Source organism: Pseudomonas sp. B392_1p, from assembly GCF_052245235.1.
Taxonomy (GTDB): domain Bacteria; phylum Pseudomonadota; class Gammaproteobacteria; order Pseudomonadales; family Pseudomonadaceae; genus Serpens; species Serpens gallinarum.
In genome coordinates this window covers 394,640-452,125 of the sequence record NZ_JBQPXM010000001.1, presented here as the reverse complement: position 1 = coordinate 452,125, position 57,486 = coordinate 394,640, and the positions used below count along the sequence as shown (strand labels likewise).

Sequence of the window (57,486 nt, the reverse complement as noted above, 5' to 3'; positions counted from 1 at the left end):
AGCAGCACCCGATTCACCACCGCGATGTAAATCTGCCCTTCCATGTGTTCCGAGGTGTGCTGAATCAGCATCCGCGGTACATAGCCCAGCTGGATTGCCTGGCGGGTCAATGAGAAGGCACCGGAGATGACCGCCTGCGAGGCGATGATAGTTGCCAGCGTGGCCAGGCCAATCAACGGCAGCAAGGCCCAGGCCGGGGCCAGCAGGTAGAAGGGATTGCGTGCGGCTTCAGGCGTATCCAGCAGCAAAGCGCCTTGACCAAAGTAGTTGAGCAGCAACGCCGGCAATACCAGGAAAAACCATGCTCTGGCGATCGGCCGACGCCCAAAGTGCCCAAGGTCGGCATATAACGCCTCGGCACCGGTCAGCGCCAGCACCACGGCGCCCAGTACCGTCAGCCCGACACCTGGATGAATCGCAAAAAAATGTACGGCCCAATAAGGATTCAGCGCCTGCAACACCACCGGCTGCCGAGCAATGCCGTGCAACCCCAGAATCCCCAGCACCGCAAACCAGCCCACCATCACCGGGCCGAACAGCATACCGAGATGGGCAGTTCCGTGTTTCTGCAGCAGAAACAGCCCCACCAGCACCACTAGCGCCAGCGGAATCACCCAGTGCCCCACCCCCTCGAAGGCGACCTCCACACCCTCGATGGCCGACATCAAGGATATCGCCGGGGTGATCATGCTGTCGCCATAGAACAGCGCCGCACCGCACAAACCCACCGCCCCCAGCGCCGTACTCAGCCATGCATAGGGGCGCGCCGCACGCTGAGCCAGGGCCAACAACGCCATCGCCCCACCCTCGCCCTGATTGTCGGCACGCAGCACGAAGAGCACGTATTTCACCGACACCACCCAGAGCAGCGACCAGCAGATCAGCGACAGAATCCCCAACACGCCGGCGTGATCGACACTCACACCGTAGTGCCCCGAAAACACTTCCTTGAGGGTGTACAACGGGCTGGTGCCGATATCGCCGTAGACCACACCCGTGGCCGCCACCAGCAGGCCGAAGCCGGATGCATGTTGTGTTGGCGCTGCTGCCTCGTTGCCCGCTTCGTCCACGCTGGATACCTCGCAACCACTCAGGTTGAGCATGGACCCGTAGATAAAGGGGCGCTCGGAGCGGGTCGCACCTACATGCGCGGTCAGGGCAATCGCATAGACGTGGCGAAGCGGCGAACGACGTCAGTAACAGCCCTCGGCCCGGACTAGTTGTAGCGTCTGGTCAATCACCTGGGGATCGCGCAACTTCCGTCACTACATACCCTGCCCCGGACATCGGCCACTCGCTGCAGCCGGCAGGCCGAAAACGGAAACAGGGAGAACTCCGCCTGAGGGACGAGGGCACGCCTTCGTACCGCTCTACCGAGGCGTCAGATCCTGCAAATGACTATCGCTGAGACGCAGATGCAGCGTCACCGGCATTTCTCGCCCACAGTCAGCGCATCCAAGTGAAATTCGTACCCTTCGCGCGAGCGGCTTATCCGGGCATTCAATTCCCATATTCCGGTCCAGCCCTTGCTAGCAATGGGCAGTACATCCCAGAACTAATCATGGACCGCTCCGTCCCGCCTCAGAACTGAACGAGAGGCACTGTGTGTGGTTGTTAAGGCGCTCCACCTGTCGCCACAAGGCGTCATGGTCAGGCGGCGTATTGCCATGGTAAGAGAACCGAAACACGACAGCATCACCACAGCGGCCAGTCGAAACACAAAACGCCTGAACATATGATGTTGGCTCCTGCATGCATACCAAGCGGTGGCGTTTTCAGTTACCGCATTACCAATTAGTGATGTAGTGATTGTAAAAACCCGGCCTTTTAATACCGGTGCAGAGCCCTATGGAACTTCCGCCGTAACCGCCGGTACTGGACATGCCCACTCCCCAGGCATGAACGAATCCATAAAAGGGATCGCAAACGAAAAGATAGGTAGAGAAAGTACGATGCCTCACCTTCTCCAGAACATCGTCCTTGAAGTAAAGGTGGTAATAATTGCGCCCAATGGGAATCGCCAGCGGAATGGTTGCCATCAGTTGAATGGCTAGCCCCGCCCAAACATGCTCGCCTCCGCGATAAACCCAGACAGCCTGGCCATCCACATCGAGAATCCGATCCGGTTCACCCCAGTGCCGAATGACATCACTTTTGTTGTGAACGCGCGCTGCTGAGTAGTAATCAAGCGAAAAAACCCGGCTTTGATCTTGCTCATCTCGATTCAGGACCACTGATGTCCTCGGCATCATCGCTCGCCAATATTCGTCATGTTCCGAGGGTGCGTAGATGCCAGCCCCCACACAGCCCTGCAGGAAAAAAAACAATGCGATCACGGTCGTCTTTAAATGACTTGGCAAAACTCAATCCTTGTTTAGATCGATACTCCAGGAAATGGCTTGGGCTGCAGGCCCCTTGCTCTGAAGCCGAATAGTCAACCTACTCCCTACAACCCTATGCAATATAAAGTCGTAGCCGTCCATTATGTACCCGCCAAACCCACGTCCACCCAGCCGTTCGCTAAATCAGTTTGATTTAAAAACCCCGCCCAGCCTGCGCCGAAACGGGGTTCTCTTTATTACTGATCAACAGCGCGTAAGGCGTGCCTTACAGCCCCGCAGCCGCGCGCAGATCGGCAGCCTTGTCAGGCTGCTCCCAGCTGAAGGTGGCGAAGGAATCGTCACCCACGGTCTTCTGCTCGGGGATACGGCCAAAGTGGCCGTAAGCAGCGGTGGCCTGGTACATCGGGTGTAGCAGGTCGAGCATGCGGGTAATGGCGTACGGACGCAGGTCGAACACTTCGCGCACCAGGTTGACGATGGTGGCTTCCGGGACCTTGTTGGTGCCGAAGGTATTCAGCGAGATGGAGGTCGGCTGGGCCACACCGATGGCGTAGGACACCTGAATTTCGCAGCGCTCGGCAAGACCCGCGGCGACGATGTTCTTGGCCACGTAGCGGCCAGCGTAGGCGGCCGAACGGTCAACCTTGGACGGGTCCTTGCCGGAAAAGGCGCCGCCGCCGTGGCGGGCCATGCCGCCGTAGGAGTCGACGATGATCTTGCGGCCGGTCAGGCCGCAGTCGCCCACCGGGCCGCCGATGACGAACTTGCCGGTCGGGTTTATGTGGTACTGGGTGTCCTTGTGCAGCAGCTCGGCCGGCAGGGTGTGCTTGACGATCAGCTCCATCACCGCTTCTTTCAGGTCGGCCTGGCTGATGTCCGGGCTGTGCTGGGTGGACAGAACCACCGCATCAATACCCACGACCTTGCCGTCTTCGTAGCGGCAGGTGACCTGGCTCTTGGCGTCCGGACGCAACCACGGCAGCAGGCCGGACTTGCGCGCTTCGGCCTGGCGCTCGACCAGACGGTGGGAGAAGACGATCGGTGCAGGCATCAGCACGTCGGTTTCGTTACTGGCGTAGCCGAACATCAGGCCCTGGTCGCCAGCGCCTTGGTCTTCCGGCTTGGCGCGGTCGACGCCCTGGTTGATGTCCGGGGACTGCTTGCCAATGATGTTGACGATGCCGCAGGTAGCGCCGTCGAAGCCGACGTCCGAACTGGTGTAGCCAATGTCGCAGATCACCTTGCGGGCGATCTCTTCCAGGTCGACCCAGGCGCTGGTGGTCACTTCACCGGCAACGATGGCGACGCCAGTCTTGACCAGCGTTTCCACCGCCACGCGGGCGAGTTTGTCCTGTTCGATGATGGCGTCGAGCACGGCATCGGAAATCTGGTCGGCAATCTTGTCCGGATGGCCTTCAGAGACGGATTCGGAGGTAAAAATCGAGTATTCGCTCATCTATCGGTGTCCTGTTCTGACCGGTCAGTGAGGGTGCTTCGTGAATCCGGCCTGGCGAAATGCCGCAGCTGAATCTGAAAGCCGTTTTTAAAACCAATGTAAAGACTCTCGCCGGGCACAAGCCCTGCGGCGATGGCCCAACGGGCCAAATCATCCTGATCAAAGCCCAGCCAGAGATCGCCACAGGCTTCTCGGGTCCAGCTCTGATCGTGACTGCACAACTCGCTGATCAGCAGACTGCCGCCGGCCTTGACCATCCCGGCCAGCCGCTGCATCGCCTCGGCCGGCGCGGCGAAGTGGTGCAGCACCATGTTCAGCACGACGCAATCGGCTTGGGTGGCCGGGTCATCCAGCGCATCGGCCAGTTGCAGTTTGACATTAGTCAAACCGGCGCTTTCGCAGTGACGCCGTGCCAGCTCGAGCATTTCCGGGCTGTTGTCCAGCGCCGTTACTTGCGCAAATCGACGCGCCAGCTCGGGCAGGAAGGCGCCTTCGCCCGGGCCGACTTCCAGCGCTGTGGCCGTGGGGGCAAACCCCAGCGTATCCAGCAGGCTGAGCAGGCTGTCGCGGTACTGCGGCAGGCTGGCGATCAGGTCCTGGCGCGCTGCAAAACTGCCGGCCATGCGGGCAAAAAAATCCTGACTTGCGGCACTGCGCTGGGCATGCACGGCGGCAATTCGCGCCAGAACCTCGGCGGGCAGCGTGAGGCGGTCGACTTCGGCCAGCAAGGCGCTGTGCAAAGCGCCACCCAGCACCTCGGCCTGCGCCAGGCTGCGGCGGTAAAACACCGCGTTACCCTCGCGGCGCGTGGTCACCAGTCGCGCCTGCGCTAGCACCTTCAAATGATGGCTCATACCCGACTGGCCGATGGCAAAGATCTGTGCCAGTTCCAGCACGCCAAACGAATCGTTGGCCAGCGCGCGCAACACATTCAGACGCAACGGATCACCGCCAGCCTTGCAGAGAGCGGCGAGCTGGTCGTGGTCGGCAGTGAGGGGCTGGAGTTCTGGCAGGTTCATAGGCTGCGCAGTCTAGACGCTCACATTTTGCGCAGCAATGACCAATATCAAAATTTTTTGATATTGGTTACCCTAGCCCACAGCGCAACGAGGCTACCTCCTTACCTTTGGTTTATAAGCAAGCGCCATTTGCTATTTACCCAAGGGTCGAGCTTTGCCGTAACCTGCGCCTCCATTGACCAGCCACTGCCTCTGCGGCCTCGCCTGTACGGCGTGATCTGCAGCGGCTTTCGATCTGCGGACTCCATCATGTCGAACCATCGTTTCCTATCGCTGGCCTTCGTCAGCGTTTGCTTGCTTCCGGCGCTGCCGGTCCATGCCGAAGAGTCGCTCACGCCCGCGACCGCCACCGTGAGCGCGCCACTGAGCGCACCCGCACCGCTGCTTTCTGCAGGCGAACTGCAACCGCTGATTGGCCAAGCCCATGTGCGCATCCTCGATATCCGCGCACCGCAGGCTTATGCCGGCGGGCATATCCCCGGCGCCATCAACACACCGTACGGTCAGTACCGTGGTCCGGCTGACAATCCCGGTCAGTTACCCCAGGCATCAGCCCTGACCGCCGTGTTGCAAAAAGCCGGCATCCACCAGGACAGCCACGTGATCGTCGTGCATGGCGGCACGGACCACACTGATTTCGGCGCCGCGGCACGGGTCTACTGGACACTGAAGGTCGGCGGCCTGACTCGCCTGTCGATTGTCGATGGCGGCACGCGTGCCTGGCATGCCGCCGGCGGTGAGCTGACCACCGAAACGCCGCTGGTGCTGCCCAGCCAGTTCGTCTACCAGTACGACAAGGACCAGATCGTGACCCGCGACGAGTTGGCCGCCGCCATCCAGACCGGCAGCGCGCCACGCCTGATCGACTCGCGGCCGCCGGCGTTCTTCAACGGTGACGTAAAACCGGCCACCGCCGCCCGCTATGGCACCCTGCCCGGCGCGCACTCGTTCAACAACGCGCAGTTCTTTCCGGAAGGCGGCACCACACTGAAGCCGGTCGACGAACTCAAAGCGCTGGTCGCGCAAGCCGGCGCCGCCGAAGGCCCGGCAGTCTCCTTCTGCAACACCGGCCACTGGGCCGCCACCAACTGGTTCGTGATGTCGGAAATCGCCGGCAACACGGCAGTGAAGATGTATCCGGACTCGATGGTGGACTGGAGCCGCAGCGAACTGCCGATGGAGAACCAGCCATCGCGGGTCGAGGCATTGCTGCAAGACCTCAAGCACGCGCTCAACAAGTAAGACAGAGAACTCCTGATGCTTAACCTTAACCGTCTGTTGTTAATTGTCGGTGGCCTGGCCGGCGCCTTTGCCGTGGCTTACGCCACTGGCGTGCGCCAGGGCCTGCTGACCCTGCTCGGCATTGGCTTTGGCGCCGTGCTGCAGTTCGCCCGCTTCGGCTTCACCACCGGCTGGCGCGACTTTATCGAAACGCGCAATCCCCAGGGCATCTGGGGCCAGATGCTGCTGTTGTCGCTGGCAGCCATCCTGACCCTGCCGCTGATCGCCACCAGTGGCGGCGAACTGGTCGGCGCCGTCGCGCCACTGACCATCAGCCTGATCCTGGGCGCCTTCCTGTTCGGCGCGGCCATGCAACTGGCCGACGGCTGCGGCTCCGGCACCCTGTACAAGGCCGGCGCCGGCGCGCCGCTGTCATTTGCCGTGTTGCCGACGTTCATGATTGGCAGCTTCGTCGGCGCCTCCCATCAGCCGGCGTGGATCGCCCTGGGCGGACTGCCGGCCATCGATCTGCTGCAATTCGGCTGGCCGACAGCCGTCGCCATTACCGTGGCGGGCTGTGGACTGGTCGCACTGTGGGTTGGGCGCGCAGCAAAAAACGCACAGCCGGCGTTTGCCGCTCAGTCCGTCGGCGCTGCCGCGGTCAACACCGGCTCCGGCTGGGCCCGCCGCTGGTGGCTGGGCGCGCTGCTGTTGGCCGGGTTGTACCTGCTGCATATGCTGATCGCCGGTCAACCCTGGGGCATCGTCTACGGGGTGGGCGTGTGGGGCGCAAAAATCGCGTCGGCACTGGGCTGGAGCCCAGTGGGCGATCCGTTCTGGGGCGTCGCGCCGCATGCCACGCGCCTGGCCGAACCGCTGCTGGCCGACATCACCTCGGTGACTAATATCGGCCTGATTTACGGCGCCATCGCCGCCTCGCGCTGGAACGGCACGCCGAACATTCGCATGCCCTCCAACCGTCGCCTGATTGCCGCCTGCATCGCCGGCCTGGTGATGGGCTACGCCTCGCGCATGGCGTTCGGCTGTAACGTGGGTGCTTACCTCGGCGGCATTGCCTCGGCCAGCGTGCATGGCTGGGTGTGGTTCGCCCTGGCCTTTGCCGGCTCGATCCTCGGCGTGCGCCTGCGCACTCGCCTCGCCAATTAAGGAGTGGATATGGACAGTAAAAAAGCCTTCCTGACCGGCACCACGTTGTTCTGGCTGGTGATGCTTGGCCTGGTCGTTGCCGACACCCGCTCGACTGCCGGCAATCGCGTGGAACCTGCACCCTTCGCTTATGGCAGTGGCCAGGCGGCCTCGGGCGGACACTGCTCGGGACGCTAAGCTATAACGAGATGGGCCCGTTCTGGGCCCATCTCACATCCGCTCTGCTTACAGCCGGAAACGGCTCACCAGTGTCTGCAACTGGTTACCCAGACGGGCCAGCTCAAGGCTCGAGGCAGCGGTCTGCTCACTGCCTGCAGCGGCTTGATCCGCAATATCGCGCACGCTCACCAGGCTGCGGCTGATTTCTTCGGCAACCGCGCTTTGCTGTTCGGAGGCCGCGGCGATCTGCTGATTCATCGCCTCGATATTCGACACGCTGCCAGTGATATTGTGCAGCGCGACGCCTGCATTACGCGCCAGCGCCACGGTGCTTTCGGTGAGGTTGCAACTGCTCTGCAGGCTGCTCGCCACACGGTGCGTTCCGCTCTGCAACCCGGCCACCAGCTCTTCAATTTCTTCCGTGGACTTCTGGGTGCGTTGCGCCAGGCCACGAACCTCGTCGGCTACCACCGCGAAACCACGGCCGGCTTCCCCGGCGCGGGCCGCTTCGATTGCGGCGTTGAGTGCCAGCAGGTTGGTCTGCTCAGCCACCGCCTTGATGACGTCCATGACGCTGCCAATCTTGTGGCTTTCTTGCTGCAGACTGACCATCGCCTCGCTGGAACGATTGACTTCGCTTGCCAGACGTTCGATCTGAGCAATCGCTTCAGTGACCACCTTGTCACCCTGGGCGGCCTGATCGTCGGCCGTCGAGGCGGCTTGCGAGGCATGCTCGGCGTTGCGCGCGACTTCCTGCACAGTGGCCGACATTTCCTGCATCGCGGTGGCGACTTGATCCGTTTCGACCTTCTGCGTACGCACACCCACACTGGTCTGTTCGGTTACGGCCGACAGTTCTTCCGCAGCGCTGGAAATTTGCGTCACGCCATCGCGAATGCCACCAATCAGCTCGCGCAGGGTGCTGCCCATCTGCTGGATACCCTGCTGCAACTTGCCCATCTCATCGGTGCGCGTGACGACTTTCTGCTCGGAGAGGTCACCGGCGGCAATGCGCTGAACGTCATTCAGAGCGTGCTGAATCGGCCCCGTGATCTGGCGGGTGATCACCACCGAGGCAATGACGCCCAGCAACAGCGCGAGTAATGCGCTGCCAACTTGCAGGGTGCGCGCCCGCGCGCCGTCGTCGTCACGCAAGGTCTGCTGCAGGGCGTTCAACTGTGCACTCTGACGCAGCATGTCATCGACATACCGGGTCATGTCGACGCCAACTCCGCCCACTTCGGAGTTATTGGTTTTGTAGACGTCCAGCGAGCCGAAGTAACGCCCCATGGCCGACTTCAGTTGCACCAGTTCGTACGCAAAATAACGGGACAACGTGGCCTCGATCTTGGAAAGCTCCACTTCGGTGGCTTTCATCTGCTCGGTCAGCTCACGCTCACGCGCTTCCGAAGCCAGCATCATGTAGCCACGCACGGCATAGCGGGTGGTCAGCATGGCGTCATTGAACGAGGTGAAGGCCCGGAACAGAGCGTCTTGCTCGGCCGACTGCATGCTCAGAATCTTGCTGCGCACACTGTTGATTCTGCTAACTACATCGTTGCCGTCGCTAATCATGTCGCGCCGCGCCTTCTGGGTCAGATCATAGGCAGCGCGCATGCGCTCCAGAGCCTCGCGGTAGCTCGCGACAGAGGGGCCAATCGCTTTCAGCAGTTCCAGGCTTTCACCCTGCAGACCCTGCAGCCCGCGCTGGTAGACCTGCTCCAACCGCTCGAGCTCGGCCTGGGCACGCCTGCCCTCGGCTTCTTCACCACTGGTGCGCATATATTCGAGGCGGCTGATCTGTAGCCGGCCGGCTGCCACGTTCAACTCGCTGATACCCGCGGCATGCAGACTGCTCGCGTCCATCTTGTTCAGGCTGCTCCAACCGACCAGTGCCAGGATAAGCGTGAATGCGAGCACCAGGCCGAAGCCGAGTCCAAGTTTAAGATTGACGCTGATATTGCCGAACCATGTGTTCATCGAAAAAAATCCCCGCAGCTTAAAGGAGCGGACGCGCGGGGCGTTTTTTCTTGTCCTGCCACTGTCGCAATTCCTTTTGTTGTATCGACCATCCTGCGCCTTGCTTGAGTTCGATCGTGGGCTGGAGCTCGGTCCTGGCGTGCAGACCACCGGGCTCGCCTTTCGCCTCGAAAACACGATGCGCCTGCCTCATCTACCGGGTTTTTCAACGTCTACACGCGTTTATGCCCAAACTTCCAGCCCCATACGTCTTCTCCGATTGCCCTCCCCCCCGTCGTGGGCGAAAATGCCCGACTTTTCCGCCCCCTTCGATTCAGAACAGCCCCCGCAGGAGATTAGCGATGCCCAGCCGTCGTGAGCGAGCCAATGCCATTCGTGCCCTCAGCATGGATGCCGTGCAAAAAGCCAACAGCGGCCACCCGGGTGCCCCCATGGGCATGGCGGATATCGCCGAAGTGTTGTGGCGCGATTACTTGAAGCACAACCCGGTGAATCCGCAATGGGCCGACCGCGACCGCTTTGTGCTGTCCAATGGTCACGGCTCGATGCTGATCTATTCCTTGCTGCACCTGACCGGCTATGACCTGGGCATCGAGGATCTGAAAAATTTCCGCCAGCTGCACAGCCGCACCCCCGGCCACCCGGAATACGGCTACACCGCCGGCGTCGAGACCACCACCGGCCCGCTCGGCCAGGGCATCGCCAATGCCGTGGGTTTCGCCCTCGCCGAACAAGTGCTGGCTGCGCAGTTCAACCGCCCCGGCCACACCATTGTCGATCACCACACCTATGCGTTCCTCGGCGACGGCTGCCTGATGGAAGGCATCAGCCATGAAGTCTGCTCGCTGGCCGGCACTCTGGGCCTGGGCAAGCTGACCGCGTTCTGGGACGACAACGGTATTTCCATCGATGGCGAGGTCGAAGGCTGGTTCACCGACGACACCCCGCGCCGCTTTGAGTCCTACGGCTGGCAGGTGATCCGCAACGTCGACGGCCACGATGCCGACGAAATCACGCTGGCCATTGAAACCGCGCGCAAGAGCGATCGCCCGACGCTGATCTGCTGCAAGACCACCATTGGCTTCGGTTCGCCCAACAAGGCCGGCAAGGAAGTGAGCCACGGCGCACCGCTGGGCCACGACGAAATCGCCGCCACCCGCGCTGCGCTGAACTGGAACCACGCGCCCTTCGAAATCCCCACCGAGATCTACGCCGAGTGGGACGCCAAGCAAGCCGGCGTCGCCCGTGAAAACGAGTGGAACCAACGCTTCGCCGCCTACGCCGCCGAGTTCCCGGAACTCGCTGCCGAGTTCACCCGCCGCATGGCCGGCGAACTGCCGGCCACCTTCGCCGAACAGGCTGCTGCTTACATCAAGGACGTGGCCGCCAAGGGCGAAACCATCGCCAGCCGCAAGGCCAGCCAGAACACCCTGAACGCCTTCGGCCCACTGCTACCCGAATTCCTCGGTGGCTCGGCTGACCTGGCCGGCTCTAACCTGACGATCTGGAAGGGCTGCAAGTCCCTGGTGGACGGTGACGCCTCCGGCAACTACGTGCACTACGGCGTACGCGAATTCGGCATGAGCGCAATCATGAACGGCGTGGCGCTGCATGGCGGGTTCATTCCCTACGGCGCGACCTTCCTGATCTTCATGGAATACGCGCGCAACGCGGTGCGCATGTCGGCACTGATGAAGCAGCGCGTGCTCTACGTGTTCACCCACGACTCCATCGGTCTGGGCGAAGACGGCCCGACCCACCAGCCCATTGAGCAACTGGCCAGCCTGCGCGGCACGCCGAACCTGGATTGCTGGCGTCCGGCCGACGCGGTGGAATCCGCGGTCGCCTGGAAATACGCCATCGAGCGTAACGATGGTCCGAGCGCTTTGGTCTTCAGCCGTCAGAACCTCAACCATCAGGCGCGCAACGACCAGCAGCTGGCCGACATCGCCCGCGGTGGTTATGTGCTGAAGGACTGCACCGGCGAGCCGGAGCTGATCCTCATCGCCACCGGCTCGGAAGTCGGCTTGGCCGTGCAGGCCTGGGAAAAGCTCAGCGCCCAGGGTCGCCAGGTGCGCGTGGTGTCCATGCCGTCGACCACTGTGTTCGACGCCCAGGACGCCACCTACAAGCAGGCCGTACTGCCGGTGGAAGTTTCCGCGCGCATTGCCATCGAAGCCGCGCACACCGACTTCTGGTACAAGTACGTCGGCCTGGAAGGCCGCATCATCGGCATGAGCACCTTCGGTGAATCGGCTCCGGCCGATCAGCTGTTCGAGATGTTCGGCTTCACCGTAGACAACGTACTCAGCACCGCTGAAGAACTTCTCGAAGACTGAAAGACGCTGAAGGCGATAGGCTGGAGAATGGACGGCAGGCGGCACTGAGCTGCTTTTTCGTCCAGTCTCCAGCCTTCGGCCTTCAAGCGGCGTGTAACCAGGCAGGTCCCAATGCCCCAGAATCGTCCCTACAAAGTTGCTCTCAACGGTTATGGCCGCATAGGCCGTTGCGTGCTGCGCGCTTTGTATGAGCGTGGCCCGGGCAATCTGGACATCATCGCGCTCAACGACCTGGCCGATCAGGCCAGCATCGAATACCTGACCCGCTTCGACTCCACCCATGGGCGTTTTCCAGGTGAAGTGCGGGTCGACGGCGATTGCCTGCACTTGAACGGCACCTGCGTGCAGGTGTTGCGCCAGGCCACCCCGGAAGCCATCGACTGGCAAGGTTTGGGCATCGACCTGGTGCTCGAATGCTCCGGCGTCTACCACACCCGTGCCGACGGCCAGCGCTTTCTCGATGCCGGCGCGCCACGGGTGCTGTTTTCCCAGCCCATGGCCAGCGAGGCGGATGTCGACGCCACCCTGGTGTATGGTATCAACCACACCAGCCTGACCGGGCAAGAACGCCTGGTCTCCAACGCCTCCTGCACCACTAACTGTGGCGTGCCGCTGCTCAAGGTGCTGCACGAGGCGATTGGCCTGGAGTATGTGTCGATCACCACGATCCACTCGGCGATGAACGACCAGCCGGTGATCGACGCCTACCACCACAACGATTTGCGCCGCACGCGCTCGGCCTTCCAGTCGGTCATCCCGGTGTCCACGGGGCTGGCGCGCGGCATCGAACGCCTGCTGCCGGAACTGGCCGGGCGCGTTCAGGCCAAGGCCATCCGGGTGCCGACGGTCAACGTGTCCTGCCTGGACATCACCTTGCAGACCGCCCGCGACACCAGCGCCGATGAGATCAACCGCGTGCTGCGCAGCGCCGCCGAAACAGGCCCGCTCAAGGGTCTGATCGATTACACCGAACTGCCCCACGCCAGCTGCGACTTCAACCATGACCCGCACTCGGCGATTGTCGATGGCAGCCAGACCCGCGTCTCCGGGCCACGCCTGGTCAACCTGCTGGCCTGGTTCGACAACGAATGGGGCTTTGCCAACCGCATGCTCGACGTCGCGGAACACTTCCTGCGCGTCACTGACACCACCCCGTTAAAGGACTGATCCATGACCGTCTTGAAAATGACCGACCTCGACCTTCAGGGTAAGCGCGTACTGATTCGCGAAGACCTCAACGTGCCGGTGAAGGACGGCGTGGTCACCAGCGATGCCCGCATCCTCGCCGCCCTGCCGACTATCAAGCTGGCCCTGGAAAAAGGCGCCGCCGTGCTGGTCTGCTCGCACCTGGGCCGTCCCGAGGAAGGCGTGTTCAGCGAAGAGAACAGTCTCAAGCCGGTGGCCGACTACCTGAGCAAGGCGCTCGGCCGTGACGTACCGCTGATCAAGGATTACCTGAACGGCGTTGAGGTAGCAGCCGGTCAATTGGTACTGTTGGAAAACGTGCGCTTCAACAACGGTGAAAAGAAGAACACCGATGAACTCGCCCAGCAATACGCCGCCCTGTGCGACGTGTTCGTGATGGACGCCTTCGGCACCGCGCACCGCGCCCAAGGCTCGACCCACGGCGTGGCCAAGTTCGCCAAGGTCGCCTGCGCCGGCCCGCTGCTGGCCGCCGAACTAGACGCGCTGGGCAAGGCGCTGGACAAGCCGGCCCGCCCGATGGTGGCCATCGTCGCCGGCTCCAAGGTGTCCACCAAGCTCGATGTGCTGACCTCGCTGGCCGACATCTGCGACTCGCTGATTGTTGGCGGCGGCATCGCCAACACCTTCTTGGCCGCCGCCGGTTACCCGGTTGGCAAGTCGCTGTATGAGGTCGACCTGGTCGACACTGCCAAGGCCATCGCCGCCAAGGTCAGCGTGCCGCTGCCAGTCGATGTGGTAGTCGCCAAGGCCTTTGCCGAAAATGCCGAAGCCACGGTGAAAGCCATCGGCGACGTGGCCGACGACGACATGATCCTCGACATCGGCCCGCAGACCGCCCAGCAGTTCGCCGAAATGCTCAAGGCCTCGCAGACCATTCTGTGGAACGGCCCGGTTGGCGTGTTCGAGTTCGACCAGTTCGCCAACGGCACCCAAGTGCTGGCCCAGGCCATCGCCGCCAGCCCGGCATTCTCCATCGCCGGCGGGGGCGATACCCTGGCGGCGATCGACAAGTACGGCGTGGCTGACCAGATCACCTACATTTCCACTGGGGGCGGCGCCTTCCTTGAATTCGTCGAAGGCAAGGTACTGCCGGCCGTAGAAGTGCTGGAGCAGCGCGCCTAAAAGCAGCCACAAGCGGCAAGCCTCAAGCTGCAAGTAAGAGCAAGAGCAACACCGCGCTGCTTAGGGCTTGCAGCTTGCCGCTGCTTACAAGTCTTGAACCCAGCCTGTCACTGCGGCAGGCTGTGCACCGATCAACGACCCCTACTGGGAGCTACACAGATGGCACTTATCAGCATGCGCCAGATGCTGGACCACGCCGCCGAATTCGGCTACGGCGTTCCGGCATTCAACGTCAACAACCTCGAACAGATGCGCGCCATCATGGAAGCGGCCGACAAGACCGATTCGCCGGTCATCGTCCAGGCTTCTGCCGGTGCGCGCAAATACGCGGGCGCGCCCTTCCTGCGCCACCTGATCCTCGCCGCGATCGAAGAATTCCCGCACATCCCGGTGTGCATGCACCAGGATCACGGCACCAGCCCGGACGTCTGCCAGCGCTCGATCCAGCTGGGCTTCAGCTCGGTAATGATGGACGGCTCGCTCATGGAAGACGGCAAGACCCCGTCCGACTACGAGTACAACGTGCGCGTGACCCAGCAGACCGTGGCCATGGCGCACGCCTGTGGCGTGTCGGTGGAAGGCGAACTGGGTTGCCTGGGCAGCCTGGAAACCGGCACTGCCGGTGAAGAAGACGGCATCGGCGCCGAAGGCATTCTTGACCACAGCCAGATGCTGACCGACCCGGAAGAAGCCGCCGACTTCGTCAAGCGCACCCAGGTCGATGCCCTGGCCATCGCCATCGGCACCAGCCACGGCGCCTACAAGTTCACCAAGCCGCCGACCGGTGACATCCTGGCCATCGACCGCATCAAGGAAATCCACAAGCGCATCCCCAACACCCACCTAGTGATGCACGGTTCGTCCAGCGTGCCGCAGGAATGGCTGAGGGTCATCAACGAGTTTGGCGGTGACATCAAGGAAACCTACGGCGTGCCGGTCGAGGAAATCGTCGAAGGCATCAAGCACGGCGTGCGCAAGGTCAACATCGACACCGACCTGCGTCTGGCGTCCACCGGTGCTATGCGCCGCATGATGGCCCAGCAACCGAGCGAGTTCGACCCGCGCAAGTTCTTCGCAGCGACTGTCACCGCCATGCGTGACATCTGCATCGCCCGCTACGAAGCCTTCGGCACCGCCGGCAACGCCTCGAAGATCAAGCCGATCTCCCTGGAGGCCATGTTCCAGCGCTACGCCCGCGGCGAGCTGGATGCCAAGGTGAACTGAGCCTTGCTGCTTTAACAAAACAGCCCCGCCATGCGGGGCTGTTTTGTTTCTGCCTACAAAAAAACTATTCCGCGCCCGCAATCGCCCCTTAAAATCTGCACCCTCTCCGCATCCTGCGGGCCTTGCTGCATATCCCTCCATGAAACCCATCCTGATCGCTGCCGCCGAACTCGACCGCCTGGATACCTGGGCCAAATACCACAACGGCCTGTGCAACGGCTGTCACGCCAGCTGCTGCACCCTGCCAGTGGAAGTGCGCATCCAGGATCTGATCCGTCTCGGTGTGGTGGACGCCTTCGAAGCACAAGAGCCGCCTAAACAGATTGCCAAGCGGCTGATGAAAGACGGCATCGTGCAGCACTTCAACCAGAAGCACGGCGTCTTCACCCTGGCGCAGATGTCCAACGACGACTGCCTGTACCTGGACGGCAAAACCCGTCGCTGTACCGTCTATGCACTGCGCCCGGACACCTGCCGCAACCACCCGAAAATCGGTCCGCGTCCCGGTTACTGCGCCTACCGTCCGAAGTAGACGGCGATTACACCGCCGGCCCGGCTCCCTCGGTGGGCGTCTGATAGGGCAGTTCAACACAGAACAAGGCCCCCTCACCCGGCTCACCCTGAACCCAGATCCGTCCGCCGTGAGCACTGACGATTTGCTCTGTGATAAACAGCCCCAGGCCGAGTCCGCCAACGGTTTCGCCATCACTGCCCCGCTCGAACTGTCGGAAGATCCGCTCTCGGTCCTCAGCGGCCACGCCCGGCCCCTGATCGCGCACCTGCAGCAGTACCGTCTCGGCACCGGGCTCGACACGCACCTCGATAGTCTTGCCCTGCCCGTAACGAATGGCATTGGTCAGCAGGTTGGCAAGCACCTGCTCGAGGCGAAACGCATCCCAGCAACCGCGTGCCGGCCCCTGGATAGCACACTGCAGTTCATTGCCTGCCTGGCGCAATTGCGGGCGGAATGCGTCGAGCACCTTGCGGGTCAACTCCGCCAGGTCGCAGGGCTGCGCGCGGATCGACAGTTTGCCGGTGCGGATGCAACTGACATCCAGCATGTCGTCGATCAGGCGAATCAGGTTGCGAATCTGATGCTCGTCCTTCTCCACCATGGACAGGAGCTGCGAAGGACTAAAGGCAATCTGGTTTTCACGCTGCAGGTGCATGCGGCGCAACTGTGTTTCCAGGATTAGCGTATTGAGCGGTGTCTTCAACTCATGGGACACCAGCGACAGAAAGTCATCACGCATGCGCACCGCTTGCTGCAGCTCGCGTTGTGTCTGGCGAAGCTCGTCAAGCAGCAACTCCTGCTCGTGACGGCTCTTCTGCAGCTCGGCCAATTGGATGTGCAATGCCTTGCGTTGGCGAAACACCTCCACGAAGACCTTTACCTTACTGCGCACTGCCAGAACATCGAGAGGTTTATGCAGAAAATCCACCGCACCACTTTCATAGCCTTGGAAGGCGTAGTTGGCCTCCAGCCCGGCGGCGCTGACAAAGACAATGGGGATATATCGGGTGCGTTCGATGCCACGCATGATCTCGGCCAATTGAAAGCCGTCCATGCCAGGCATCTGTACATCAAGAATGGCCAGGGCGAACTCATGTATCAGCAAACACTCCAGCGCTTGCTCGGCGGAGCGCGCGCTGATCACCTCACACACCTCGCTGCTTAGCAAGGCTTCCAGAGCCAAGAGGTTCTCTGGCATATCGTCAACGATCAGCACCTTGGCAGGCCCAATATGTCGCAGCATAGTCAGCCTCTCAAATAATGGCGCGCATCCCCAGATAGGGGCGACCGGGTTACGTTAACCGTAGCGCAGCACAGCACTTTCACTCGTTCCTTATCGCTTACGGAACACGCGCTCGGGCCGCGCCACCGTTTCGAAGCAATGGCCGTGGGGACTGAAGTCCAGGCTTTCCCGACTGCCCAGGCCCAAAAAGCCGCGGTGCCCTAGAGACTCATGAAACAGCGCAATCGCCCGATCCTGTAGCGGACGATTGAAGTAAATCAGCACATTGCGGCAGGAAATCAGCTGGGTCTCTGCGAATACGCTATCCGTGGCCAGGCTGTGATCCGCGTAGATCACCCGTTCGCGCAGCCCTTTGTCGATCAGCGCCGCACCGTAGGCCGCCGTGTAGTAGTCCGCAAAACTCCCGAGCCCACCAGATTGCTGATAGTTCTCGGTCCACTGGCGCATGCTGTCCAGAGGGTAAACGCCTCGCCGAGCCTTGCTCAGGGCGCGCGGATTGATGTCGGTGGCATAGACCAGACTGCGCGTCAGCAGCCCTTCTTCGTCCAGGAGGATGGCCAATGAATAAACTTCCTCGCCGGTACTGCACCCCGCGACCCAGATTCTCAACGAGGAATAAGTGCACAACAGGGGCACCACATGTTCGCGCAAAGCACGAAAATAGGCCGGATCACGAAACATCCCGCTGACGGGTACGGTGAGGTATTGCAGCAACGCCATGAACGCCTGCGCGCTGTGCAGGATGCGCCCCTGCAGTTCGGAGATTCCCCCACAGCCGAGAGGTACCAACGCCTGCTGCACGCGGCGCATCAGCGTGGCGCGCGCATAGTCGCGAAAGTCGTAGCTGTAGCGGTGATAGATGGCTTCGATCAGCAGTTCGAGTTCGATGTCCAGGCCTTGCGCACTCACCTCAACCTGCCTCGACCCGAGGCAGCCAGACACGGATCAGCGAAAACAGCCGGTCGAGATCAATGGGTTTGGCCAGGTAATCGTTGGCGCCAGCCTGCAGGCAGCGCTCCTGGTCATTTTTCATCGCCTTGGCCGTCACCACGATGATCGGCAGGCGGGCAAAGCGCGGATCGCGTCGAATCTGTGCCGTGGCTTCGTAGCCATCCATTTCCGGCATCATGATGTCCATCAGCACCAGGTCGATGCCCGTGTCCGCGGTAACTTTGTCCACCGCCTCGCGCCCGTTGCGGGCGATCTGCACTGTGGCACCTTTGTGTTCCAGTGCGCTGGTCAGCGCGAAGATGTTGCGCACATCGTCGTCCGCCACCAGGATGGTGCGGCCCTCGAACGCCTTGTCGCGGTTGCGCACCTGCCTGAGGATCTTCTGCCGCTCGGCCGGCATATCCGCCTCGACCTTGTGCAAGAACAGCGTGACCTCGTCGAGCAGGCGTTCCGGCGAGCGTGCCCCCTTAATGATGATCGAACGCGAGTAGCGCAGCAGCTGGGCTTCTTCGTCGTGACTCAGCTCGCGACCGGTGTAGACAATCACCGGCGGGAACGAGTACAGCTCCTCGCCAGCCATGCGCGCCAGCAATTCTCCGCCGTCGATATCCGGCATGTCGAGATCGACGATCATGCAATCGAAGGACTGCTCGCGCAGCCGTTGCAAGGCTTCTTCGCCGCGGGCGACGGCGTGGATTTCAATGTCGTCATCCGCGATCAGGCGAATCACGCTGTCACGCTGTACTGTGTCGTGCTCGACCAGCAGCACACGCTTGACCTGCTGCGCCATGCGCGCTTCCAGGCGGGCAAAGACGGCTTTCAGTTCCTCGCGACTCACCGGCTTTTGCGCATAGCCGACCGCCCCCATCTGCTCGGCCACTTCCTTGCGGTCCTCGACCGAGACGACATGCACCGGGATATGCCGGGTCAGCGGATCGTGCTTGAGCCGCTCCAGAACGCTCAACCCAGGTCGGTCAGGCAAGCGCATGTCCAAGAGGATCGCATCGGGGCGGTAGGTGCGCGCCATCGCCTGGCCCTCAGCGGCGCCCTGGGCCACCAGGCAGCGATAGTTAAGCTCATGGGCCAACTCATACAGAATCTGCGCGAACAGCGGCTCGTCCTCGATCACCAGAACGCACCGCTCCCGACCCCGCGGCTGCTGGCGGTCATCCGGGAAAACGCTGGCCGGCAGCCACGGCAACTGGGGCGCGACGGTGCGTAGGGAGTCGCCTCCAGCCTGCGGCTCAGGTAGCGTCACACTTTGGCGTACCAAGGGCAGGCGCAACGTGAAACAGCTTCCGTGCCCCGGCTCGCTGACCAGGCTCAACTCCCCTTGCAGCAGGCGCGCCAGCTCTCGTGAGATCGACAAACCCAGCCCCGTGCCGCCCTGGGGCCGTGGCCCCTCACCCTGACGAAAGGCCTCGAAAATCAGCAGCTGCTGTGATTCCTCGATACCCGGGCCGGTATCGGTCACGGCAAAGCGCAGGTGCTGATCGCCGTCTCGCTCGATGGACAAGAGCACTTTGCCCTGCTCGGTGAACTTGCAGGCATTCGACAGCAGGTTCTTGAGCACCTGCTCCAGACGCTGACCGTCAGTGGTCACGCTGATGGGCAAATCACTCGCGCAGCGCACCTCGAACTGCAAACCCTTTTGCTCGGCCAGCGGTGCGAACAACCCGCACAGCGTCTCCGCCAAACGCGCCAGATTGACGGGTTCCAGGCGCAGGTCCAGTTTTCCGGCCTCGACCTTGGACAGGTCGAGAATATCGTTGATCAGCAACAGCAGATCCTTGCCGGCCGCGTGAATCGAATCCGCGTATTTCACCTGCTCGGCCGTAAGGTTGCCCTGTGGGTTATCGGACAATAGCTTGGCAAGGATCAGCGAACTGTTCAGCGGCGTGCGCAGTTCGTGGGACATGTTGGCAAGAAACTCCGACTTATACCGGCTGGCACGCTGCAGCTCTTCAGCGCGTGCCTCGAGCAGGCATTGGGCCTGCTGCAGATCATGATTGCGCACATTCAACTGATCACGATTGCGTTCGAGCATCTGCGCCTGTTCCGCCAGCTGCTCGTTGCTCTGTTCCAGCTCAGCCTGTTGCGCTTCCAGGCTGGCTTGGGATTCCTTGAGCGCGCGGGCGTGCTCTTCAAGCTCCTGATTACTGGCGCGCAGTTCTTCCTGGCGATGGTGCAACTCTTCATTAAGGCGCTGGCTACCGGCCAACGCCTCTTGCAGTCGTTGCCGATAATCCACGGCAGCCAAGGCCGAGCCCAACACGCCGCTCAATACCCCCAGCAATTCCTGGTCTCGCTCACGCAGCGAACGCAGGAAGCCCAGTTCCAGCACACCATGAAGCTCGCGATTGTCCTCCAGCGGTACGATGAGCGCGGTGCGCAAGCGCCCCTGGCCAATGGCCGAGCTAACCTGCAGGTAGTCATCGGGCAAATTCTCCAGCAGGCGCATGCGGCGTTCACGCGCCACTTCGCCGACCAATCCCTCGCCAAGGCGCAGGCTAGCCCGCTCATCGGCCTGAGCGGCATCGAAAGCGTAGGTCGCGACGCGCTGCAAGCGCCCACCGCGGTGCACATAAAGCGCACCGACCGCCATGTCCAGATAACGGGCAAAAAACGCCAGCGCCTGGGTACCCAGTTCAGTGAAGCTGTTTTGGCCGATCAACGCCTCGCCCAATTGCACCCGCCCGCCGCGCAGCCAGGCTTGCTGGCGCAGCTGTTCGGAATGGTCGGCCTGCACCTGCAACGCCTCCCGATAGGTCGTAGCAAGACGCAGCAATTCCCTGCGTCCCAGCCAGGCGATCAGCGCGCTGAGCAACAGGATCACCAGAATGAAACCGCTCACGCCCAACACACTGACCCGCTCGGCCTGGGTGCTGCGCGTCATGCGCAGCTGGCGCTCATGGGCCAGCAGCTCGGCGAACTGCTGGCGAATTTCATCGGTCAGTGCCTTGCCTTCCAGGCGCTGCAGTTCGCTCATGTAGCCCGGATCGTTGTTCTGGTAGAGCGCGAACATCCGTTCCGCGAACGCCAGCCAACGCTGATGGTTCTGTTCGATGCGCTCCAGGCGACGCATTTGCAGCGGGGTGTCCTTGAACAGCACCCGCAGGCTGGTCATGTTGTCACGGTAGCGCTTGCCGGCTTCGCGGAACGGCTCGAGAAAACGCTCGTCATTGGTCAACAGAAACCCACGCATACCGGTTTCCATGTCGATCACCAGGCGCAGTGCCTCATGCCCTTGGGCAATACCCCGCTCGACCCGATCGCCCCATTGATAAACGCTGAGCAGGTAGTAGATCACCGCCACGAAAAAGGCCGAACTGACGAATCCCAGCCCCAGCGGTAAAGCCAGGTTGCGCGCCAGGAGACGGCGAAAATGAAGCTCATCGCGAGGCGAGGATTTCTTGGACATGAGGCTTCCCTGACCGTTTATGAGGTGCGCATTACGCAGGGCTACCGGCTCAGCGGCGCGCGATGATCCACACGGCGTGGATGATGCCAGGCAGATAGCCAAGCAGAGTCAGCAGAATATTCAGCCAGAATGCGCCGGCAAAGCCGACCTGTAGGAACACGCCCAAAGGCGGCAGCAAAATGGCGATCAAAATGCGAAGCAGGTCCATAGATAACTCTCCAGGCAATTTTTTGCCAGAACGCGGGTCACAATACCGACTCGGTTGGCTAGGCCGGGTTCCGTGCCATCACGGCAGTAGCGAGATTCAGCCTGGTTATCCCAAATCGACTAATGTTCACAGGCACTGGCGAGCATTCGCGTCAGGCCAGGGAGCGACTCAAGGACGATGCGCTGATGAGTCTGTAGTCCTCAGCTTCTGGGTCGTGCTTTCTTTCACAAAGCACCCGCGAGGCCATTATGAGCAGCCTGCTACAGCATAGTTATATCGCCCGACTCCGTCGCAAATTGGAACAGCGCGGCTTCAGTCAGGCCAGTCACCTGCTTCTGGTCAAATGCGCCAGAAAGCTCACTCTCTTCAAGATTCTGCGCGGCATGCGCTTGTGCGATGTAGACCCTGACTACCTGAAGTGCCCGTCCCGCTACACCGCCGGCTTTCTCGATGAGGCCCAGTTGCGCCAATACGCCCGCGATCCACAGAACGAACTGGACAACAGCTTTTTGTCTGAAGCCCTGGCCAAGGGGGATCGCTGCTATGCAATTCTGGAGGGTGAAAAACTGGCGGCCTATGGTTGGTATTCGTGTCGGCCGACCCGTATCGATCCGCCAGATCTGGTACTGAGTTTCAACCAGGATTACGTCTACATGTACAAGGGGCTGACCCACCCTGCCTATCGAGGCCAGCGCCTGCACGCCATCGGCATGAACCTGGCGTTGCAGAGTTATATGAAGGAGGGTTTGACGGGGATGATCTCTTACGTGGAATCGACCAACTTCGACTCGCTGAAATCCTGTGCCCGGCTTGGCTACCAGATCTTCGGTTCGATCTATCTGGTGCGGGTTTTCGGCCGTTATCTGCATTGGCGCAGTCCGGCCTGCAAACACCATGGCTTCACGCTGTATGACACCACGCCCTGTGCCGATGGCTGGGGGGCCCGCAAGGCGTGAGTAACGCCGCAAGAACGGAGCGGGCGAACCTCGCCCGCTCCGTTTAGGCAACACTATTCGATCGAATACCCCAGGGTACGCGGTAGCCACAGGGCTATTTCCGGGAACACCGCAACGGCCAACAGCGCCAGCCCCATGGTCACCACGAACAGCAACGCCCAGCCGACAGTCTGCTCCAGGCGAATCCGAGCCACCTCGGTGGTCACCAGCAAGTTGACCGCCACCGGTGGGGTGAACTGGCCGATGGCAATGTTCATTGCCAGCAAAATCCCAAACCACACCGGGTTCCAGCCAAAATGCTGCATGACCGGGATCAGCACCGGCATCAGGATCATGTAGATCGAGATGGCATCCAGCAGCATGCCGGCCAGTAGCACGGCGATCATCACCAACAGCAGTAACACCGCACCATTATCCGACAACGAGATCAGCCATTCGGCCATGTGACGGAATGTGCCGAGCAAGGTGCCGGACCAGGCGAAAATGCCCGCCAGGGCGATGATCAGCATGACAACGGCGGAAATCACCGCCGCCTCGCCGCACAACTCCCACAGCTGCTTGAGTTTCAGCTCGCGGGTGACGAACAGACCGATAATCACGCCATAGGTCACCGCCGCCACTGCCGCTTCGGTGGGGGTAAACAGACCGCTGCGCAAGCCACCCAGGATCAAAATCGGCGCGAACAGCGCCGGCAAGGCTTCTTTGAAACTCGCCCAGACTGGCGGACGCGGCTCATCGTTCGGCGGCTCCCAGCCATTACGGCGGGAGAGCCACCAGGCGGGCAACAACAGCACCAGACCGGCAAGCAGGCCGGGGAACAGTCCGGCGGCGAACAGCGCACGCAAATCGACACCGGGCACCACGATGGAATACAGAATCAGGGCAATCGACGGCGGGATCAGGATGGCCGTAGACGCCGAGGCGGCGATCAATGTGACCGAAAACGGTTTGGGATAGCCGGCCTTGGTCATGCTCGGCAGCATCACCATGGCCACCGCCGCGGCGTCCGCCGGGCCCGAGCCGCTCATCCCGCTCATGATCAGGCATACCAGCACGGCCACCATGGCCAGGCCGCCATGTCGTCGGCCGATCATCGCCTGGGCGAAACGCACCAGCCGCAATGCCACGCCGGATTTTTCGAAAATCAAACCGGTGAGGATAAACAGCGGAATGGCGATCAGCGGGTACTTGGCCACACCGTTGTAAGTATTGGTGCCCAAGGTCGCCAGCATGTCCGGTGACAATCCGGCCAGGATGCCCACGGCACCGGCTAAACCAAGGGAAAAAGCCACTGGCACGCCGAGTGCCAGGAAGGCGATGAAGCCAAGCATCATCCAGACATCAGGGCTCATCGGACATTCTCCCGCGCAAACGGTCAAGGGTCATCTGGCACAGGCGCCAGGCCACAGCGACAGCCAGGACCGGCAGCCAGACCACATACCACCAGTTGGGCAAGCCCAGGCCCGGGGATTCGGACTCCCATTGATATTCCTGCCAGGCGAATACACCGCCATACCAGATCACCAGACCTAGCACGGCCATGCCGCACAGCCATTGGAACACAATCAGCGGCTTGCGCAGGCGTGGCAGCTTGTCCTCGATCAGTGCGATGCGAATATGCCCGTTGCGGCGCATGGCCACGGCGGCGCCAGCAAACGTCAGCACCACAAGCAGAAAAATTGAAATTTCTTCGGTAAACGCGAAGGACGCGTCGCTGGCATAGCGCACCACCACGTTGGCCAGGCTGATCAGGCAGATTACCGTCAACGCGAAAGCAGCCAGCCAGCGCTCGATTCTGGCGTCCGGTCGATGACTCATATAAAACCTCGATAACCGGCGCGAACGCGCCGGTTCAGACAACACGCCGGGGCACGCCCCGGCGACAGCTCTTACTGGGCAGCGGCAGCGTTGCGAGCGGCCTTGAGCAGCTCGACACCGATACGTTTTTCCCATTTCTGATACAGCGGTGCAGTGGCGTCGATGAAGGCCTGGCGCTCGTCGGCACTCAGCTCGGTGACCTCAACGCCACGCGAACGGATGCTGGCCAAGCGCTGCGCCTCGGCAGCGCGAGAGGATTCGATTTCCCACTGACCGGCATCGTAGGCAGCCTGTTTGAGCAGCGCCTGGTCTTCAGCCGAGAAGCCTTTCCATACGTTCGGGCTGACCGCGAAAATCAGCGGATCGGCCATGTAGTGCCACAGGGTCAGGTACTTCTGGTCTACCTGGTCGATGCGCGACACGTCGAAGACCGACAACGGGTTTTCCTGGCCATCCACCGCACCGGTGGTGAGCGCCGGCTTGGCATCAGCCCAGCTCATTTGCGTGGGGTTGGCGCCCAGCGTGCTGAAGGTATCTTGGAACAGTGGCGAGCCGACCACGCGGATCTTCATGCCCTTCAGATCATTAGGTGTGCGAATAGGCTGCTTGGAGTTGGACAACTCGCGGAAGCCGTTCTCGCCCCAGGCCAGGGGCACCACGCCACGTTTTTCGATGGCCTTGAACACCATCTGGCCGGCTTCGCCCTGGGTGATAGCATCGATATCAGCGTTGTCGGCCATCAGAAATGGCAGGGAAAACAGGTTGAGTTCCGGAACCTGCGGCGACCAGTTGATGGTCGAACCGACGGCCATGTCGATCAGCCCGGAACGCATGGCAGAGAACTCCTTGGTTTGGTCGCCGGCGACCAACTGCGCGTTGTCATAAACGCGCAAGGTAATACGTCCTTCCGAGCGTTCTTTGACCAGTTCGGCCCACTTGGTGGCAGCCTGGCCCCAGGGGAACGCATCTGAGAGCACAGTGGATACGGAATATTCGCGGGCTTGCACGGTAAATGCAGTAGTCAGTGCGGCAGCAGCGGCCAGCGCTGTAAAGCAACGGCTCAGTTTCATGGGGAGCGTCCTAATGGGATCGTTATCGTTATATGAATGCGAACGGCCGATCTGCTGATCGACGGATCCAACCACGACCGGATAGGTCGTCCAGGGCGCGCCGGGTAGACGCGAAAGAAGGGAACGCACAAGGCGTCGGGGCGTCGCAAATGCTTTTTGAGCCTGCGACAGGGCCAGCGGATGCGCTTAGCGGGCTAACTATCGCAGAAGCCACAGGGCAATGTCACCCCCGGTGGCCGGAAGCGCATTCTGGTAGAGGAAGCCTGTGGAAGCGAAACCACCGTCTCCACAGCATCCTCCCTGGCGAAGCGAGGCCGCGCACGGCATGCGACGTGCAATCGCGCGGCCTGGGTATTACTCAGTGGGGGTTTGCCGGAGCAGTACTTCTACCAAACATCTTTCTGACCAGCGGGCCGATGGACAGCCCCTGCACCAGGATCGAGACCAGTACCACGATGTAGGTCAGCGTCAGCAGCAGATCGCGCTCCGGTCCCAGTGGCAATGCCAGGGCCAAGGCCACGGACACACCGCCGCGCAAACCGCCCCATACCAGGATGCGAATGGTCCCGGACGGGATGGTGTCATCGCCGTTACGTTTGCGACGTATCAGGAAAATGCCGGGGGCCACGGTCAGATAGCGAGCCAACAGCACCGCGCCACCCAGCAGCAAGGCCGCGGCCACATGCAGCCAGGACATCGGCAGCAACAGCAGCTCCAGGCCAATCAGGGCAAACAGCAAGGCATTGAGAATTTCATCGATGAGCTCCCAGAAGCCATCCACATAGCGGCGCGACTCGTCGGACATGGCCTGCTTGCGGCCCTGGTTGCCGATGATCAGGCCGGCCACCACCATCACGATCGGTGCCGACACGTGCAGACGGGCAGCCAACGCGGCACCTGCAAATACCAGGGCCAGGGTCAGCATGACCACAACTTGATACTGCTCGACCGTGCGGATCAGCATGTACACCACATAGCCAAGCAGCAGGCCGAAGAGGATGCCACCAATGGCTTCCTTGACAAATAGCCAGGACACTTCGCCCACGGTGGGCGTTTCGCCGATCATCAGCACGCCTAGAATGATGCTGAACAGCACGACCGCCGTGCCGTCATTGAACAGCGATTCACCGATAATGGTTGTCTGTAGCGGCTTGGGCGCGCCGCTGGTCTTGAGAATGCCCATCACTGCAATCGGGTCGGTGGGTGAAATCAACGCTCCGAACAATAGGCAGTAGAGGAAATCGAGGTGCCAGCCGAACAGGGTGAAGGTGTAGTAGGCCAGCGTCGCACTCACCAGCGTGGAAAACAGCACGCCAACGGTGGCCAAAAACCCGATCGACCACTTGTGGCTTTTGAGATCGCCGAGATTGACGTGCAGGGCGCCGGCAAATAGCAGTGCCGGCAGGAACCAAGTCATTAGCACTTGAGAGAAATCAATCTCGCGGATGATCTGCTGCATCTCCAGCTCCAGCAGCGGATAGCCCAGCAAGGCCAAACCGTGGATAGCAACAGAGAGCAGCAAGGCGGTGAGCATGACACCGATGGCCGGCGGAAGCCCGATGAAGCGGTAGTTCACATACGTCAGCAGTGTGGTGAGACCGATAAAGGCCGCTACAAGATCGAGCATCGCAACGAAGCTCCAGAATAAAAAGCATGGATGACCACGGTGAGCCAGGCGCTATTCTGACACTGCGGCGAGACATGCGATCCGCTTGAGGGAACCTCATCGACTAAAATTGCGCCCAAGGGCTGGGCACAGCATGAGCCTTTGCCCAAGGCGGTACGCATAGCGTGACAGATGCAGCAAGCACGCCGCAGGGGCTTTCGATCCAAACGCTATACGCAGGCGGTTTCGCCGGGCTGGCTTATTTTTCCAAGCCAAAAAGAAAACCCCACCGAAGTGGGGCTTGCAGACTGAATCCTGACATCCCTGATCGACCCGCCAGCCTGGCAGTATCCGATAAGTCCCTTTCGTTTTATGCGCTTCCTGCGCTTCATCCTTGCGAACCAGATTAACCACAAGCTCAGCAAGGGGATAGCGCCATTTATCAGTAAGCAGTGTAAGCCTATGCTTACAACCGTCGTCCGCCTTCGGCCTTGTGTTCATTTGCCACTATTGCAAGAATCGAGACGTCATAGATCACCACAATTACAGACTCCGACACGGCGGTCCAAGGGTCGAATCATGCATAGCATTGCCATAGGTTTTCTTGCGCTGTTCACAGCCGCCTCCACGGCTCTAGCCGATGGACAAACTCACTATGTTGGGAGCGAAGAGGCCGAACGGGCTTTCTGGTCTGAGCTCTACACCAGCGGCGGCGATACCCTGTATTGCGCTGCCTCGTTCAACGGCATGGATACGAATCTGGTTGCCAGTGCCGTCTACAGTGTCCGGCAAATCCGCCGGTCGCTGCGCTGCGCCACTACTAACCAATGCGCGATTAAAACCCCTAAGTACTTGTACATGGTCGGTGACCTGCACAATCTCTATCCCTCTCAGAAGGAGATTGAAGAAGAACTCCAGAACGCTCAGTTCACCGAAATAGACGAGGCGCAAGCCAGGCGAATAGGCGTGGGCGACTGCGAACTAAAGACAGATTTCAAGGCCTTCGAACCTGCGGACCATGCCAAGGGTAATGCCGCACGGGCAATTCTCTACATGCATCATGAATACAAACTGCCGCTACCCGGACCACTAGAGATGTTCCAGCGTTGGCACCGGCTCGATCCGGTGGATGCCATGGAGCGCATCCGTAACGACCGTATTGCCAGCCTGCAGGGGACTCGCAATCTGTTTATCGACGATCCCGATGCGGTAGAGCGCCTGGGAATTCCGTAACGCTCCGGCCTCTCAAACCAACAAGCCCCGCATACGCGGGGCTTGTTGGTTTTCGTCACGCTTAGAACTGCGCGGCGTCGAGCAGGAACAACGAAGCGCTACCGGCTTTGACCGAGGCGCTCAACGAGTGAATACGCGGCAATAACCGGGCAAAGTAGAAGCGTGCAGTGCCCAGCTTACTGGCGTAGAAGTCGTCCTGATGCTCCTTATTCAGCGCGGCGCGGGCCATCAGCGCCCACATGTAGGCGTAAGCGGTGTAGCCAAATACCTGCAGATATTCCACCGAGGCCGCACCGACTTCATTCGGATTGCCCTGGGCCTTGTCCATCACCCAGGCGGTCAGTTCATCAAGGTTGGCAACGGCCGCCCTGAGCGGCGCGGTGAACTCACCCAGAGAAGCGTCGGCGCTGGCGATGAATAGCTGGATCTCGTCAGCGAAGTGGCGGTAGTAGGAGCCGCCATTGCCGATCACCTTGCGGCCGATCAGGTCCAGCGCCTGAATGCCGTTGGTGCCTTCGTAGATTTGCGTGATACGGCAATCGCGCACGAGCTGCTCCTGGCCCCACTCGCGGATGAAGCCATGCCCACCGAAGATCTGCTGGCCATGCACGGTGGTTTCCAATGCCATGTCGGTGAGGAACGCCTTGGCCACCGGGGTCAGCAACGCAACCAGCTCATCAGCGCGCTTGGCGACGGTCGCGTCTTCGCTGTATTTGGCGGTGTCCAGTTGCATGGCGACGTAGCTGGAGAACGCACGACCACCTTCGTTCAGCGCTTTCATGGTCAGCAGCATGCGCCGCACATCCGGATGCACGATGATCGGGTCGGCCGCCTTGTCCTTGGCCACAGGGCCTGTGGGCGCACGACTCTGGATGCGTTCGCGGGCATATTCCACCGCACTCTGGTAGGAGCGCTCACCCAGCGCCAAGCCCTGGATTCCAACACCCAGCCGCTCGTAGTTCATCATGGTGAACATCGCGTTGAGGCCTTTATTGACCTCACCGATCAAATAACCCGTGGCGCCGTCGAAGTTCATCACGCAGGTGGCCGAGGCCTTGATGCCCATCTTGTGCTCGATGGAACCGCACCCCAGCGAGTTCCTTTCGCCCAGGCTGCCATCCGCATTGACCAACAGCTTGGGCACCAGGAACAGCGAGATTCCCTTGGGACCAGCCGGGGCATCCGGCAGCTTGGCCAATACCAGGTGGATGATGTTCTCGGTCAGGTCGTGCTCGCCACCGGTAATGAAGATCTTGGTGCCGGATACCTTGTAGCTGCCGTCGGACTGAGGTTCGGCCTTGGTGCGGATGATGCCCAGATCGCTGCCCGCGTGGGGTTCGGTCAGGCACATCGAGCCCGCCCAGACGCCGGCATACATGTTCGGCAAGTACTGTTGCTTGAGTTCTTCGCTGGCATGGTTGAGCAGCGACAGACAGGCGCCGGCGGTCAGCATTGGGTACAGGCCAAAGGACAGGTTGGCCGAGTTGACCATTTCCTCGACTTGCGCGCCGATCACCTTGGGCATGCCCATGCCGCCGTACTCCGGCGAGCCGCCTACACCCACCCAGCCCCCTTGGGCATAGGTCTGGTACGCCTCGATAAAGCCGGCTGGGGTCTGCACTGCGCCTTCATGCCAGGAACAGCCTTCCTCGTCACCACTGCGATTCAGCGGGGCGATGCTGCCAGCGGTGACTTTGCCGGCCTCTTCCAGGATCGCGGCAGCGGTATCGGCATCCACGACGTCGGCCAGACCGGGGAGCTGGGCCCAAAGCGAGGCCACGTCGAAGACTTCATTGAGCACGAAATGCATGTCGCGCAGGGGCGCTTGGTAATCAGCCATGTAAACCTCGCGGATAGACGGTTGCCGGAACGGCCGGAAGCGAAAAAAACCAGTCTAGCCGAACAACTTGCAGGACACATAGCGTCATATCGTGACCTTAAGGTCAGCACCAGTCACGACCTTAACGGGTGGCCACAGCCTTGCGCCGGGTAGCCGGCACGGCTTTCTGCCCATAGGCCACGACGCGGTTTCTTCCCGCCTCCTTGGCCTTGTACAGGGCCTGGTCGGCAGCCTTGATCACCTCCTGCGGATCACGGTGCTCATCACTGCGCTCGGCCACGCCGATACTGATGGCCACCGAGACATGCTGGCTTTTGCTCTGGCCGCGCTGGTTGCGGCCTCGCTTGGCATCTTCGGGCCGGCTCTGCTTGTCACGCAGGCGCATGCGGTATTCCTCGATATTACGGCGCAACGCTTCCAGATGGGGAAGGCACTCACTGATGCTTTTACCAGGGTACAGGACGGTAAATTCTTCCCCCCCATAGCGATACGCGGTACCGCCGCCACTGACCTTGCGTAACTGGCTGGCGACCATACGCAGCACCTGATCGCCTACGTCATGGCCATAGGTATCGTTGAACTTCTTGAAATGATCGACATCGGTCATGGCAATCACATAGTTGCGGCCCAGACGAGCCATGCGCTCATTCAACGCCCGCCGTCCAGGCAGACCGGTCAGCTCGTCGAGGAAGGCCATCTGATAAGCCTCCTGAGCCACCGCAACGATCAGCGCCAGCATCACCATGCTGCTCATCACCACCAACGCCTCGGGCAGCATGAAGGTATTGAGCAGCATCCAGTACAAGCCCAGCACGGCAACCAGCTGGGACGCATGCAAAACCCGAGGATGGCGCAGGTATTGGATCAGCAGCACCAGGAAGGTCAACGCGAACGCAGCGTAAGAGAACTGGATCAATGCCTGGGTCAAGGGCCCTTGCAACTGCTCCACGCGGATCGCCACCAGCCATTGCAGGACGTCATCTGGATACCGACGGGCCATGGCCACCGCGACGCCTGTAACCGCGATCAGAACCGCGCTTCGAGCTACCAGATCCTGCACCAATTGCGCGCGCTCGGACCAGGCAGCGTAAACCCCGTACAGCAGGGGCAATAACAAGCTGCACATGTGAAAGGTTAATGCCGTGGACTCGCGCACCACACCATGAGTCCGGAAATAATCGGCTTCGTTGGCCAGGATGTAATGGCTCAGGTACACGACGATCAGGAGCGCCGCTTGCCGTGTACGACCATAAAACAGGCACAGAAGGCCACCCAGCCCCAGCAGCAGGATGGGCAACACCTCGAACAGCGTTGAGAAGAAACTGTGCAGCCAGGTAATAGAGGCGAACCCCTGCTGCGATGTCAGCACCACGCCAGCAAGGATGAGCATTATTGAAGAAAGGAAATGGCTTAGACGATAAGCAGCAGTATTAAGCAAGACGATTTCCAGGTCATACACCGAAAGCCATCATTATGCTGGCAATCCCACGTTCCGGCCAGAGAAGGCGATAGCTTACTGGCGCCAGAAAACCGACAACTTTCAGCTCTAGCCAATTACCTGACCCATAAAAAAACCGCGCAACGCGCGGTTTTTTGGAGTTACGCCTGAATAAAACCCTTGAGCTTGTTCATGGCGTTTTTTTCAAGTTGACGGATTCGCTCCGCCGACACCTGATATTTAGCCGCCAACTCATGCAAGGTGGCCTTTTCTTCGGCCAGCCAGCGCTGATAAAGGATGTCGCGACTGCGCTCATCGAGTCCCTGCAAGGCCTCATGCAGGCTGGCGGTAGAGCTGTCGCTCCAGTCAGCATCTTCCAATTGACGGGCTGGGTCGTAACGGTGATCTTCCAGATAGTGCGCTGGAGACTGATAGGCGCTGTCGTCATCGGCATCAGCCGCCGGATCGAAGGCCATATCATGGCCTGTCAGACGACTTTCCATTTCACGTACTTCGTGGGGTGCGACCCCCAGGCTCTCGGCGACGCCATTCACTTCATCATTATTGAGCCAGGCCAGACGCTTTTTCTGGCTGCGCAGATTGAAGAACAGCTTGCGCTGCGCCTTGGTGGTCGCAACCTTGACGATCCGCCAGTTGCGCAAGATAAATTCGTGGATTTCAGCCCTGATCCAGTGCACGGCAAAGGACACCAGGCGCACGCCCATTTCCGGGTTGAAACGCTTGACGGCCTTCATCAGGCCAACGTTGCCTTCCTGAATCAGATCGCCCTGGGCCAGGCCATAACCGGCGTAGCTTTTGGCGACATGCACAACGAAACGCAGATGAGCCAGAACCATTTGCCGGGCGGCGTCCAGGTCCTGGTGATAGAAGAGGCGATTGGCCAGATCACGCTCCTGTTCCGGCGTCAGCAGGGGAATGCTGTTTACCGAGTGCACGTAGGCCTCCAGGTTCGCGCCAGGAGCCAGAGCATAAACAGGTTGCAGAGATGTGGACATGCGTGCCCTCCGATAACTATGACGGGATGCAGTGTAGCACCGTGCGGTGTGACAGTGAATTGTCTGGAAAAGTTCCCTTACATCACCAGAAAGCCCTTTATGAACAGCTAGTTACTACTTGGGAGCCAGCTCGCTGAGGTGTCGGGCCACGGCCAGCCAGGCGCCGATGTAGCCTAGTAATAGCGCACCCAGCAGCAAGGACAGCCCATCGGCCAGTGGCACGCCAGTCAGGGCGAAATCACTGCCATACAAGCCTGCCAGGCGAAGTACGGCTGTATTCAGCCAGGCCAGGCCGAACGCCAGAACCAGCCAGGCAAGCACACCGGCGCAGATGCCATACAGCGCGCCCATGTAAAGGAACGGCCGACGCACATACCCATCAGTTCCGCCCACCAGTTTAATCACTTCAATCTCGGTACGACGGCTTTCGATGTGCAGTCGAATCGTGTTACCGATCACCAATAAAAGTGTCATCACCAACAGCAGTGTCAGACCGAACACAAAACGGTTGCCCAGCTCCAGAATCGCTCCCAGACGTTCGACCCAAAGAAGATCGAGCTGCGCCAACTCGACGCCTGGCAAGTCCGCCAGACCCAAGCGCAAGGACTCCAGCTGCGTCTTATCGACGGTCGCGGGAGTCACCACCACGCTGCCAGGCAGCGGATTGACAGGCAGATCCTCAATCGCCCTGGCCAGCCCGGACAGTGCCTGGAATTCCTCCAACGCCTGCTCACGACTGATCCATTCGGCCTCGGCCACATTGGGCATGGTCGCGATATCGTCACGTAACGCAAGTCCTTCATCATCGCTGACATCCATCTTCAAATAGACGGAGATCTGCGCGGCATGCTGCCAGGTACCGCTCAAGCGCTCGACGCTGTCCAGCAGAAGGGCCAGCCCCATGGGCAGGCACAATGCAATGGCCATGACCAGGCAGGTAAAAAAAGACCCGATGGGCTGGCGCAGCAAACGGCGCACACTGTCGAACAGGCTGGCGCGGTGACTTTCCAGCCAGGCGCGCAAGTGGCTGCGCACATCAGGCCCTTCGGCCTTTTTGCTACGCCGCGCCTTGGGCGGGGCATCCGGCAGACGGGTCGCGCCACGCCCGGTCGATTTGGACGATGGGGTGCGAGCCTTGCTCATGCGGCCTCTCCATCGCCAATCAGACGACCACGCTGCAGCGTGATCATGCGCTGGCGCATGCGGGCGATCAGCGCCAGGTCGTGACTGGCAATCAGCACTGTGGTGCCGTGGCGGTTGATATCCTCGAACACACCCATGATTTCCGCAGCCAGGCGCGGGTCGAGGTTGCCGGTGGGTTCGTCGGCAAGCAGCAAGGCCGGTTGATGCACTACCGCGCGAGCAATGCCGACACGCTGCTGCTGACCGGTGGACAGATCGCCAGGATACTGCCGAATCTTGTCCTGCAGGCTGACCTGCTCCAGCGCGGCACGCACGCGGCGAGCAATTTCCACCTTGTCCAGGCCGAGAATCTGCAGCGGCAGGGCAACGTTGTCGAACACCGTGCGATCGAACAGTAACTGGTGGTTCTGGAACACCACACCGATCTGCCGGCGTAAGAAAGGGATCTGTGCAGTGGTAATACCTGACAGGTCCTGGCCGGCCAGCAACAGCTTGCCGCTGGTCGGGCGTTCCATGGCCAGCAACAGGCGCAGCAAAGTACTTTTGCCCGCCCCCGAATGCCCGGTGATGAACACGAATTCGCCGGTGCGCACGTGAAACGACAACTCGTGCAAACCGACGTGACCGTTGGCGTAGCGTTTACCGACCTGCTCGAATTGAATCATCCGCGCTCCTTCTCGGAGAACAGGGCACGCACAAACGACTTGGCGTCGAAATCCCGCAGGTCGTCGATGCCTTCACCCACCCCGATGTAGCGGATCGGCAGGCCGAACTGCTTGGCCAGAGCAAAAATCACCCCGCCTTTGGCCGTACCATCCAGCTTGGTCAGGGCCAAACCGGTGAGCTCCACCGCCTGATTGAACTGTTTGGTCTGATTGATCGCGTTCTGCCCTGTGCCGGCATCGAGCACCAGCAACACTTCATGAGGCGCTGTCTCATCCAGCTTGCCAATGACTCGGCGCACCTTTTTCAATTCTTCCATCAGGTTGTCTTTGTTGTGCAGGCGCCCGGCGGTATCGGCGATCAGCACATCGACGCCGCGCGCCTTGGCGGCCTGCACCGCATCGAAGATCACCGAGGCCGAGTCGGCGCCGGTGTGCTGGGCAACCACCGCGATATTGTTGCGCTCGCCCCAGACCTGCAGTTGCTCCACGGCGGCGGCACGGAAGGTATCCCCGGCGGCGAGCATGACCTTTTTACCTTGCAGTTGCAGTTTCTTGGCCAGCTTGCCAATGGTGGTGGTCTTGCCCACGCCATTGACGCCCACCACCAGGATCACGAATGGCTGCTGGGCCGGGCTGATCACCAGCGGCTGCTGAGCCGGCTCGAGCAAGGCGGTGAGTTCATCCTGCAACGCGGTGTACAGCGCACCGCTGTCGGCCAGCTCTTTGCGCGCCACGCGCTTGGTGAGATTTTGCACGATGGCGGTGGTCGCCTCGACACCCACGTCAGCCATCAGCAGACGGGTTTCCAGTTCATCGAGCAGATCATCGTCGATGGCCTTCTTGCCGAGGAACAGACTGGCCATTCCCTCGCCCAGGCTTGCGCTGGTTTTGGCCAGACCCTGCTTGAGCCGAGCGAAGAAACCGGCTTTTTCCTCGACCTTGTGCGCGGCAGCCGGCGGCGCTTCGGCCTCAGGTTTGAGCTCCGTCTCCGGCGGAAGCTCCGGCTCGGCCTCGGGCTCGCTAACCGGCATCTCTACCGCGGGTTCGGCGGGCGCACCTTCCGCCGCCTCAACCACTGGCGTTTCGAGATGCACCTCAGCCGGCACATCAGCGGGCGTTTCGGGCTCGATCAGCGGCTCGGCAGCCGTCTCAGTCGGGCTGGGCTGCTGATCGCCTTGCGCGTCATCCTTGGGCTTCTTGCGCAACCAGCCAAACAGGCCTTTCTTTTCACCGGACTCGACCGGCGGCTTCTTGTCGTCGTTGGAACCAAACATGGAACGAATATCTCAAGGGGGCGCCACGCCACTGCACCGCGCCGGCATCGAACACGCTCGATACCGGCTTTTTCGGGAGCGGGGCCGACAGACGTGGCCGCTGTGAATTCGGTTGAGTATCCTAGCATCTCACCGCCCGCCGGCGTTAAGACTGCGCGGGCCGCTCGAAAGGTCCCTTTATGAAGCATGCGATTATCCGCCGCGCCGCCGTGTTGCTCGGCTTTTTTATGCCGCTGCTGGCACTGGCGGCCGAGCCCCAGCCTACCCACGAATTTAGCCTCGACAATGGCCTCAAGGTCATCGTCCGCGAAGATCACCGCGCACCCGTAGTGGTCAGCCAGCTCTGGTACAAGGTCGGCTCCAGCTATGAGCAACCCGGCTCCACTGGACTGTCCCACGCGCTGGAACACATGATGTTCAAGGGCACAGCCAAGCTTGGCCCAGGGGAAGGCTCACGCATTCTGCGCGAGCTGGGCGCCGAGGAAAACGCCTTCACCAGCGACGACTACACCGCCTATTACCAGGTGCTGTCGCGCGATCGCCTGGAGGTGGCGTTCGAGCTGGAGGCCGACCGCTTGGCCAGCCTGCAACTACCCGTCGACGAATTCGTCCGCGAAATCGAGGTAATCAAGGAAGAACGTCGCCTGCGCACCGACGACCGGCCTGGCTCGCTGGCCTATGAGCGCTTCAAGGCCATGGCCTACCCAGCCAGCGGCTATCACATTCCGACCATTGGCTGGATGGCTGACCTGCAGCGCATGAACATCGACGACCTGCGCCGCTGGTACCAGCGCTGGTATGCGCCCAATAACGCCACCCTGGTGGTGGTCGGCGACGTCACCCGCGACGAAGTGGAACGCCTGGCCAAGCGTCATTTCGGCCCCATTCCGGCTCGCGAGATCACACCGGCCAAGCGGCCACTGGAGTTGGCCGAGCCAGGCGAGCGGCGCCTGACCCTGCACCTGAAGACCCAGCTGCCCAGCCTGCTGATGGGGTTCAACGTGCCAAGTCTGTCAACCGTCGACACACCCCGCGACGTGCACGCCTTGCGCCTGATCGCCGCGCTGCTCGACGGCGGCTACAGCGCCCGCCTGGCCGCCCGCCTGGAGCGTGGCGCGGAGTTGGTGTCTGGCGCGTCGGCCTGGTACAACGCGTTCAACCGCGGCGACAGCCTGTTCATACTCAGCGCCACGCCTAACGTGCAGAAACAGCGCTCCCTGGAACAGGTGGAAGCCGGGCTCTGGGCACAGCTCGAGGAACTTAAGAAAACGCCGCCCAGCGCCAGCGAGCTGCAGCGCGTCCGCGCACAAGTCATTGCCGGACTGGTCTATGAGCGCGACTCCATCACCCAGCAGGCCACCACCATCGGCACTCTGGAAACCGTTGGACTGTCCTGGCGCCTGATGGACCAGGAACTGGCCGATCTGGAAGCCGTGACACCGGCAGATATTCAGAAGGCTGCGCGCACCTATTTCACCCGCTCGCGCCTCGCCGTTGCCCATGTATTTCCCGAGGAGGCCGCCCAATGATGCCGCGTTCCCTGCATTTCCTGCGCGTGGGCCTGTCTGGCCTGCTCGCCGCCGCGCTGCTCGCCACTCAGGCCTGCAGCACCGCCGGATTGCCACCCCTGGCCTCGCTCGCCGACCTGAATGGCCAGGCGCCCGGGCATCGCGATCTGGACATCCAGGCGTGGCACACCGCCGAAGGTGCGCGCGTGTTGTTCGTCGAGGCACGCCAACTGCCCATGTTCGACCTGCGCCTGACCTTCGCTGCGGGCAGCAGCCAGGACGGCGCCCTGCCCGGTCTCGCCATGCTGACCAATGCCATGCTCAACGAAGGAGTCCCAGGCAAGGATGTCACCGCCATCGCCGAAGGGTTCGAGAGCCTGGGCGCCCAGTTTGGCAACGGCTCCTACCGCGACATGGCCGTGCTCAGCCTGCGCAGCTTGAGCGAGCCGGCGCAGCGCGAACCAGCCCTCAAGCTGTTTGGCGAAGTCATCGGCCAGCCCACGTTCCCCGCAGACGCACTGGCGCGCATCAAGAACCAGATGCTCGCCGGCTTCGAGTTTCAGAAGAAGAATCCCGGCAAACTGGGCAGCCAGGAGCTGTTCAGCCGCCTGTACGGGACGCATCCCTATGCGCACCCCAGTGAAGGTACTGCCCAGAGTATCCCGACCCTCACCGCCGCTCAGCTGCGGGCATTCCACGCCCGTGCCTACGCCGCCGGCAATGCCGTGATCGCGCTGGTGGGTGATCTGTCGCGTAGCGAGGCCGAGACGATTGCCGCCCAGGTCTCGCAAGCGCTGCCTGCAGGTCCGGCGCTGGCTAAAACGCCGGCACCCGAGAAACCCGCCCCAGGTGCCAGCCATATCGAGTTTTCCTCGAACCAGACCCATTTATTCCTCGCCCAGCTGGGCATCGAACGCCGCCATCCGGACTACGCCGCGCTGTACCTGGGCAATCAGGTTCTCGGCGGTGGCGGCTTCGGCTCACGATTGATGGAAGAAGTGCGCGAGAAGCGCGGGCTGACCTATGGCATTTATTCCGGTTTCAGTCCGATGCAGGCCCGCGGTCCGTTCATGATCAACCTGCAGACTCGCGCCGATTACAGCGAGGGCGCCCTGCAACTGGTCCAGGAGATGGTCGGCCGCTTTCTTGCTGAAGGCCCGACGCAGAAGGAGCTGGAAGACGCCCAGCGCGAACTGGCCGGCAGCTTTCCGCTGTCCACCGCCAGCAATGCCGATATCGTCGGCCAATTGGGCGCGATGGGCTTCTATGACTTGCCGCTGGATTATCTGGAAGTCTTTCTCGAGCAAGTCCAGGCTCTCACTGTCGAAGACGTCAGGACGGCGATGGCCAAGCATCTCGCGGTCGAAGACTTCGTGATTGTCAGCGTAGGCCCCACGGTCGACCAGCAACCGCTGCCGCCACCCACCGACCAACCGCAAAGCCCGCCCAGCGGCGTACCGGAGCACTGATGCGCAGTCCCACTTCCACTGCCAAGCCCCACAATGGCGAAGGCTCGTTGCGCATCATCGCCGGTGAATGGCGCAGCCGACGCTTCAGCTTTCCCGAGGCGCCCGGCCTGCGACCGACCCCCGACCGGGTGCGCGAAACCCTATTCAACTGGCTGGCCCCGTATATCGAGGCGGCGCGCGTGCTCGATCCCTTTGCGGGCAGCGGCGCGCTGTTTCTCGAAGCCCTCTCCCGCGGCGCTGGTGACAGCCTGGCGATCGATACCAATGGTCCTGCGCTGAACAGCCTGCGCCAACACCTGACCACGCTGAACTGCAGCCGGGCCCAGGCTGTGCACGGCGATGCCTTGCGCTACCTGACTTCACAGCCGGCGCAGTCCTTTGACGTGGTGTTCCTTGACCCGCCGTTCCATCAGAATTTGTTGCAGCCGGCCTGTGCGCTGCTGGAAGAACGGGGCTGGCTGGCCGAACAGGCCTGGGTGTATTGCGAAAGCGAAACTCCGCCGTCGACGCTTGGCCTACCGGCCAACTGGCGTTTGCACCGCGAGAAAAAAGCCGGCCAGGTGTATTACTCGCTGTGGGAGCGCCACGTCTGAGAGAGCTCTGAGCACATGCCTGTGGCCGTACCTACCCCGCGACCGTCGGATTACGCCTGCGGCTAATCCGACCTACGCGCTATCGCTCCACTGAGCGGGGCCATGGTGGATGTAAAAAACGACATCCACCCAACACGTTTGGCCGCCCTTCACCGCGAAGTCGCGACCCCCAGGCGACAATCTCTCCCTACCGACTCTCAGTAAAAGGCTACCGTCTGCCCGTCGCGATCAAACGCCAGAAAACTGCCGATGCTGCCGCTTTCGATGGCCGCAACCATCATCTTCAGGGGCTGCTCCGCCTCGTCGGGATTTGGCGCCAGTCCCGCGCGCCCCGACAGCCCGGCGGCGAACACCAGTTCCCAGGCCACCTCAGTGCGGGTCGATTCGGCAACCAGGGCGGTGAAATCAATGACCTCATCCGGCAGCTTGTCGACACACAGTACCGGCTTCAGCGTACCGCCCTGGCCTTGGGCGAAGCGTTGCCGCTCTTCAGCGCTGGCATCCGCCGGCAGCTCCGCTGTGACGAACACGAATAACAGCCGCTGCGGTTCATCCTGCTCACGGGCCGCACGCAGCAAGTCATCAAAACAGGTGATATTCATCGGTCGGCATCCTTAAGAAAAACGTCTGTACTGTACGCAGTCCACACGAGCTAGCCATATCCCTCAAGGCATACCTCGGCGGCAAAGTCCTGAGCAGCCGCTGCGTAGGTTGTTCCGCTACTGCGTAAACTTTAGGCTCAGTACGTAAATTTTTGCCGAGCGCTCCATGTCCGATACCTTCCGACCCGCCTGGTGGTTGCCCAGCCCACACCTGCAAACTCTCTGGTCGCCCTTTTGCCGACAGGCACCCTTGTTGACCCGCAGGCGCGAGCGCCTGTGGCTGGCCGATGGCGACTTTCTCGACCTGGACTGGCACGGTCCACACGGCAGCCAAGCACCTGTGGCGCTGGTCCTGCATGGTTTGACCGGTTCCTCCTTATCGCTCTATGTGCTCGGCCTGCAGCAACGCCTGGCCGAGTGCGGCTGGGCCAGTGTGGCGCTGAACTGGCGCGGTTGTTCGGGCGAGCCCAATCGCTTACCACGGGCCTACCACTCCGGCGCCAGTGACGACCTAGCCGAGGTAATCGCCCATTTGCAGGCCAGCCATCCGCAGGCGCCACTCGCCGCGGTCGGCTATTCGCTGGGCGGCAATGTGCTGCTGAAATACCTGGGCGAAACCGGCGATGCCTGTCCGCTGATGGCCGCCGTGGCGGTTTCGGTACCGTTTCGCCTGGATCAATGCGCCGATCGTATCGGCATGGGTTTTTCGCGGGTGTACCAGGCACATTTCATCCGCAACATGATTGCCTATGTGCAGAACAAGCAGCAGCATTTCCAGCGGGAAGGAGCACTCGACCACCTGCAGAGCCTGCAAGCCCTCGGCTCGCTGCACGGCATGCGCACCTTCTGGGACTTCGACGGCCGTATCACGGCGCCTTTGCATGGCTTTGCCGATGCCCAGGATTATTACCGACGTGCCTCGAGCCGCTATTACCTGGACGGTATTCGCGTACCTACCTTGCTGATTCAGGCCGAAGAAGACGATCCCTTCGTGTTTCCCCGCAGCCTGCCCGACGCTGGCGAGCTGTCATCCAGTACTCATTTCGAACTGCATGCCCATGGCGGGCACGTCGGATTCATCGACGGCTCGCCGCGCCTGCCGGGTTACTACCTGGAGCGGCGTATACCCGCATGGTTGACCGAGCACTGACAGGCAGGAAACGCCCACTGGCAATCACTGCCTGGGCATGCACTTCATTCATCGCTCGGTATATTCAGCGGTACATAGAGGCGTTCATACAGCATCATCAACGCAGGTCGGGCCTCCTCGACCACGTAGCCGTCTTCCAGCGTCAGCAGTTGATAGATGCCACGGCGCAGCAAGGTTTCATCGATCGTCACGGTGGACTCGCCGGTGCTGCACAAGAAGCGCACCCAGGATGTGGTGATGATCCAGGCATTCAAGGCCAGCGCTTCGACCTGGGGCGGCGTCATGCGCAGGATGCCGGCATCGACAAAGCCTTGATAGATATGCTTCGCACGGGCCAGGCAGCGGGCGGCGAAACGCCGATAACGCGCAGCCAGTTCCGGATCGGCTTCCAGCAGGTGCTCCAGGTCGCGGTGCAGGAAGCGATAGCGCCACACGGCCTGCAGCAATGACTCCAGATATGGCGCCTTGTCTTCCAGCCGCAGCGCGCGATCAGCCGGCAAGCGCAGAAAACCATCGACCCAGGTTTCATAGGCGCTGAACAATTCGGCGACGATGACCTGCTTGTTGCGAAAGTGGTAGTACAAATTGCCAGGAGAGATGCCCAGGTGAGCGGCGATGTGATTGGTCGTCACGCTACGCTCACCCTGGGCATTGAACAGCTCCAGGCTGGCATGAATGATGCGCTCGCGGGTGTTGAGGCGTGCTGGCATGAATGACTCGCTATCAATGAGGCAGCGGCAAGGTACACCGCCTGTGGGGCAAGTGTTACATACCGTATCCCGCTTTGATGAGTCTCCAGCATTTCGGTGGGCTGCTCATTGCACATAGGCGCGGCATGCTATTTGACACCTTAGAGTTATTGCTCTAAATCTGCTGAACCACAACAACAGAAAGCCGTCATGCCCGACGAGCTTCCCCCGGTTCCGAGGAGTCATCCATGGTCGCCGACATCGCCTACCTGCAACAGAATCAGCGGGATATCCAGCAACTCGAACAGGTACTAGCCCGCCAGCGCGCGGCCTTTCGCGCCAACCCGCTGCCGAGTGCCGAGCAGCGTCGCGCCTGGCTCAAGGCGCTGCGAAAGCTGCTCGTGCAGGAGCAGGACAACATTATCCAGGCCATCAGTCGCGACTTCAGCAACCGCAGTGCCGACGAAACGCGCATGGCGGAAATCATGCCGAGCATCCTGGGCATCCATTACGCCAGCAAATACCTGAAAAAATGGATGAGGACCTCGCGACGCGCAGTCGGCCTGCCGTTCCAACCGGCCAGCACCCGGGTGATCTATCAGCCGCTCGGTGTAGTGGGCGTGATCGTGCCCTGGAACTACCCGCTGTTCCTCGCTATTGGCCCCCTGGTCGGCGCGCTGGCTGCCGGCAACCGGGTGATGATCAAGATGAGCGAGTCCACTCCGGAATTTTCCGAGCTGCTGAAAACTTTGCTGGCACGCATTTTCCCGGAAGACCTGGTGGCCGTGGTCACAGGGGATGTTGAAATTGGCGTGGCGTTTTCCAAACTGCCGTTCGACCATCTGCTGTTTACCGGCGCCACCAGCGTCGGCAAGCATGTCATGCGCGCCGCTGCGGATAACCTCACCCCGGTGACCCTGGAACTGGGCGGCAAATCGCCGGCGATTGTCTCCACCACCGTGCCGCTGCGGGATGCCGCCGAACGCATCGCCTGGGGCAAGACGCTCAATGCTGGCCAAACCTGCATCGCTCCCGATTACGTGCTGGTGCCCGAAGCGCGTCTCAACGACTTCGTCAACGCCTATCGCCAGGCAGTGCAACGCTTCTATCCGCAGTTGCAAAGCAACCCGGACTACACGGCGATCATCAATCAGCGCCAGCTCAATCGACTCAATGGCTACATTAGCGATGCACAGAACCACGGTGCCACCGTTGTGCCACTGTTCCCGGAGACTCACGAACGTCGCATGGCCCATAGCGTGCTGCTCAATACCACCGACGACATGAAGGTCATGCAGGAGGAAATCTTCGGCCCGCTGCTGCCCGTGATTCCTTACCAGCGCCTCGAAGACGCCCTCGCCTACATCAATGATCGTCCCCGCCCCCTGGCCCTCTACTACTTCGGCTACGACAAGGCCGAGCAGCAGCGCGTCCTTGAACAGACCCACTCCGGCGGCGTGTGTATCAACGACACGCTGCTGCACGTCGCCCAGGACGACGCCCCGTTCGGTGGCGTCGGCGCCTCGGGCATGGGGCATTACCACGGTCACGAAGGCTTCCTGACCTTCAGCAAGGCCAAGACCGTCTTCAGCAAGCAGCGCTTCAACGCCGCGCGGTTGATTTACCCACCCTACGGCAAGCTGCTGCAAAAACTGGTCTACAAGCTGTTTATCCGCTGATTGCCAGGTGACAACCATGACAGACACCGTCCTCAGCCGCCGCAGCGTGCTCAAGACCGGCCTGCTCGGTACCGCCTTCCTGGCCACTGCCGGGCTGACGGCCAGCCTCAGCGGCTGTTCGGCCAGCACTCCGGCCAGCGGTTACCTGGTGCTGCGCCAGTCTGACCTGCCCTTCCTGCGCGCACTGTTGCCGGTGCTGTTGCACGGCGCCGTCGATTCGGCGCAGATGCCCCAGGCTGTCGCCGCCACAGTGCAAAACCTCGACCGCAACCTGGCACACCTGTCGCCGGAAATGCTCAAGCTCACCGTGCAACTGTTCGACGTCCTCGCCCTGCCGCTAACTCGTGGGCCGTTGACGGGCATCTGGGGCAGCTGGGACAACGCCAGCGCCGCTGACATCCGCGCCTTCCTGGCTCGCTGGGAAGACAGCTACCTGGACCTGCTGCGCATGGGTCATAGCTCGTTGGTGCAACTGGTGATGATGGCCTGGTACGCCCGCCCGGAGGCCTGGGCGCGCTGTGGCTACCCTGGCCCGCCGACCGTGTGAATAGCGATACAGCGGATGCAGCCTCGCTGGCGGCCTCCCTATAAGAACAAGAGACTTCCCATGCCTGTACCCGATCTGTTTGCCGAAGGCCTGGCCCGCGGCTGGAAAACCTACGACGGCTCGCGCCTTGAGCACGACCTGACCCTGGAAGCCGATGTCGCCATTGTGGGCAGCGGCGCTGGCGGCGGCACCACTGCGGAAATTCTCAGCGCTGCCGGCCTTAAGGTGCTGCTCATTGAAGAGGGCCCTCTGAAAACCAGCAGCGACTTCACGATGCAGGAAGCCGATGCCTACCCGAGCCTGTACCAGGAAGGCATCGGGCGCATGAGCAAGGACGGCGCGGTCACCATTCTGCAGGGTCGCACTGTGGGGGGCACCACGGTCATCAACTGGACCTCGAGCTTCCGCACGCCGGATGCCACTCTGCAGCATTGGGCCCGCGAACACGGCGTCCGAGGCCACTCCAGCCAAGAGATGGCGCCCTGGTTTGCGCAGATGGAGCAGCGCCTTGGCGTCGCACTGTGGCACCTGCCGCCCAATGCCAACAATGACGTATTGCGCACCGGCTGCGACGCGCTCGGCTACGACTGGCAGGTGATTCCGCGCAACGTCAAAGGTTGCTGGAACCTCGGCTACTGCGGCATGGGCTGCCCCACCAACGCCAAGCAGTCGATGCTGGTGACCACCATCCCGGCGACCCTCGATCACGGCGGCGAATTGCTCTACCTGGCTCGCGCCCAACGCCTGCTGCTTGAAGGCGATCAGGTCACCGGCATTGAATGCTTGGGTATGGATGAACGTTGCGTGGCGCCCACCGGCCGCAAAGTCTTGGTCAAGGCCAAGCACTATGTGCTCGCTGGCGGCGGCATTAATACCCCCGGCCTGTTGCTGCGCTCCGAAGCTCCCGACCCCCATGGCCGCACCGGCAAGCGCACCTTCCTGCACCTGGTGAATTTCTCCGCCGCGCAGTTCGAGCAGGTCATCAACCCTTTCTACGGCGCCCCGCAGTCGGTGTATTCCGACCAGTTCCAATGGGACGACGGCGTCGGTGGGCGGATGTCTTACAAGCTGGAAGTACCGCCATTGCACCCTGCGCTGGCCAGCACATTGCTGGGCCGTTTTGGCATCGACAACGCCCTGCGCATGGAGCAGTTGCCGCACACCAACGTGATGCTCGCCCTGCTGCGCGACGGCTTCCACCCGGACAGTGCCGAAGGCACCGTGGTGCTGCGCAGTGATGACAGCCCGGTACTCGATTACCGGATCACCGACTACACTTGGGACGGCCTGCGGCGCGCCTTCCACAGCATGGCCGAGATTCAGTTCGCCGCCGGCGCCCAGGCCGTGCTGCCGCTGCATGCCGATGCGGGCTACGTGAAGACCGCCAAACAGGCCCACGAGCTGATCGACAACCTGCGCCTGGAGCGCTACCGCACCCGCCTGGGCTGTGCCCATGTGATGGGTGGCTGCGCCATGGGCGAAGATCCACGCCAGGCGGTTACCGACAGCCTCGGTCGGCATCATCAGCTGGGCAACCTGTCGATCCATGACGGCTCGTTGTTTCCCACCAGCATTGGCGCCAACCCGCAGTTGTCGGTCTATGGACTCAGCGCCAAACTCGCTACCCTGCTGGCAGAGCGGCTCAAGGCTTAGCGGCAACTTGCCGCACGTGCCGCTTTGCGCCGTATATCGCCTGCGTTACTATCCGGTTCCTCCAAAACCATCAGGACGTTGCGATGAACCGTGTGCTATACCCGGGCACCTTCGACCCTATTACCCGAGGTCATGGCGACCTTATCGAGCGCGCCTCGCGACTGTTCGAGCATGTGATCATCGCCGTCGCCGCCAGCCCCAAGAAGAATCCGCTGTTCAGCCTGGAGCAACGCGTAGAGCTCGCCCGCGAGGTCACTGAGCACCTGCCGAACGTGGAAGTGGTGGGGTTCTCCACCTTGCTCGCGCACTTCGTCAAGGAACAGAACGCCAACGTGTTGCTGCGCGGTCTGCGTGCGGTCTCCGATTTCGAGTACGAATTCCAGCTGGCCAACATGAACCGCCAACTGGTGCCGGACGTGGAAAGCATGTTCCTCACCCCGTCAGAAAAATACTCCTACATTTCTTCCACACTGGTGCGCGAAATCGCCTGTCTGGGCGGTGACATCACCAATTTCGTCCACCCGGCGGTCGCCGCAGCATTGGCCGAACGTTTCAAGCGCTAGCAGGCCGTTGAAAAACGTAGGCGAGGCAGGCAAGACGAGGCAAAAACAGCCGAAGAAGCGCAGTTTAGTGGTTCTAAATGAGCATTCTGAGGCTGTTTTTAACGACGTATTGCCAACGCAGGTAGTTTTTCAACGGCCTGCAAACTCTCGCCAAAGCGCGCCGCATGGCGCCCGGACATGCACGCCCGGCGCCAATGCGGCACAATCTGCATCCTGTAATCCCCGATTGCCAGGTCATCCCGCCTCGGCAGGAGCTGTGACATGTCCCTGATCATCACCGACGATTGCATCAACTGCGACGTCTGCGAACCCGAATGCCCGAATGCCGCGATCTCCCAGGGCGAGGAGATCTACGTCATCGATCCCAACCTGTGCACCCAGTGCGTAGGGCATTACGACGAGCCGCAATGCCAGCAGGTTTGCCCGGTGGACTGCATCCCCCTCGACGAAAACCACGTCGAGAGCCATGACGAGCTGATGCAGAAATACCTGATCATCACCGGCAAGGCCTGAGCATGCCCGACCTCGCGCCCGCATCGCTCCGGCCCACGCGCCGCCGCCTGCAGGCGCTGCGCCAGGCCGCCACCCTTGTCGGCCTGCTGTTCTGGGCCAGCCTCGGCTGGGCTCAATCCCCGGGACACTTCGCCGTCGCCACTGCCCATCCGCAAGCCAGTGCGGTCGGTCGACAGATTCTCGCCGACGGCGGCAACGCCTTTGATGCCGCCGTGGCGGTTAGCGCGGCGCTGGCCGTGGTCGAACCTTATGGCTCGGGCTTGGGCGGCGGTGGGTTCTTCCTGCTGCGCGAAGCCGCCAACCCGGTGCGCCACCGCTTTCTCGATGCCCGCGAACGTGCACCACTGGCCGCCACAGCGGACATGTACCTACGTGACGGTGAGGTGCAGCGCCACCTGTCGCTGAATGGCCCGTTGGCCGCCGCGATTCCTGGGCTGCCCGCCGCGCTGGTGGAATTGAGTAAAGATCGCGGGCGCCTGCCGCTGGCCCAGAGCTTGGCTCCGGCCATTGCGCTGGCACGCCAGGGCTTTGCCGTCGATGCCGTCTATCGCGAACGCGCCGGCTGGCGCCTGGCCGCGCTGCGTGATGACGCGGAAAGCGCCCGGCTGTTCCTGCATGACGGCGATCTTCCTCCGCTCGGCCACGTGCTGCGCCAGCCGGAGCTGGCCGACACCCTCGAGCGCCTGGCCCGCGAAGGGCGTGCCGGTTTTTATGCAGGTCCCTTGGCCCGGCGCCTGGTCGACGGCGTACGGGGCGCCGGAGGGATCTGGAGCCTGGCGGATCTGGCGGCGTACCGCACCGTGGAGCGCGAACCCCTGCGCTTTACCCTGCACAATGGTCAGCAATTGATCAGCGCACCGCCGCCCTCGGCTGGCGGCCTGGCCATCGCACAAAGCCTGGGTTTGCTGGAACGCCTCGACTGGCGTCGGGCGGATACTCTGCAACGCAGCCACCTGGTCATCGAAGCCCTGCGCCGCGCCTACCGCGATCGCGGCCTGCTCGGCGATCCGGATTTCGTCGCTGCACCCTTGGCACAGCTGCTGGCGGCGCCTTATCTCGACCAGCTTGCAGCAAGCGTTAAGGCCGATCGGGCCACACCCAGCAGCGATTTACCGCCCACCTCCGCCTGGCGCGAAGGCGATCACACCACCCATTTCACCGTCATGGACGCCGAAGGCAACGCGGTGGCCGCCACCTTGTCGTTGAACATGATGTTTGGCGCGGCCTTCACCGTGCCGGGCACCGGCGTACTGCTCAATGACGAAATGGACGACTTCGCCGCGGACCTGCACGGCAGCAATGCCTACGGCCTGAGCGCCAGTCCGGCCAACGCCATCGCCGCCGGCAAACGCCCGCTGTCGAGCATGAGCCCAACCTTCGTCGATGGCCCCGAGGTCTTTGCCAGCTTCGGCACGCCAGGCGGCAGCCGCATCCCCAGCATGGTCCTGCTCGGCATCCTCGCTTACCTGGACGATCAGCCAACCCACGCCTGGCCGGCCGTGCCGCGTTTCCATCACCAGTATTTGCCGGATGTTGTCGAATACGAGGAAGACGCCTTCAGTCGGAAGCAACTGGACGACCTCAAGGCGCTCGGCCACCGTCTCACGCCCATGAAGCGCGCTTACGGGAATCTGCAAGTTATCCACTGGGACAAGCGCAACGGTACGGTCGAGGCGGCCAGCGACCCGCGCGGCATTGGTACGGCGCTGGTCGGCAACTAGGCAATAACTCGCCGCCCACCTGGCCCAGTGCCGCTTATCAGCGCAACTGAATCAGCGGCGCCTCTTCCTGAGGCAGCACCTCGCGAAGCTGGCGCGACAGCTCATGCCCCTCGCTGAGCAGCAGCACATTGCGCAGGCTCTGGATGATGCGGCTGCAATAGCCCAGATCGTTCATCAGCGAACTGGTCTGCAAGCCATCCAGCTCTCCCGTGCGCACACTGGCGAACAGCCGTTGACGAAAGCCCGCATCGAAGCGCGCGGCCTGATCGTCAAGCAATTGCAGGCGCTCGCCCCACAGCGCATCGGGCAGCTTGGAGCGGTTCAGCTCGCGCACTTCACGCAGGCACAGCAGCAGATGGCGACGCAGTTCGACATATCGTCGGCGCAGCGCCGAGTCGGGTGCATCGAGCTGCCGACTGAGGTTCTTTTGCAGATGCTTGGCATCCTTGACCGCGTCCACCAGCTGCAGCGCAGCCACCTGACTGCCCAGCCAGAACTGTTGCCGCGCCTCGTCCAGGTTCAGTTCCCGGCGCCCCATGAAACTCAGCAAGTCGCCATAGACACCCTTGATGTGTCGCTGATAGAGCGTGTCGGCGTCCAGCCCGTGCGGCTCGACTCGCGCTTGCAGCAACGCTTCGTCGACTTGCGGGCCATCCAGCTGATCAATGGGCAGATACAGGGCATGGCAAATCACTTCCAGGCTCAGCCGCTCAAGGTGCTGCAGCTCCTGAGCCACGGCGCTGGCGGCGGCGTCGGCCGAATCCAGGGCGCTGTCTACCAGATAGCGGGCGCGGGTCAGGGTCGGCATTTGCGGTTCAACGTCAGCAATTAGCACCTGCGGCTCGGCCTGCTCCGGCAAGACACGGCGCAGCAGCCTGGCCAGCTGCGTCTGCCAGGGCCAGAACAACATGACGCCCATGGCGTTGAACAGGCTGTGAAACAGCGCCAGCTGGAGCAGGCTATTGCTGCCCAGACCGAACAAACCGGTGAGCCAGAGCACCAGCCAGGTCAACGGGGCCAACAGTGCAATGGTCACAATTGCCGTCAGACTATTGAACAACACATGGGCCAGGGCCAGACGCTGGCCGCTGCGGTTGCCACCCAGAAAGCCGACGACGGCGGTGGATACGCTGCTGCCGACGTTGGAGCCAATGGCCAGCGCCAACCCCTGGTCAAGCCCCAGCTGACCACCGGCCAGAGCCGCCAGGATCAGCATCAGGGTTGCATGGCTGGACTGCAGCACCACCGTCAGCGCCAGGCCGATGCCGACGAAAAACAGCTGGCCGCCTAATCCTTCGGCCCGATACGCCGTCATATCCAGAGCATCGCCGAAACTGGTGAAGCCCTCCTTGAGCTGGTCGATGCCCAGGAAAATAAAGGCGATACCCAGCACGATGCGTCCCGCAGCCTTGCTCTTCGCGCCGTTGAAGCTGGCCAGTACGCCGAACACCAGCAGTGGCAAGGCCAACGGAGACAAACTGAGGTTCTGCCCGGCCAGTGCCAGTAGCCAGATACCGCTGGTGGCGCCCAGGTTGGCGCCGAACAGCACGGCGATGCCGCCGGCCAATTGAATCAGCCCGGTGCTCAGAAAGGCGATGGTCAGCAGCGACACCAGGGTGCTCGACTGCAGCACGAAGGTCGCGCCGGTGCCGAACAACAGGCCCTTGAACGGCGTCGACGTGCTGCGCTTGAGCCAGTGTTCCAGCTTGCCACCGGCCAGCTCACGCAAGCCTTCCTCCAGGCACTGCATGCCGAACAGGAACAGCGCCAGCCCGGCGCACAGCTGCAGCCAACCAGCACTTGACCAGAACGACCAGGCCAGCGCCAGGCTGCCCAACATCAGGAAGATGAGTTTCGAATACTGCTTCACGGCTGAATCCAGGCCAGTGCGCGCCCACCCTTGAGCGCGCCGGCACAGATGCTAGCCGGGAATGTACAGAAGCGGGAAGTCAGCAGGGCTGCCGATAAAAAGTTGTTCAATCTTCTCGGCAGGTTGCGCAGAAGATGGTCAGTCGCGCTTGTAACCGCTCTCGGTACAACCCAGGCAACGTACAAAGGCGGCCTTGCCTGGCTCGACGACCAGCGCCTGGCCCGCCTCGGCGACGTTGCCGCCCAGCAGCGTGAACGGCAGGCTGACCAGAAACACGCCCGTGCCGATCACTGTTGCCGCAATCAGCAACGGACGGGCAATCAGCAAATCTCCCATCATCGCGTAGCCGGGCGGCGCATCGGCGGTATACATCGGATCGCCACTGGGGTTGGAGTGGGCATGAACGGGCAGGCTTAGCAGACCGAACGTCAGCGCCACGATGGCGGCCAGGGTGCGAAACGGGTTCATGGAGGCGATCCTTCAGCTATGCGGGTGTCCGGGCGACTATAGCAGCGCAGGGGCACCCTCCAGCGTGACGGCCTTCAACCGCCGTGGAATGCGTTGTGTGGTTTTTTCGGCACGTACGGTCGGAAAAACTCCAGCAGCGAGCGCAAATCGGCCTGCTCATTGCCGCTTGGCCAGAACGGCGCGCCGATCACGATGCGTTTATTGGCGAAATCCAGCGCGCCCGGCACGATGGGTACGCCGGCATTGCGAGCGATGTGGTAGAAGCCCATTTTCCAGCGCTCGACCCGCTTGCGCGTGCCTTCCGGCGACAGGATCAGGATGAACTGGGCGTGCTCGCGAAAACGTTGCACGGCCTGCTGGACCACATTACCCGCGCGGCCACGGTTAATAGGGATGCCGCCCCAGCGCTTCAGCAGCCCGGCAAACGGCCAGCGGAAGAGGCTGTGTTTGCCGAACCAGCGGGCATTCACGCGCAACACGAACTTGGCGGCGATAAACACCACGAAATCCCAGTTGCTGGTGTGGTGGGCGCCGATCATCACGAACTTGTCGAGTGCCGGCAGTTGGCCCTCGATGCGCCAGCCCATCAGCTTCAGCACGCTGCGCCCGAGCGCCTCAGCGAACGGATTGCGCGGCAAATAGTTACCGGACATCGAATCCTCGGCATTTTTGTAATTAGGCCTTGAATGTTGCCTCAGCGCTGGCAACGCCCGCAATACACGCTTGAACGCTGTCCCAGCTTCACGTCACGCAAGCTGCCCCCGCACAGTTTGCAGAACTGCCCGGCCCGTCCATAAACGAAGAGTTCCTGCTGGAAGTAACCCGGTTTGCCATCCCCACCGACGAAATCCCGCAGCGTGGTGCCGCCGCAGTCGATGGCCTGGGCCAGGATGCGCTTGATCGCCTCAGCCAGCTTGACGTAGCGGGCCTTAGAAATCGTGCCGGCTGCACGGCGCGGGTCGATGCCGGCGGCAAACAGGGCTTCGCTGGCGTAGATGTTGCCGACGCCGACCACCACCGCGTTATCCATGATGAACGGCTTGACCGCCATGCTCTTGCCACGTGACAGCTCGAACAGGCGCTGGCCATTGAACAGTTCGCTCAACGGCTCAGGACCCAGCTTGCACAGCAGCGCATGATTGAGTGGATCATCGCTCCACAACAGCGCACCGAAGCGCCGCGGATCGGTGTAGCGCAGCGCCAGACCGGACTCCAGCTCGATATCCACATGCTCGTGTTTGAGCACCGGCGTATCGGCCTCCACCAGGCGCAGGCTGCCGGACATGCCCAGGTGGGCGATCAGCGTGCCGCACTCGGCGCCAATCAGCAGGTACTTGGCGCGCCGCTCGACGCGTTCGATGCGCTGCCCTGACAGGCGCACATCCAGATCGTCGGGGATCGGCCAGCGCAGCCGACGCTCGCGCACCACCACGCGGCGCACACGCTGGCCGATGAGAAACGGCTCGATGCCGCGACGGGTGGTTTCGACTTCGGGTAATTCAGGCATAGACAACTCGGTGTACAACGCTCGCTCAGCAGGTGCTGTGGGTATGTACGGAGCGAGCTTGGCGTTTCCAGGATCGGTCAGTACTGGCCGACGCCCATCTCCAGCACGATTTCCTTGAGGTTGTCGAACTCGTACTCGGTCAGGCCGACATAGTCGAGCACCAGCGCACTCAGGCTGTCCCATTCATGATCGTGGTCTTGCTGACCGAGCACCTGATAACAGGCACAGATATGTTCGGCCATCTTCAGAATCGCCAGCAGGTTCTTCAGCGGCGTGTTGCGGCTGGACTCATCGCTGAAAATCGACAAGGCGTTGTGATGGTTGGCAATCGCCTCGCAGACCCGCTCGGGCAAGCGCCAGGAGCGGGCAATGTAGTAACCGACCACCGCATGGTTGGTGTTGAGCAGACGGTTTTCCGTATCCACCACCCGGCAGTCGGCGCTCGCGCGCGAATAGGCCTCTTCCTGGACCTGCGGGTAGCTGGGAAACCGCTTGAGCATCAGCGGAATACCACAATTGTGAAACAGCCCGAGCGCATAGGCCTCATCGGCCGACTGAAAACCGATGCGCTTGGCCAGCATCACACAGGCCTGTGCGATGTCCTGGGCGCTGTCCCAGAAGCGGTTGAGCGCGGCGATGTCCTCATCACCCAACTCGCCCTTGATCGCCTGGGCATTGATCAGGTTGATCACCGTATGGGTGCCCAGCAGGTTGACCGCATGCTGAATGGACGAAATCCGGTTGCTCAGCCCGTAGAACGGCGAGTTCACCAGCTTCAGCAAGGCCCCGGACAACCCTGGATCCTGGCTGATCAGGCGGGAAATATTGTTCACGTCTGGGTAGGGCTGCAGTTGTTCCATCTGCAGGTCCACCATGATTTGCGGCTGCGGCGGCACACTGATGCCTTGCAGGATGTTGCGAAGCTGCTCTGCGGAAATTTCAGACATGGGCGGTCCGTGGAGATAGCGGAGAAAGCCGGTAGTTTACCGATTGCGCGGCGCACGCGGCCAGGCATGGCCCACGCCAAACCGTAACCAGGAATGCCGAGGCGCCGCTTAAGTAAAGCGGGGGAAACCGCGGGCCTGCCCGACGCTAATCTCCGTATAATCGCGCCCTTTAGCCGGAGCGCTCCACCATGACCCTGCCCAGCCTGCGCCTCAAAGCCAATGCCGACCGCCGCCTGCGCGCCGGCCATCTGTGGGTCTACAGCAACGAAATCGACGTCGCCGCCACGCCGCTCAATGCCTTCCAGGCTGGCGATCAGGCGATCCTCGAAGCCAGCAACGGCAAGGCCCTCGGCGTTGTCGCCGTCAGCCCCAACAACCTGATCTGCGCCCGCTTGCTGTCCCGCGAAGTTAAACACCTGCTCGACAAGTCGCTGCTGGTGCATCGCATCCAGGTGGCCCTTTCCCTGCGTGAGCGACTGTTCGAGCAACCCTGCTACCGCCTGGTATACGGCGACTCCGATCTGCTGCCCGGTCTGGTGGTGGACCGCTTCAATGATCATCTGGTCGTACAGCTGGCCTCGGCGACCATGGAGCGCAACAAGGAGGCGGTGATCGAAGCCCTGGTGCAGGTGCTCAAGCCGCGCGGCATCCTGTTCAAGAACGACTCCAGCGCCCGCGATGCCGAAGGCCTGGAACGCTACGTGGACACCGTCTTCGGTGTGGTGCCGGAATGGGTCGATCTGGAAGAAAACGGCGTGAAGTTCCAGGCGCCGGTGCTGGAAGGCCAGAAGACCGGCTGGTTCTATGATCACCGCATGAACCGCGCACGCCTGGCGCCCTACGTGAAGGGCAAGCGCGTGCTTGACCTGTTCAGCTACATCGGCGGCTGGGGTGTGCAGGCGGCCGTGTTCGGCGCCAGCGAAGTGATGTGCGTGGACGCCTCCAGCTTCGCTCTGGACGGCGTGGAGCGCAACGCCACCCTGAACGGCGTGGCCGAGAAGGTCGCCTGCGTGGAAGGCGACGTGTTCGCCGCGCTCAAGGAACTGAAGAACGCCGAAGAACGCTTTGACGTGGTGCTGGTCGATCCGCCAGCGTTCATCAAGCGCAAGAAAGACCTCAAGAATGGCGAGGCCGCCTACCGCCGCCTCAACGAGATGGCCATGCGTATGCTCACCAAGGACGGCATTCTGGTCAGCGCCAGCTGCTCGATGCACCTGCCCGAGGATGACCTGCAGAACATCCTGCTGCAAAGCGCCCGCCATCTGGACCGCAACATCCAGTTACTCGAACGCGGCGGCCAGGGCCCGGATCATCCCGTGCATCCGGCCATCCCCGAGACCCGCTACATCAAGAACCTGACCTGCCGGTTGCTGCCCAACGCCTGATCGGTGACTCGCGGTTAGAAAACAGGGGTTATCCTCAGATCATGCCAACGCGGCGTGCGCGGTCGCCATCACGGCCGTTCACCCTGAACGGCCATCGCCTGCTGGAGTCCCCATGCCTGAATCTACCGACACCGCTCGCCTGCCATTTCCGCAACTGGTCGAACTGCTGCAACGTATCTTTGAATGCCATGGCACGTCGCCGAAGGTGGCGGCCTGCCTGGCCGAGAACTGCGCCAGCGCCCAGCGCGACGGCGCCGACAGCCATGGGGTGTTCCGCATTCCCGGTTATGTCGCCTCGCTCGCCAGCGGCTGGGTGGACGGTCACGCCGAGCCGCGCGTCGAGGATGTTGCCGCCGCGTTCATACGGGTCGATGCCGGCGGCGGTTTCGCCCAACCGGCGTTGGCGGTCGCTCGCCCGCTGCTGGCGGCCAAGGCGCGCGACGCGGGCATCGCCCTGCTGGCAATCCGTAACTCCCACCATTTCGGTGCGCTCTGGCCGGATGTTGAGCCCTTCGCCAACGAAGGCCTGGTGGCGCTGACGGTCGTCAACAGCTTTGCCTGCGTGGTCCCTCACGGCGGTCGCAAGCCGCTGTTCGGTACCAACCCGATCGCCTTTGCCGCGCCTCGAATGGAGGGCGAACCGCTGGTTTTCGACCTGGCCACCAGCGCGATTGCCAACGGCGACGTGCAGATCGCCGCCCGTGAGGGCCGGCGTTTGCCCCTGGGCTATGGCGTCGACCGTGAAGGCCGCGACACCGACGACCCGCAGGCAATTCTCGACGGCGGCGCCTTGCGGCCGTTTGGGGGTTACAAGGGCTCGGCACTGTCGATGATGGTCGAGCTGCTGGCCGCCGCGCTGACCGGCGGGCATTTTTCCTTCGAATTCGACTGGAGCGGTCATCCCGGTGCACAAACGCCGTGGACCGGACAACTGGTGATCGTCATCGACCCCAGCAAGGGCGGCGGTCAGGCCTTCGCCGCGCGCGCCGAAGAGCTGATCAGGCAGCTGCACGGCGCCGGGCAGACGCGTTTACCGGGTGATCGCCGCTACTATCAGCGTGCGCAAAGCCGGCAATTGGGGGTCGCCCTACCGGCCACCACGCTGCAACAGCTGCGCCAGTTGGCCGGCCACTGAGCCGTCGGCTTCCCCTTGTCGCGCCGCCCGGCGTAGAATCTGGACATTCCTCGCCATTATCCCCCGGCGGGCTTGTGAGCTTCGGCCCCACCAGCGGTAACCCCGCCACGTAGGCCAGCCCGAACGTTTGCACGGCCACCTGTCGTGCAAACGGTCCGACATACGCTCACCCTCTTACCGAACCTGATCAGTCGCAGGAACCGTCATGCCCGATTACCGCTCGAAAACCTCCACCCACGGTCGCAACATGGCCGGCGCCCGCGCGCTGTGGCGTGCCACCGGGATGAAGGACGAAGACTTCAAGAAACCCATCATCGCCATCGCCAACTCTTTCACCCAGTTCGTGCCCGGCCACGTGCACCTCAAGGACATGGGCCAGCTGGTCGCTCGCGAGATCGAACGGGCCGGCGGCGTGGCCAAGGAATTCAACACCATCGCTGTGGACGACGGCATCGCCATGGGCCACGACGGCATGCTCTATTCGCTGCCCAGCCGCGAAATCATCGCCGACTCCGTGGAGTACATGGTCAACGCCCACTGCGCCGACGCCATCGTGTGCATCTCCAACTGCGACAAGATCACCCCCGGCATGCTGATGGCCGCCCTGCGCCTGAACATTCCGGTGGTGTTCGTGTCCGGCGGCCCGATGGAAGCCGGCAAGACCAAGCTGGCCAGCCATGGCCTGGACCTGGTCGACGCCATGGTCGTTGCTGCTGACGATAGCTGCTCCGATGAGAAGGTTGCCGAATACGAGCGCAGCGCCTGCCCGACCTGCGGCAGCTGTTCCGGCATGTTCACCGCCAACTCGATGAACTGCCTGATGGAAGCCCTGGGCCTGGCCCTGCCCGGCAACGGTTCGATGCTGGCCACCCACGCCGACCGCGAGCAGCTGTTCCTGCGCGCCGGTCGCGTCGCCGTCGAGTTGTGCAAGCGCTACTATGCGGAAAACGACGAATCGGTATTGCCGCGCAACATTGCCAACCTCAAGGCGTTCGAGAACGCCATGACCCTGGACATCGCCATGGGCGGTTCGACCAATACCATCCTGCACCTGCTGGCCGCCGCCCAGGAAGGCGAGGTGGACTTCGATCTGCGCGCCATTGACGCGCTGTCGCGCAAGGTGCCGCAGCTGTGCAAGGTTGCGCCGAACATCCAGAAGTACCACATGGAAGACGTGCACCGCGCCGGCGGCATCTTCTCCATCCTTGGCGAACTGGCCCGTGGCGGCCTGCTGCACACCGACGTGCCCACCGTACACAGCACGACTCTGGCTGAAGGCATCGCCCAGTGGGACATCACCCAGACCACCGATGAAGACGTGCACACCTTTTTCAAGGCAGGCCCGGCGGGCATCCCGACGCAAACCGCATTCAGCCAGTCGACCCGCTGGGACAGCGTCGACGACGACCGTGAAAACGGCTGCATCCGCTCGGTCAAGCATGCCTATTCGCAGGAAGGCGGCCTGGCCGTGCTGTACGGCAACATCGCCGTGGACGGCTGCGTGGTGAAAACCGCAGGCGTGGATGAGTCCATCCACGTGTTCGAGGGCACCGCGAAGATCTTTGAAAGCCAGGACAGCGCCGTGAAGGGCATCCTCAACGACGAAGTGAAGGCCGGCGACGTGGTGATCATTCGCTACGAAGGCCCGAAGGGCGGCCCGGGCATGCAGGAAATGCTCTACCCGACCAGTTACCTGAAATCCAAGGGCCTGGGCAAGGACTGCGCCCTGCTCACCGATGGCCGCTTCTCCGGCGGTACGTCCGGCCTGTCCATCGGCCACGCTTCGCCGGAAGCCGCCTCGGGCGGCGCCATCGGCCTGGTGCAGGAAGGCGACAAGATCCTCATCGACATCCCGC

At 61.9% G+C, this 57,486-nt stretch carries 49 protein-coding genes and 1 pseudogene (2 of these 50 only partly in view); 23 read left to right on the top strand and 27 right to left on the bottom strand.

The window, feature by feature from the left end; all coding sequences use genetic code 11:
* From ACTV8E_RS02090 to ACTV8E_RS02075, 4 genes are all read right to left on the bottom strand, one after another.
* A protein-coding gene (locus ACTV8E_RS02090; protein ID WP_443198300.1) for a potassium transporter Kup crosses the window boundary here: on the bottom strand, window positions 1–1,103 show its 5' portion. 829 nt of this gene lie to the left of the window's left edge; the window shows 1,103 of its 1,932 coding nt (coding positions 1–1,103); its start codon is at window positions 1,101–1,103; its stop codon lies off the left edge, out of view.
* 684 nt (window positions 1,104–1,787) lie between these two features.
* Window positions 1,788–2,336, bottom strand: a complete 549-nt coding sequence (locus ACTV8E_RS02085) for a hypothetical protein (RefSeq protein ID WP_443198299.1) — start codon at window positions 2,334–2,336, stop codon at window positions 1,788–1,790.
* A gap of 271 nt (window positions 2,337–2,607) precedes the next feature.
* On the bottom strand, window positions 2,608–3,798 hold the full coding sequence (gene metK, locus ACTV8E_RS02080) for a methionine adenosyltransferase (RefSeq protein WP_443198298.1): 1,191 nt from the start codon (window positions 3,796–3,798) through the stop codon (window positions 2,608–2,610).
* Window positions 3,795–4,817: an ArsR/SmtB family transcription factor gene (locus tag ACTV8E_RS02075; RefSeq protein WP_443198297.1), complete on the bottom strand. Its 1,023-nt coding sequence runs from the start codon at window positions 4,815–4,817 to the stop codon at window positions 3,795–3,797. Before ACTV8E_RS02075 ends, metK begins: the two co-directional genes overlap by 4 nt.
* Window positions 4,818–5,066: 249 nt before the next feature.
* Here ACTV8E_RS02075 and ACTV8E_RS02070 point away from each other — a divergent pair, with 249 nt between their 5' ends.
* From ACTV8E_RS02070 to ACTV8E_RS02060, 3 genes are read left to right on the top strand one after another with little or no spacing between them, the layout of a single operon-like run.
* Entirely contained in the window at window positions 5,067–6,059 is a 993-nt protein-coding gene (locus tag ACTV8E_RS02070; protein WP_443198296.1) for a sulfurtransferase, read from the top strand.
* Between the two features lie 15 nt (window positions 6,060–6,074).
* The gene (locus ACTV8E_RS02065; protein ID WP_443198295.1) at window positions 6,075–7,205 is read left to right on the top strand and encodes a YeeE/YedE family protein; all 1,131 of its coding nucleotides are present in this window, start codon (window positions 6,075–6,077) and stop codon (window positions 7,203–7,205) included.
* 9 nt (window positions 7,206–7,214) lie between these two features.
* The gene (locus ACTV8E_RS02060; RefSeq protein ID WP_251835770.1) at window positions 7,215–7,382 is read left to right on the top strand and encodes a hypothetical protein; all 168 of its coding nucleotides are present in this window, start codon (window positions 7,215–7,217) and stop codon (window positions 7,380–7,382) included.
* A 48-nt stretch (window positions 7,383–7,430) separates the two neighbouring features.
* Here ACTV8E_RS02060 and ACTV8E_RS02055 read toward each other — a convergent pair whose 3' ends face one another.
* Both ACTV8E_RS02055 and ACTV8E_RS02050 read right to left on the bottom strand, forming a co-directional pair.
* Entirely contained in the window at window positions 7,431–8,144 is a 714-nt protein-coding gene (locus ACTV8E_RS02055) for a methyl-accepting chemotaxis protein (protein WP_433962683.1), read from the bottom strand.
* Between the two features lie 141 nt (window positions 8,145–8,285).
* Window positions 8,286–9,230: pseudogene (locus ACTV8E_RS02050) on the bottom strand (methyl-accepting chemotaxis protein); the annotation flags it as partial.
* Window positions 9,231–9,685: 455 nt separating this feature from the next.
* Here ACTV8E_RS02050 and tkt point away from each other — a divergent pair.
* The 5 genes from tkt to ACTV8E_RS02025 all read left to right on the top strand — a co-directional run bounded on the left by tkt (window position 9,686) and on the right by ACTV8E_RS02025 (window position 15,767).
* Window positions 9,686–11,683, top strand: a complete 1,998-nt coding sequence (gene tkt, locus ACTV8E_RS02045; protein ID WP_443198294.1) for a transketolase — start codon at window positions 9,686–9,688, stop codon at window positions 11,681–11,683.
* A gap of 111 nt (window positions 11,684–11,794) precedes the next feature.
* Window positions 11,795–12,850 carry an erythrose-4-phosphate dehydrogenase gene (gene epd / locus ACTV8E_RS02040; protein WP_443198293.1) on the top strand — a complete coding sequence of 352 codons (1,056 nt, stop codon included), beginning with the start codon at window positions 11,795–11,797 and terminating at the stop codon, window positions 12,848–12,850.
* Window positions 12,851–12,853: 3 nt separating this feature from the next.
* Complete coding sequence (locus ACTV8E_RS02035; protein WP_443198292.1) at window positions 12,854–14,011, top strand: phosphoglycerate kinase; 1,158 nt, start codon at window positions 12,854–12,856, stop codon at window positions 14,009–14,011.
* A gap of 159 nt (window positions 14,012–14,170) precedes the next feature.
* On the top strand, window positions 14,171–15,235 hold the full coding sequence (gene fba / locus ACTV8E_RS02030) for a class II fructose-bisphosphate aldolase (protein WP_443198291.1): 1,065 nt from the start codon (window positions 14,171–14,173) through the stop codon (window positions 15,233–15,235).
* A 139-nt stretch (window positions 15,236–15,374) separates the two neighbouring features.
* Window positions 15,375–15,767 carry a YkgJ family cysteine cluster protein gene (locus tag ACTV8E_RS02025; protein WP_443198290.1) on the top strand — a complete coding sequence of 131 codons (393 nt, stop codon included), beginning with the start codon at window positions 15,375–15,377 and terminating at the stop codon, window positions 15,765–15,767.
* A 7-nt stretch (window positions 15,768–15,774) separates the two neighbouring features.
* Here ACTV8E_RS02025 and ACTV8E_RS02020 read toward each other — a convergent pair whose 3' ends face one another.
* The 4 genes from ACTV8E_RS02020 to ACTV8E_RS02005 form a co-directional block, all read right to left on the bottom strand.
* Window positions 15,775–16,992, bottom strand: a complete 1,218-nt coding sequence (locus ACTV8E_RS02020) for a hybrid sensor histidine kinase/response regulator (protein ID WP_443198289.1) — start codon at window positions 16,990–16,992, stop codon at window positions 15,775–15,777.
* Between the two features lie 90 nt (window positions 16,993–17,082).
* On the bottom strand, window positions 17,083–17,901 hold the full coding sequence (locus tag ACTV8E_RS02015; protein WP_443198288.1) for a CheR family methyltransferase: 819 nt from the start codon (window positions 17,899–17,901) through the stop codon (window positions 17,083–17,085).
* Between the two features lies 1 nt (window position 17,902).
* Window positions 17,903–21,364, bottom strand: a complete 3,462-nt coding sequence (locus ACTV8E_RS02010) for a response regulator (RefSeq protein ID WP_443198287.1) — start codon at window positions 21,362–21,364, stop codon at window positions 17,903–17,905.
* A gap of 49 nt (window positions 21,365–21,413) precedes the next feature.
* Window positions 21,414–21,572, bottom strand: a complete 159-nt coding sequence (locus ACTV8E_RS02005) for a YqaE/Pmp3 family membrane protein (RefSeq protein WP_251835760.1) — start codon at window positions 21,570–21,572, stop codon at window positions 21,414–21,416.
* A 248-nt stretch (window positions 21,573–21,820) separates the two neighbouring features.
* Here ACTV8E_RS02005 and ACTV8E_RS02000 point away from each other — a divergent pair, with 248 nt between their 5' ends.
* Window positions 21,821–22,528 carry a GNAT family N-acetyltransferase gene (locus tag ACTV8E_RS02000; protein WP_443198286.1) on the top strand — a complete coding sequence of 236 codons (708 nt, stop codon included), beginning with the start codon at window positions 21,821–21,823 and terminating at the stop codon, window positions 22,526–22,528.
* Between the two features lie 53 nt (window positions 22,529–22,581).
* On the opposite strand, the gene ACTV8E_RS01995 is transcribed toward ACTV8E_RS02000, so the two are convergent.
* The 4 genes from ACTV8E_RS01995 to ACTV8E_RS01980 form a co-directional block, all read right to left on the bottom strand.
* Complete coding sequence (locus ACTV8E_RS01995) at window positions 22,582–23,880, bottom strand: TRAP transporter large permease (RefSeq protein ID WP_251835758.1); 1,299 nt, start codon at window positions 23,878–23,880, stop codon at window positions 22,582–22,584.
* Window positions 23,870–24,346: a TRAP transporter small permease gene (locus ACTV8E_RS01990; RefSeq protein ID WP_443198285.1), complete on the bottom strand. Its 477-nt coding sequence runs from the start codon at window positions 24,344–24,346 to the stop codon at window positions 23,870–23,872. The genes ACTV8E_RS01995 and ACTV8E_RS01990 overlap by 11 nt, the downstream gene beginning before the upstream one ends.
* 71 nt (window positions 24,347–24,417) lie before the next feature.
* On the bottom strand, window positions 24,418–25,416 hold the full coding sequence (locus ACTV8E_RS01985; protein ID WP_443198284.1) for a DctP family TRAP transporter solute-binding subunit: 999 nt from the start codon (window positions 25,414–25,416) through the stop codon (window positions 24,418–24,420).
* Window positions 25,417–25,774: 358 nt separating this feature from the next.
* The gene (locus ACTV8E_RS01980; RefSeq protein WP_443198283.1) at window positions 25,775–27,043 is read right to left on the bottom strand and encodes a cation:proton antiporter; all 1,269 of its coding nucleotides are present in this window, start codon (window positions 27,041–27,043) and stop codon (window positions 25,775–25,777) included.
* Window positions 27,044–27,601: 558 nt separating this feature from the next.
* Here ACTV8E_RS01980 and ACTV8E_RS01975 point away from each other — a divergent pair.
* Window positions 27,602–28,255: an endonuclease gene (locus ACTV8E_RS01975; RefSeq protein WP_443198282.1), complete on the top strand. Its 654-nt coding sequence runs from the start codon at window positions 27,602–27,604 to the stop codon at window positions 28,253–28,255.
* 61 nt (window positions 28,256–28,316) lie between these two features.
* On the opposite strand, the gene ACTV8E_RS01970 is transcribed toward ACTV8E_RS01975, so the two are convergent.
* The 6 genes from ACTV8E_RS01970 to ftsY form a co-directional block, all read right to left on the bottom strand.
* Window positions 28,317–30,095, bottom strand: coding sequence for an acyl-CoA dehydrogenase C-terminal domain-containing protein (locus ACTV8E_RS01970; RefSeq protein ID WP_443198281.1), 1,779 nt, complete (start codon window positions 30,093–30,095; stop codon window positions 28,317–28,319).
* A 121-nt stretch (window positions 30,096–30,216) separates the two neighbouring features.
* On the bottom strand, window positions 30,217–31,533 hold the full coding sequence (locus ACTV8E_RS01965; protein ID WP_251835830.1) for a GGDEF domain-containing protein: 1,317 nt from the start codon (window positions 31,531–31,533) through the stop codon (window positions 30,217–30,219).
* Window positions 31,534–31,694: 161 nt separating this feature from the next.
* On the bottom strand, window positions 31,695–32,549 hold the full coding sequence (gene rpoH / locus ACTV8E_RS01960) for an RNA polymerase sigma factor RpoH (protein WP_251835752.1): 855 nt from the start codon (window positions 32,547–32,549) through the stop codon (window positions 31,695–31,697).
* 114 nt (window positions 32,550–32,663) lie between these two features.
* Entirely contained in the window at window positions 32,664–33,692 is a 1,029-nt protein-coding gene (gene ftsX, locus ACTV8E_RS01955) for a permease-like cell division protein FtsX (RefSeq protein WP_273535338.1), read from the bottom strand.
* Window positions 33,689–34,357 (bottom strand): cell division ATP-binding protein FtsE, encoded by a 669-nt coding sequence (gene ftsE, locus ACTV8E_RS01950; RefSeq protein WP_251835750.1) that lies wholly within the window; start codon window positions 34,355–34,357, stop codon window positions 33,689–33,691. The genes ftsX and ftsE overlap by 4 nt, the downstream gene beginning before the upstream one ends.
* Entirely contained in the window at window positions 34,354–35,631 is a 1,278-nt protein-coding gene (ftsY, locus tag ACTV8E_RS01945; RefSeq protein ID WP_443198280.1) for a signal recognition particle-docking protein FtsY, read from the bottom strand. The genes ftsE and ftsY overlap by 4 nt, the downstream gene beginning before the upstream one ends.
* 179 nt (window positions 35,632–35,810) lie before the next feature.
* Between ftsY and ACTV8E_RS01940 the strand changes: the two genes are divergently transcribed.
* The 3 genes from ACTV8E_RS01940 to rsmD are packed head-to-tail and all read left to right on the top strand — an operon-like array spanning window position 35,811 to window position 39,201.
* On the top strand, window positions 35,811–37,160 hold the full coding sequence (locus tag ACTV8E_RS01940; RefSeq protein WP_443198279.1) for a M16 family metallopeptidase: 1,350 nt from the start codon (window positions 35,811–35,813) through the stop codon (window positions 37,158–37,160).
* Window positions 37,160–38,608 carry a M16 family metallopeptidase gene (locus ACTV8E_RS01935; protein WP_433962682.1) on the top strand — a complete coding sequence of 483 codons (1,449 nt, stop codon included), beginning with the start codon at window positions 37,160–37,162 and terminating at the stop codon, window positions 38,606–38,608. The genes ACTV8E_RS01940 and ACTV8E_RS01935 overlap by 1 nt, the downstream gene beginning before the upstream one ends.
* Window positions 38,608–39,201 (top strand): 16S rRNA (guanine(966)-N(2))-methyltransferase RsmD, encoded by a 594-nt coding sequence (gene rsmD, locus ACTV8E_RS01930; RefSeq protein WP_251835746.1) that lies wholly within the window; start codon window positions 38,608–38,610, stop codon window positions 39,199–39,201. The genes ACTV8E_RS01935 and rsmD overlap by 1 nt, the downstream gene beginning before the upstream one ends.
* Before the next feature lie 197 nt (window positions 39,202–39,398).
* Here rsmD and ACTV8E_RS01925 read toward each other — a convergent pair whose 3' ends face one another.
* Complete coding sequence (locus ACTV8E_RS01925) at window positions 39,399–39,803, bottom strand: ribonucleotide reductase subunit alpha (RefSeq protein ID WP_251835745.1); 405 nt, start codon at window positions 39,801–39,803, stop codon at window positions 39,399–39,401.
* A 166-nt stretch (window positions 39,804–39,969) separates the two neighbouring features.
* Here ACTV8E_RS01925 and ACTV8E_RS01920 point away from each other — a divergent pair, with 166 nt between their 5' ends.
* Window positions 39,970–40,953, top strand: a complete 984-nt coding sequence (locus ACTV8E_RS01920; RefSeq protein WP_443198278.1) for a hydrolase — start codon at window positions 39,970–39,972, stop codon at window positions 40,951–40,953.
* A gap of 44 nt (window positions 40,954–40,997) precedes the next feature.
* Here the strand turns inward: ACTV8E_RS01920 and ACTV8E_RS01915 are convergent, their stop codons facing one another.
* On the bottom strand, window positions 40,998–41,663 hold the full coding sequence (locus ACTV8E_RS01915; protein WP_443198277.1) for a TetR/AcrR family transcriptional regulator: 666 nt from the start codon (window positions 41,661–41,663) through the stop codon (window positions 40,998–41,000).
* Between the two features lie 227 nt (window positions 41,664–41,890).
* On the opposite strand from ACTV8E_RS01915, the gene ACTV8E_RS01910 reads away from it, so the two are divergent.
* The 6 genes from ACTV8E_RS01910 (at window position 41,891) to ggt (ending at window position 48,318) form a co-directional block, all read left to right on the top strand.
* Entirely contained in the window at window positions 41,891–43,321 is a 1,431-nt protein-coding gene (locus ACTV8E_RS01910) for a coniferyl aldehyde dehydrogenase (protein ID WP_443198276.1), read from the top strand.
* Window positions 43,322–43,337: 16 nt separating this feature from the next.
* Window positions 43,338–43,868, top strand: coding sequence for a twin-arginine translocation pathway signal protein (locus tag ACTV8E_RS01905; protein ID WP_443198275.1), 531 nt, complete (start codon window positions 43,338–43,340; stop codon window positions 43,866–43,868).
* A 60-nt stretch (window positions 43,869–43,928) separates the two neighbouring features.
* Complete coding sequence (locus ACTV8E_RS01900; protein WP_443198274.1) at window positions 43,929–45,521, top strand: GMC family oxidoreductase N-terminal domain-containing protein; 1,593 nt, start codon at window positions 43,929–43,931, stop codon at window positions 45,519–45,521.
* 83 nt (window positions 45,522–45,604) lie between these two features.
* Entirely contained in the window at window positions 45,605–46,084 is a 480-nt protein-coding gene (gene coaD, locus ACTV8E_RS01895; RefSeq protein WP_251835739.1) for a pantetheine-phosphate adenylyltransferase, read from the top strand.
* A gap of 261 nt (window positions 46,085–46,345) precedes the next feature.
* On the top strand, window positions 46,346–46,597 hold the full coding sequence (locus tag ACTV8E_RS01890) for a YfhL family 4Fe-4S dicluster ferredoxin (protein ID WP_251835738.1): 252 nt from the start codon (window positions 46,346–46,348) through the stop codon (window positions 46,595–46,597).
* A 2-nt stretch (window positions 46,598–46,599) separates the two neighbouring features.
* Entirely contained in the window at window positions 46,600–48,318 is a 1,719-nt protein-coding gene (ggt, locus tag ACTV8E_RS01885; RefSeq protein WP_443198273.1) for a gamma-glutamyltransferase, read from the top strand.
* Window positions 48,319–48,355: 37 nt separating this feature from the next.
* On the opposite strand, the gene ACTV8E_RS01880 is transcribed toward ggt, so the two are convergent.
* The 5 genes from ACTV8E_RS01880 to ACTV8E_RS01860 form a co-directional block, all read right to left on the bottom strand.
* Window positions 48,356–50,158: a Na/Pi cotransporter family protein gene (locus ACTV8E_RS01880; protein WP_443198330.1), complete on the bottom strand. Its 1,803-nt coding sequence runs from the start codon at window positions 50,156–50,158 to the stop codon at window positions 48,356–48,358.
* Between the two features lie 168 nt (window positions 50,159–50,326).
* Window positions 50,327–50,656, bottom strand: coding sequence for a multidrug transporter (locus ACTV8E_RS01875; protein ID WP_251835736.1), 330 nt, complete (start codon window positions 50,654–50,656; stop codon window positions 50,327–50,329).
* A gap of 74 nt (window positions 50,657–50,730) precedes the next feature.
* Window positions 50,731–51,309, bottom strand: coding sequence for a lysophospholipid acyltransferase family protein (locus ACTV8E_RS01870; RefSeq protein WP_443198272.1), 579 nt, complete (start codon window positions 51,307–51,309; stop codon window positions 50,731–50,733).
* A gap of 41 nt (window positions 51,310–51,350) precedes the next feature.
* Window positions 51,351–52,163 (bottom strand): bifunctional DNA-formamidopyrimidine glycosylase/DNA-(apurinic or apyrimidinic site) lyase, encoded by an 813-nt coding sequence (gene mutM, locus ACTV8E_RS01865; RefSeq protein WP_443198271.1) that lies wholly within the window; start codon window positions 52,161–52,163, stop codon window positions 51,351–51,353.
* Between the two features lie 77 nt (window positions 52,164–52,240).
* Complete coding sequence (locus ACTV8E_RS01860; RefSeq protein ID WP_251835828.1) at window positions 52,241–53,059, bottom strand: HDOD domain-containing protein; 819 nt, start codon at window positions 53,057–53,059, stop codon at window positions 52,241–52,243.
* A gap of 239 nt (window positions 53,060–53,298) precedes the next feature.
* On the opposite strand from ACTV8E_RS01860, the gene ACTV8E_RS01855 reads away from it, so the two are divergent.
* From ACTV8E_RS01855 to ilvD, 3 genes are all read left to right on the top strand, one after another.
* Window positions 53,299–54,495, top strand: coding sequence for a class I SAM-dependent rRNA methyltransferase (locus tag ACTV8E_RS01855; RefSeq protein WP_443198270.1), 1,197 nt, complete (start codon window positions 53,299–53,301; stop codon window positions 54,493–54,495).
* A gap of 112 nt (window positions 54,496–54,607) precedes the next feature.
* Window positions 54,608–55,630 (top strand): Ldh family oxidoreductase, encoded by a 1,023-nt coding sequence (locus ACTV8E_RS01850; RefSeq protein WP_443198269.1) that lies wholly within the window; start codon window positions 54,608–54,610, stop codon window positions 55,628–55,630.
* Between the two features lie 205 nt (window positions 55,631–55,835).
* On the top strand, window positions 55,836–57,486 hold the 5' portion of the coding sequence (ilvD, locus tag ACTV8E_RS01845) for a dihydroxy-acid dehydratase (RefSeq protein ID WP_443198268.1). It continues 188 nt past the right edge of the window; only the first 1,651 of its 1,839 coding nucleotides appear in the window; it begins with the start codon at window positions 55,836–55,838; its stop codon lies off the right edge, out of view.

Coding starts and splice junctions, on each gene's coding strand:
- metK (WP_443198298.1), bottom strand. CDS start 3,798: ATGAGCGAATACTCGATTTTTACCTCCGAATCCGTCTCTGAAGGCCAT.
- ACTV8E_RS02075 (WP_443198297.1), bottom strand. CDS start 4,817: ATGAACCTGCCAGAACTCCAGCCCCTCACTGCCGACCACGACCAGCTC.
- ACTV8E_RS02070 (WP_443198296.1), top strand. CDS start 5,067: ATGTCGAACCATCGTTTCCTATCGCTGGCCTTCGTCAGCGTTTGCTTG.
- ACTV8E_RS02065 (WP_443198295.1), top strand. CDS start 6,075: ATGCTTAACCTTAACCGTCTGTTGTTAATTGTCGGTGGCCTGGCCGGC.
- ACTV8E_RS02060 (WP_251835770.1), top strand. CDS start 7,215: ATGGACAGTAAAAAAGCCTTCCTGACCGGCACCACGTTGTTCTGGCTG.
- ACTV8E_RS02055 (WP_433962683.1), bottom strand. CDS start 8,144: ATGCAGGAAATGTCGGCCACTGTGCAGGAAGTCGCGCGCAACGCCGAG.
- tkt (WP_443198294.1), top strand. CDS start 9,686: ATGCCCAGCCGTCGTGAGCGAGCCAATGCCATTCGTGCCCTCAGCATG.
- epd (WP_443198293.1), top strand. CDS start 11,795: ATGCCCCAGAATCGTCCCTACAAAGTTGCTCTCAACGGTTATGGCCGC.
- ACTV8E_RS02035 (WP_443198292.1), top strand. CDS start 12,854: ATGACCGTCTTGAAAATGACCGACCTCGACCTTCAGGGTAAGCGCGTA.
- fba (WP_443198291.1), top strand. CDS start 14,171: ATGGCACTTATCAGCATGCGCCAGATGCTGGACCACGCCGCCGAATTC.
- ACTV8E_RS02025 (WP_443198290.1), top strand. CDS start 15,375: ATGAAACCCATCCTGATCGCTGCCGCCGAACTCGACCGCCTGGATACC.
- ACTV8E_RS02020 (WP_443198289.1), bottom strand. CDS start 16,992: ATGCTGCGACATATTGGGCCTGCCAAGGTGCTGATCGTTGACGATATG.
- ACTV8E_RS02010 (WP_443198287.1), bottom strand. CDS start 21,364: ATGTCCAAGAAATCCTCGCCTCGCGATGAGCTTCATTTTCGCCGTCTC.
- ACTV8E_RS02005 (WP_251835760.1), bottom strand. CDS start 21,572: ATGGACCTGCTTCGCATTTTGATCGCCATTTTGCTGCCGCCTTTGGGC.
- ACTV8E_RS02000 (WP_443198286.1), top strand. CDS start 21,821: ATGAGCAGCCTGCTACAGCATAGTTATATCGCCCGACTCCGTCGCAAA.
- ACTV8E_RS01995 (WP_251835758.1), bottom strand. CDS start 23,880: ATGAGCCCTGATGTCTGGATGATGCTTGGCTTCATCGCCTTCCTGGCA.
- ACTV8E_RS01990 (WP_443198285.1), bottom strand. CDS start 24,346: ATGAGTCATCGACCGGACGCCAGAATCGAGCGCTGGCTGGCTGCTTTC.
- ACTV8E_RS01985 (WP_443198284.1), bottom strand. CDS start 25,416: ATGAAACTGAGCCGTTGCTTTACAGCGCTGGCCGCTGCTGCCGCACTG.
- ACTV8E_RS01980 (WP_443198283.1), bottom strand. CDS start 27,043: ATGCTCGATCTTGTAGCGGCCTTTATCGGTCTCACCACACTGCTGACG.
- ACTV8E_RS01975 (WP_443198282.1), top strand. CDS start 27,602: ATGCATAGCATTGCCATAGGTTTTCTTGCGCTGTTCACAGCCGCCTCC.
- ACTV8E_RS01970 (WP_443198281.1), bottom strand. CDS start 30,095: ATGGCTGATTACCAAGCGCCCCTGCGCGACATGCATTTCGTGCTCAAT.
- rpoH (WP_251835752.1), bottom strand. CDS start 32,549: ATGTCCACATCTCTGCAACCTGTTTATGCTCTGGCTCCTGGCGCGAAC.
- ftsX (WP_273535338.1), bottom strand. CDS start 33,692: ATGAGCAAGGCTCGCACCCCATCGTCCAAATCGACCGGGCGTGGCGCG.
- ftsE (WP_251835750.1), bottom strand. CDS start 34,357: ATGATTCAATTCGAGCAGGTCGGTAAACGCTACGCCAACGGTCACGTC.
- ftsY (WP_443198280.1), bottom strand. CDS start 35,631: ATGTTTGGTTCCAACGACGACAAGAAGCCGCCGGTCGAGTCCGGTGAA.
- ACTV8E_RS01940 (WP_443198279.1), top strand. CDS start 35,811: ATGAAGCATGCGATTATCCGCCGCGCCGCCGTGTTGCTCGGCTTTTTT.
- ACTV8E_RS01935 (WP_433962682.1), top strand. CDS start 37,160: ATGCCGCGTTCCCTGCATTTCCTGCGCGTGGGCCTGTCTGGCCTGCTC.
- rsmD (WP_251835746.1), top strand. CDS start 38,608: ATGCGCAGTCCCACTTCCACTGCCAAGCCCCACAATGGCGAAGGCTCG.
- ACTV8E_RS01925 (WP_251835745.1), bottom strand. CDS start 39,803: ATGAATATCACCTGTTTTGATGACTTGCTGCGTGCGGCCCGTGAGCAG.
- ACTV8E_RS01920 (WP_443198278.1), top strand. CDS start 39,970: ATGTCCGATACCTTCCGACCCGCCTGGTGGTTGCCCAGCCCACACCTG.
- ACTV8E_RS01915 (WP_443198277.1), bottom strand. CDS start 41,663: ATGCCAGCACGCCTCAACACCCGCGAGCGCATCATTCATGCCAGCCTG.
- ACTV8E_RS01910 (WP_443198276.1), top strand. CDS start 41,891: ATGGTCGCCGACATCGCCTACCTGCAACAGAATCAGCGGGATATCCAG.
- ACTV8E_RS01905 (WP_443198275.1), top strand. CDS start 43,338: ATGACAGACACCGTCCTCAGCCGCCGCAGCGTGCTCAAGACCGGCCTG.
- ACTV8E_RS01900 (WP_443198274.1), top strand. CDS start 43,929: ATGCCTGTACCCGATCTGTTTGCCGAAGGCCTGGCCCGCGGCTGGAAA.
- coaD (WP_251835739.1), top strand. CDS start 45,605: ATGAACCGTGTGCTATACCCGGGCACCTTCGACCCTATTACCCGAGGT.
- ACTV8E_RS01890 (WP_251835738.1), top strand. CDS start 46,346: ATGTCCCTGATCATCACCGACGATTGCATCAACTGCGACGTCTGCGAA.
- ggt (WP_443198273.1), top strand. CDS start 46,600: ATGCCCGACCTCGCGCCCGCATCGCTCCGGCCCACGCGCCGCCGCCTG.
- ACTV8E_RS01880 (WP_443198330.1), bottom strand. CDS start 50,158: ATGTTGGGCAGCCTGGCGCTGGCCTGGTCGTTCTGGTCAAGTGCTGGT.
- ACTV8E_RS01875 (WP_251835736.1), bottom strand. CDS start 50,656: ATGAACCCGTTTCGCACCCTGGCCGCCATCGTGGCGCTGACGTTCGGT.
- ACTV8E_RS01870 (WP_443198272.1), bottom strand. CDS start 51,309: ATGTCCGGTAACTATTTGCCGCGCAATCCGTTCGCTGAGGCGCTCGGG.
- mutM (WP_443198271.1), bottom strand. CDS start 52,163: ATGCCTGAATTACCCGAAGTCGAAACCACCCGTCGCGGCATCGAGCCG.
- ACTV8E_RS01855 (WP_443198270.1), top strand. CDS start 53,299: ATGACCCTGCCCAGCCTGCGCCTCAAAGCCAATGCCGACCGCCGCCTG.
- ACTV8E_RS01850 (WP_443198269.1), top strand. CDS start 54,608: ATGCCTGAATCTACCGACACCGCTCGCCTGCCATTTCCGCAACTGGTC.